Origin of the sequence: Campylobacter sp. CNRCH_2013_0671h (assembly GCF_025773055.1) — a bacterium.
Lineage (GTDB): Bacteria > Campylobacterota > Campylobacteria > Campylobacterales > Campylobacteraceae > Campylobacter_D > Campylobacter_D lari_D.
Genome location: NZ_JAKMTG010000001.1, coordinates 1 through 57,671, shown reverse-complemented (window position 1 = coordinate 57,671; position 57,671 = coordinate 1). Strand labels below are relative to the sequence as shown.

The 57,671-nt window shown below is 29.4% G+C and carries 59 protein-coding genes and 1 tRNA gene (1 of these 60 running past the window's edge); 34 read left to right on the top strand and 26 right to left on the bottom strand.

The window, feature by feature from the left end; all coding sequences use genetic code 11:
• The 7 genes in view from L8X97_RS00300 to L8X97_RS00270 are tightly spaced (at most 2 nt apart) and all read left to right on the top strand, a layout consistent with a single transcriptional unit that may run on beyond the window.
• A protein-coding gene (locus tag L8X97_RS00300; RefSeq protein ID WP_263659360.1) for a c-type cytochrome crosses the window boundary here: on the top strand, positions 1-166 show its final stretch. 188 nt of this gene lie to the left of the window's left edge; only the last 166 of its 354 coding nucleotides appear in the window; its start codon lies off the left edge, out of view; its stop codon occupies positions 164-166.
• Positions 153-1,430 (top strand): glutamate-1-semialdehyde 2,1-aminomutase, encoded by a 1,278-nt coding sequence (gene hemL / locus L8X97_RS00295; protein ID WP_263662369.1) that lies wholly within the window; start codon positions 153-155, stop codon positions 1,428-1,430. The genes L8X97_RS00300 and hemL overlap by 14 nt, the downstream gene beginning before the upstream one ends.
• Positions 1,427-1,705 carry an AtpZ/AtpI family protein gene (locus L8X97_RS00290; protein WP_039641170.1) on the top strand — a complete coding sequence of 93 codons (279 nt, stop codon included), beginning with the start codon at positions 1,427-1,429 and terminating at the stop codon, positions 1,703-1,705. Before hemL ends, L8X97_RS00290 begins: the two co-directional genes overlap by 4 nt.
• Positions 1,689-2,174, top strand: coding sequence for a hypothetical protein (locus L8X97_RS00285; RefSeq protein ID WP_263662368.1), 486 nt, complete (start codon positions 1,689-1,691; stop codon positions 2,172-2,174). Before L8X97_RS00290 ends, L8X97_RS00285 begins: the two co-directional genes overlap by 17 nt.
• Positions 2,168-3,364 carry an MFS transporter gene (locus L8X97_RS00280; protein ID WP_263659357.1) on the top strand — a complete coding sequence of 399 codons (1,197 nt, stop codon included), beginning with the start codon at positions 2,168-2,170 and terminating at the stop codon, positions 3,362-3,364. Before L8X97_RS00285 ends, L8X97_RS00280 begins: the two co-directional genes overlap by 7 nt.
• Positions 3,354-5,363, top strand: coding sequence for a flagellar hook-length control protein FliK (locus L8X97_RS00275; protein ID WP_263662367.1), 2,010 nt, complete (start codon positions 3,354-3,356; stop codon positions 5,361-5,363). Before L8X97_RS00280 ends, L8X97_RS00275 begins: the two co-directional genes overlap by 11 nt.
• 2 nt (positions 5,364-5,365) lie before the next feature.
• Positions 5,366-5,656 (top strand): FlhB-like flagellar biosynthesis protein, encoded by a 291-nt coding sequence (locus tag L8X97_RS00270; RefSeq protein ID WP_133319292.1) that lies wholly within the window; start codon positions 5,366-5,368, stop codon positions 5,654-5,656.
• Here L8X97_RS00270 and L8X97_RS00265 read toward each other — a convergent pair.
• Positions 5,631-6,440, bottom strand: coding sequence for a phosphatidylserine decarboxylase (locus L8X97_RS00265; RefSeq protein ID WP_263662366.1), 810 nt, complete (start codon positions 6,438-6,440; stop codon positions 5,631-5,633). The two genes, L8X97_RS00270 and L8X97_RS00265, sit on opposite strands and share 26 nt — an antisense overlap.
• Entirely contained in the window at positions 6,441-7,571 is a 1,131-nt protein-coding gene (locus L8X97_RS00260; RefSeq protein ID WP_263659355.1) for a metallophosphoesterase, read from the bottom strand. It abuts the gene before it with no gap.
• 70 nt (positions 7,572-7,641) lie between these two features.
• Here L8X97_RS00260 and abc-f point away from each other — a divergent pair, with 70 nt between their 5' ends.
• The 7 genes from abc-f to L8X97_RS00225 are packed head-to-tail and all read left to right on the top strand — an operon-like array spanning position 7,642 to position 14,381.
• Positions 7,642-9,579: a ribosomal protection-like ABC-F family protein gene (abc-f, locus tag L8X97_RS00255; RefSeq protein WP_263662365.1), complete on the top strand. Its 1,938-nt coding sequence runs from the start codon at positions 7,642-7,644 to the stop codon at positions 9,577-9,579.
• Positions 9,580-9,632: 53 nt separating this feature from the next.
• Positions 9,633-10,820, top strand: a complete 1,188-nt coding sequence (locus L8X97_RS00250; protein WP_263662364.1) for a M48 family metallopeptidase — start codon at positions 9,633-9,635, stop codon at positions 10,818-10,820.
• Positions 10,820-11,620: a HemK/PrmC family methyltransferase gene (locus L8X97_RS00245; RefSeq protein WP_165955269.1), complete on the top strand. Its 801-nt coding sequence runs from the start codon at positions 10,820-10,822 to the stop codon at positions 11,618-11,620. Before L8X97_RS00250 ends, L8X97_RS00245 begins: the two co-directional genes overlap by 1 nt.
• A 30-nt stretch (positions 11,621-11,650) precedes the next feature.
• Positions 11,651-12,118 carry a DUF4149 domain-containing protein gene (locus L8X97_RS00240; RefSeq protein WP_263661566.1) on the top strand — a complete coding sequence of 156 codons (468 nt, stop codon included), beginning with the start codon at positions 11,651-11,653 and terminating at the stop codon, positions 12,116-12,118.
• A 33-nt stretch (positions 12,119-12,151) separates the two neighbouring features.
• Entirely contained in the window at positions 12,152-12,901 is a 750-nt protein-coding gene (locus L8X97_RS00235; RefSeq protein WP_263660586.1) for a flagellin, read from the top strand.
• A gap of 38 nt (positions 12,902-12,939) precedes the next feature.
• Positions 12,940-13,815, top strand: a complete 876-nt coding sequence (cmoB, locus tag L8X97_RS00230; RefSeq protein ID WP_263662363.1) for a tRNA 5-methoxyuridine(34)/uridine 5-oxyacetic acid(34) synthase CmoB — start codon at positions 12,940-12,942, stop codon at positions 13,813-13,815.
• Positions 13,816-13,817: 2 nt separating this feature from the next.
• On the top strand, positions 13,818-14,381 hold the full coding sequence (locus tag L8X97_RS00225) for a hypothetical protein (protein ID WP_133319302.1): 564 nt from the start codon (positions 13,818-13,820) through the stop codon (positions 14,379-14,381).
• Here L8X97_RS00225 and L8X97_RS00220 read toward each other — a convergent pair.
• Both L8X97_RS00220 and L8X97_RS00215 read right to left on the bottom strand, forming a co-directional pair.
• A complete protein-coding gene (locus L8X97_RS00220; RefSeq protein ID WP_133319303.1) occupies positions 14,361-14,546 on the bottom strand; it encodes a hypothetical protein in 186 nt (61 codons plus the stop codon). The genes L8X97_RS00225 and L8X97_RS00220 overlap by 21 nt on opposite strands.
• Positions 14,547-14,554: 8 nt before the next feature.
• A complete protein-coding gene (locus tag L8X97_RS00215; protein ID WP_263662362.1) occupies positions 14,555-15,079 on the bottom strand; it encodes a thermonuclease family protein in 525 nt (174 codons plus the stop codon).
• A 53-nt stretch (positions 15,080-15,132) separates the two neighbouring features.
• Between L8X97_RS00215 and L8X97_RS00210 the strand changes: the two genes are divergently transcribed.
• The gene (locus L8X97_RS00210) at positions 15,133-16,401 is read left to right on the top strand and encodes a M20/M25/M40 family metallo-hydrolase (protein WP_263662361.1); all 1,269 of its coding nucleotides are present in this window, start codon (positions 15,133-15,135) and stop codon (positions 16,399-16,401) included.
• A gap of 133 nt (positions 16,402-16,534) precedes the next feature.
• Positions 16,535-17,929 (top strand): anaerobic C4-dicarboxylate transporter, encoded by a 1,395-nt coding sequence (locus L8X97_RS00205; RefSeq protein WP_263662360.1) that lies wholly within the window; start codon positions 16,535-16,537, stop codon positions 17,927-17,929.
• 33 nt (positions 17,930-17,962) lie between these two features.
• On the opposite strand, the gene L8X97_RS00200 is transcribed toward L8X97_RS00205, so the two are convergent.
• The 4 genes from L8X97_RS00200 to L8X97_RS00185 form a co-directional block, all read right to left on the bottom strand.
• Positions 17,963-19,819, bottom strand: a complete 1,857-nt coding sequence (locus tag L8X97_RS00200) for an aryl-sulfate sulfotransferase (protein ID WP_263662359.1) — start codon at positions 19,817-19,819, stop codon at positions 17,963-17,965.
• A gap of 21 nt (positions 19,820-19,840) precedes the next feature.
• The gene (gene dsbI / locus L8X97_RS00195; protein ID WP_263659343.1) at positions 19,841-20,578 is read right to left on the bottom strand and encodes a protein-disulfide oxidoreductase DsbI; all 738 of its coding nucleotides are present in this window, start codon (positions 20,576-20,578) and stop codon (positions 19,841-19,843) included.
• A 13-nt stretch (positions 20,579-20,591) separates the two neighbouring features.
• A complete protein-coding gene (locus L8X97_RS00190) occupies positions 20,592-21,254 on the bottom strand; it encodes a thiol:disulfide interchange protein DsbA/DsbL (RefSeq protein WP_039663243.1) in 663 nt (220 codons plus the stop codon).
• Positions 21,255-21,450: 196 nt separating this feature from the next.
• Complete coding sequence (locus tag L8X97_RS00185; protein WP_133319309.1) at positions 21,451-22,101, bottom strand: thiol:disulfide interchange protein DsbA/DsbL; 651 nt, start codon at positions 22,099-22,101, stop codon at positions 21,451-21,453.
• Between the two features lie 174 nt (positions 22,102-22,275).
• On the opposite strand from L8X97_RS00185, the gene L8X97_RS00180 reads away from it, so the two are divergent.
• Positions 22,276-22,656, top strand: coding sequence for a YbgC/FadM family acyl-CoA thioesterase (locus L8X97_RS00180; protein ID WP_263662358.1), 381 nt, complete (start codon positions 22,276-22,278; stop codon positions 22,654-22,656).
• Here L8X97_RS00180 and L8X97_RS00175 read toward each other — a convergent pair.
• From L8X97_RS00175 to L8X97_RS00165, 3 genes are read right to left on the bottom strand one after another with little or no spacing between them, the layout of a single operon-like run.
• Positions 22,634-23,851 (bottom strand): hypothetical protein, encoded by a 1,218-nt coding sequence (locus L8X97_RS00175; protein WP_133319310.1) that lies wholly within the window; start codon positions 23,849-23,851, stop codon positions 22,634-22,636. The two genes, L8X97_RS00180 and L8X97_RS00175, sit on opposite strands and share 23 nt — an antisense overlap.
• Entirely contained in the window at positions 23,848-24,459 is a 612-nt protein-coding gene (locus L8X97_RS00170; protein ID WP_263662357.1) for a uracil-DNA glycosylase family protein, read from the bottom strand. The genes L8X97_RS00175 and L8X97_RS00170 overlap by 4 nt, the downstream gene beginning before the upstream one ends.
• Positions 24,459-24,932 (bottom strand): GNAT family N-acetyltransferase, encoded by a 474-nt coding sequence (locus L8X97_RS00165; protein ID WP_263660624.1) that lies wholly within the window; start codon positions 24,930-24,932, stop codon positions 24,459-24,461. The genes L8X97_RS00170 and L8X97_RS00165 overlap by 1 nt, the downstream gene beginning before the upstream one ends.
• A gap of 141 nt (positions 24,933-25,073) precedes the next feature.
• On the opposite strand from L8X97_RS00165, the gene rpmH reads away from it, so the two are divergent.
• The 11 genes from rpmH to L8X97_RS00110 are packed head-to-tail and all read left to right on the top strand — an operon-like array spanning position 25,074 to position 36,135.
• The gene (rpmH, locus tag L8X97_RS00160) at positions 25,074-25,208 is read left to right on the top strand and encodes a 50S ribosomal protein L34 (RefSeq protein ID WP_012661270.1); all 135 of its coding nucleotides are present in this window, start codon (positions 25,074-25,076) and stop codon (positions 25,206-25,208) included.
• Positions 25,205-25,531 (top strand): ribonuclease P protein component, encoded by a 327-nt coding sequence (gene rnpA / locus L8X97_RS00155; protein WP_082018444.1) that lies wholly within the window; start codon positions 25,205-25,207, stop codon positions 25,529-25,531. Before rpmH ends, rnpA begins: the two co-directional genes overlap by 4 nt.
• Positions 25,519-25,902, top strand: coding sequence for a membrane protein insertion efficiency factor YidD (gene yidD, locus L8X97_RS00150; protein ID WP_263662356.1), 384 nt, complete (start codon positions 25,519-25,521; stop codon positions 25,900-25,902). Before rnpA ends, yidD begins: the two co-directional genes overlap by 13 nt.
• On the top strand, positions 25,866-27,449 hold the full coding sequence (gene yidC, locus L8X97_RS00145) for a membrane protein insertase YidC (RefSeq protein WP_263662157.1): 1,584 nt from the start codon (positions 25,866-25,868) through the stop codon (positions 27,447-27,449). The genes yidD and yidC overlap by 37 nt, the downstream gene beginning before the upstream one ends.
• Entirely contained in the window at positions 27,433-28,278 is an 846-nt protein-coding gene (locus L8X97_RS00140; RefSeq protein WP_133319314.1) for a Jag N-terminal domain-containing protein, read from the top strand. The genes yidC and L8X97_RS00140 overlap by 17 nt, the downstream gene beginning before the upstream one ends.
• Positions 28,275-29,603, top strand: coding sequence for a tRNA uridine-5-carboxymethylaminomethyl(34) synthesis GTPase MnmE (mnmE, locus tag L8X97_RS00135; protein WP_263662355.1), 1,329 nt, complete (start codon positions 28,275-28,277; stop codon positions 29,601-29,603). The genes L8X97_RS00140 and mnmE overlap by 4 nt, the downstream gene beginning before the upstream one ends.
• Positions 29,604-29,616: 13 nt before the next feature.
• The gene (gene purL, locus L8X97_RS00130; RefSeq protein ID WP_263659337.1) at positions 29,617-31,794 is read left to right on the top strand and encodes a phosphoribosylformylglycinamidine synthase subunit PurL; all 2,178 of its coding nucleotides are present in this window, start codon (positions 29,617-29,619) and stop codon (positions 31,792-31,794) included.
• 2 nt (positions 31,795-31,796) lie between these two features.
• The gene (locus L8X97_RS00125) at positions 31,797-32,564 is read left to right on the top strand and encodes a DnaJ domain-containing protein (RefSeq protein WP_133319317.1); all 768 of its coding nucleotides are present in this window, start codon (positions 31,797-31,799) and stop codon (positions 32,562-32,564) included.
• Positions 32,564-34,096: a bifunctional phosphoribosylaminoimidazolecarboxamide formyltransferase/IMP cyclohydrolase gene (purH, locus tag L8X97_RS00120; RefSeq protein ID WP_263659336.1), complete on the top strand. Its 1,533-nt coding sequence runs from the start codon at positions 32,564-32,566 to the stop codon at positions 34,094-34,096. The genes L8X97_RS00125 and purH overlap by 1 nt, the downstream gene beginning before the upstream one ends.
• Positions 34,097-34,111: 15 nt before the next feature.
• Positions 34,112-35,704, top strand: coding sequence for a methyl-accepting chemotaxis protein (locus tag L8X97_RS00115; protein ID WP_263662354.1), 1,593 nt, complete (start codon positions 34,112-34,114; stop codon positions 35,702-35,704).
• 17 nt (positions 35,705-35,721) lie between these two features.
• Complete coding sequence (locus L8X97_RS00110; RefSeq protein ID WP_133319320.1) at positions 35,722-36,135, top strand: META domain-containing protein; 414 nt, start codon at positions 35,722-35,724, stop codon at positions 36,133-36,135.
• 10 nt (positions 36,136-36,145) lie between these two features.
• Here L8X97_RS00110 and pyrF read toward each other — a convergent pair whose 3' ends face one another.
• The 6 genes from pyrF to L8X97_RS00080 are packed head-to-tail and all read right to left on the bottom strand — an operon-like array spanning position 36,146 to position 40,814.
• Positions 36,146-36,829, bottom strand: coding sequence for an orotidine-5'-phosphate decarboxylase (gene pyrF, locus L8X97_RS00105; RefSeq protein ID WP_263661577.1), 684 nt, complete (start codon positions 36,827-36,829; stop codon positions 36,146-36,148).
• The gene (nusB, locus tag L8X97_RS00100; RefSeq protein WP_133319322.1) at positions 36,826-37,224 is read right to left on the bottom strand and encodes a transcription antitermination factor NusB; all 399 of its coding nucleotides are present in this window, start codon (positions 37,222-37,224) and stop codon (positions 36,826-36,828) included. The genes pyrF and nusB overlap by 4 nt, the downstream gene beginning before the upstream one ends.
• A gap of 1 nt (position 37,225) precedes the next feature.
• Positions 37,226-37,696 carry a 6,7-dimethyl-8-ribityllumazine synthase gene (gene ribE / locus L8X97_RS00095; protein ID WP_012661257.1) on the bottom strand — a complete coding sequence of 157 codons (471 nt, stop codon included), beginning with the start codon at positions 37,694-37,696 and terminating at the stop codon, positions 37,226-37,228.
• A gap of 12 nt (positions 37,697-37,708) precedes the next feature.
• Positions 37,709-38,512 carry a 3-deoxy-8-phosphooctulonate synthase gene (gene kdsA, locus L8X97_RS00090; RefSeq protein WP_263662353.1) on the bottom strand — a complete coding sequence of 268 codons (804 nt, stop codon included), beginning with the start codon at positions 38,510-38,512 and terminating at the stop codon, positions 37,709-37,711.
• A gap of 18 nt (positions 38,513-38,530) precedes the next feature.
• Complete coding sequence (locus L8X97_RS00085; RefSeq protein ID WP_263659331.1) at positions 38,531-39,892, bottom strand: uracil-xanthine permease family protein; 1,362 nt, start codon at positions 39,890-39,892, stop codon at positions 38,531-38,533.
• Positions 39,882-40,814: a DMT family transporter gene (locus L8X97_RS00080; RefSeq protein WP_263661579.1), complete on the bottom strand. Its 933-nt coding sequence runs from the start codon at positions 40,812-40,814 to the stop codon at positions 39,882-39,884. The genes L8X97_RS00085 and L8X97_RS00080 overlap by 11 nt, the downstream gene beginning before the upstream one ends.
• A 99-nt stretch (positions 40,815-40,913) precedes the next feature.
• Here L8X97_RS00080 and der point away from each other — a divergent pair, with 99 nt between their 5' ends.
• From der to L8X97_RS00055, 5 genes are read left to right on the top strand one after another with little or no spacing between them, the layout of a single operon-like run.
• Positions 40,914-42,299 (top strand): ribosome biogenesis GTPase Der, encoded by a 1,386-nt coding sequence (gene der, locus L8X97_RS00075; protein WP_263662352.1) that lies wholly within the window; start codon positions 40,914-40,916, stop codon positions 42,297-42,299.
• Positions 42,283-42,780, top strand: a complete 498-nt coding sequence (locus L8X97_RS00070; protein ID WP_263662351.1) for a shikimate kinase — start codon at positions 42,283-42,285, stop codon at positions 42,778-42,780. The genes der and L8X97_RS00070 overlap by 17 nt, the downstream gene beginning before the upstream one ends.
• Positions 42,777-43,736 (top strand): tryptophan--tRNA ligase, encoded by a 960-nt coding sequence (gene trpS, locus L8X97_RS00065; protein WP_263662350.1) that lies wholly within the window; start codon positions 42,777-42,779, stop codon positions 43,734-43,736. Before L8X97_RS00070 ends, trpS begins: the two co-directional genes overlap by 4 nt.
• Positions 43,737-43,747: 11 nt before the next feature.
• The gene (serS, locus tag L8X97_RS00060) at positions 43,748-44,983 is read left to right on the top strand and encodes a serine--tRNA ligase (protein ID WP_263659326.1); all 1,236 of its coding nucleotides are present in this window, start codon (positions 43,748-43,750) and stop codon (positions 44,981-44,983) included.
• 8 nt (positions 44,984-44,991) lie between these two features.
• Complete coding sequence (locus L8X97_RS00055) at positions 44,992-47,394, top strand: tetratricopeptide repeat protein (RefSeq protein ID WP_263660567.1); 2,403 nt, start codon at positions 44,992-44,994, stop codon at positions 47,392-47,394.
• A 102-nt stretch (positions 47,395-47,496) separates the two neighbouring features.
• On the opposite strand, the gene L8X97_RS00050 is transcribed toward L8X97_RS00055, so the two are convergent.
• The 7 genes from L8X97_RS00050 to secA form a co-directional block, all read right to left on the bottom strand.
• Positions 47,497-47,571: transfer RNA gene (locus L8X97_RS00050), tRNA-Asn, on the bottom strand.
• Between the two features lie 67 nt (positions 47,572-47,638).
• On the bottom strand, positions 47,639-48,547 hold the full coding sequence (locus L8X97_RS00045) for a radical SAM protein (RefSeq protein ID WP_263662349.1): 909 nt from the start codon (positions 48,545-48,547) through the stop codon (positions 47,639-47,641).
• Positions 48,544-49,566: a uroporphyrinogen decarboxylase gene (gene hemE / locus L8X97_RS00040; protein ID WP_263660565.1), complete on the bottom strand. Its 1,023-nt coding sequence runs from the start codon at positions 49,564-49,566 to the stop codon at positions 48,544-48,546. The genes L8X97_RS00045 and hemE overlap by 4 nt, the downstream gene beginning before the upstream one ends.
• Positions 49,567-49,580: 14 nt before the next feature.
• The gene (locus L8X97_RS00035) at positions 49,581-50,087 is read right to left on the bottom strand and encodes a YqhA family protein (RefSeq protein WP_087699510.1); all 507 of its coding nucleotides are present in this window, start codon (positions 50,085-50,087) and stop codon (positions 49,581-49,583) included.
• A gap of 11 nt (positions 50,088-50,098) precedes the next feature.
• Entirely contained in the window at positions 50,099-51,118 is a 1,020-nt protein-coding gene (locus L8X97_RS00030) for an aspartate-semialdehyde dehydrogenase (protein WP_263662348.1), read from the bottom strand.
• 9 nt (positions 51,119-51,127) lie between these two features.
• The gene (locus L8X97_RS00025) at positions 51,128-52,417 is read right to left on the bottom strand and encodes a sigma-54-dependent transcriptional regulator (protein WP_263659321.1); all 1,290 of its coding nucleotides are present in this window, start codon (positions 52,415-52,417) and stop codon (positions 51,128-51,130) included.
• Between the two features lie 8 nt (positions 52,418-52,425).
• A complete protein-coding gene (gene secA / locus L8X97_RS00020; RefSeq protein ID WP_263659320.1) occupies positions 52,426-55,017 on the bottom strand; it encodes a preprotein translocase subunit SecA in 2,592 nt (863 codons plus the stop codon).
• Between the two features lie 119 nt (positions 55,018-55,136).
• Between secA and lolA the strand changes: the two genes are divergently transcribed.
• Complete coding sequence (gene lolA, locus L8X97_RS00015; RefSeq protein ID WP_263659319.1) at positions 55,137-55,643, top strand: LolA-like outer membrane lipoprotein chaperone; 507 nt, start codon at positions 55,137-55,139, stop codon at positions 55,641-55,643.
• Here the strand turns inward: lolA and L8X97_RS00010 are convergent, their stop codons facing one another.
• A complete protein-coding gene (locus L8X97_RS00010; protein ID WP_263659318.1) occupies positions 55,644-56,294 on the bottom strand; it encodes a flagellar basal body-associated FliL family protein in 651 nt (216 codons plus the stop codon). It lies immediately after the preceding gene.
• The gene (locus L8X97_RS00005; RefSeq protein ID WP_263659317.1) at positions 56,291-57,637 is read right to left on the bottom strand and encodes an ATP-dependent DNA helicase; all 1,347 of its coding nucleotides are present in this window, start codon (positions 57,635-57,637) and stop codon (positions 56,291-56,293) included. Before L8X97_RS00005 ends, L8X97_RS00010 begins: the two co-directional genes overlap by 4 nt.
• Between the last annotated feature and the right edge of the window lie 34 nt (positions 57,638-57,671).

Below are 57,671 nucleotides of genomic sequence, written 5' to 3'. Positions count from 1 at the left end.
TGTGCCAAGTATTAAAAACACTCCTTATACGCGTTTTAGAAAAATTCTAAATCAACCTCAAGAGGCAAAAAGCATTATGCCAACTTACTCGCTAACAGAAGATGAAATAAAATCACTTTATGATTATATTACTAGCAATAAAAGGAGTAAAAATGAAAAACAATAAAAAAGCCTTTGAGGAAGCTTGTGAGTATATAGCAGGTGGGGTAGATTCCCCAGTGCGTGCTTTTGCAAGTGTAGGTAGCAATCCTTTATTTATCAAACAAGGCAAAGGTGCTTATATTAGCGATATAGAAGAAAATACTTATATAGATTATGTGCAAAGTTGGGGACCTTTACTTTTTGGACATTGTGATGAGGATATTGAAAAAGCTTGTAAAAAAGCATTAGAGCATGGCTCGAGCTTTGGTGCGCCAACTTTAGCTGAAACTAAATTGGCCAAATTTATCTTAAAAGATTGGCCACATTTGGATAAAATCCGTTTTGTAAGTAGCGGCACTGAAGCTACTATGAGTGCTATTCGTCTTGCAAGAGGATTTAGTAAAAAAGATAAAATCATCAAATTTGAAGGATGTTATCATGGGCATTCTGATTCTTTATTAGTAAGTGCTGGAAGCGGTGCAGCTACTTTTAACACCCCAAGTTCACTAGGAGTTTTAACCGATGTAGCTAAAAATACTCTAGTAGCTGTTTATAATGATATTGATAGTGTTAAAAACTTAATCAATAATGATGATAATATAGCTTGTATCATCATAGAGCCAATTGCAGGAAATATGGGTTTAGTGCCTGCTAAAATAGAATTTTTACAAGAGTTAAGAAAACTATGTGATGAGCATCAAATTCTTTTAATTTTTGATGAAGTTATGAGTGGCTTTAGAGCTTCATATCTTGGCTCTTTTGGGATTAATAATATAAAAGCTGATATAGTAACTTTTGGTAAGGTTATAGGCGGAGGTATTCCTGCAGCTGCTTTTGCTGCAAGAGCTGAGATTATGGATTTATTAAGTCCTTTGGGCGGGGTATATCAAGCAGGAACACTAAGTGGCAATCCTCTTGCTATGGCTGCAGGTTATGCGAGCTTAAAAAAAGCAAGAAATTATGAAGGCTTATATGAAAAATTAGAAAAACTAGGCAAAAGACTTACTCAAGGCTTTAAAGAAGCTGCAAATGATTGCAAAATTCCTTTGCAAGTTAATTGCGTTGGTTCTATGTTTGGATTTTTCTTTTGTGAAAACCCTGTTAATAATTATCAAGACGCTTTAAAATCAGATACTAAATTATTTGCCAAATTTCATGCACAGATGCTAAGCAAAGGTGTATATTTAGCACCATCTCAATTTGAAACAGGTTTTATATGTGAATGTATGGATAAAAAAATCATTGATAAAACTATACAAGCAGCACAAGAAAGTTTTAAAGCATTATGAATAAAAGACAAAAAATCATTCGCAAAGGTATAGAAGCTGCAGATGGATTAAGCCTTGGTATATCCATGGTTGTGGCTGTTTTAATCGGAGTTGGTATAGGCTATTTTTTAAAAAACTTAACCGGCATTGTTTGGCTTTTTTGGGTAGGAGTGTTTATAGGAGTAGCTGCGGCGATTTTAAATGTTTACAAAGCCTACAAAGCACAAGTAAAAAGTTACGAAGAATTTAAAGAAGAAAATCGCTATAAAGATTTAAAAAATGATCCTAAAGCCTAAAATTTTATTAAAACTCTTGCTAGGATTAAATTTACTTTTCTTAGCAGGAGTTTTTTTTTACAAAGAATTAAGCTTTAAAACCTTTATAAGCTTTGAATTTGGCTTTTTAGCTCAAAATTTAATCATTCTAATATCTTTTTTAAATTATAAAAATTTTATTTTTAAAGCAGCTAAAAATTATGATTTTACGCAAAGACCTTTACAAATTTTTACTAAAAAACAATATTCTTTGCCAAAAATTATAAAATTTATCCATATAGATGACGATTTAAAACCAAAATTTAAAAGTATTTTTAAAAACGCGTTAGCTTTTTTTTCTTTATTTAAAATTTTTGCTTATGTGTTTTTAATAGCAGGATTTTTATTTTTAGAGTTTCAAGGTTTAATGAGTATTTTTGCCTTGTTTTGTGCAATGTTTGTCACACCCATAGCGGTATTAATATATAATTTTTTAATAAGAAAATGTTAAGCTCAAAAAGAACGATTAGATCACTAACAGCATTATTTCTTGGTATGATTTTTGTTTTCATAGGAAGTGCTTTAACAGTAAATTCCATAGCTATTATTTTAAAGCATAATAATGTTAGTAATTTTTATATAGGCGTAATAGGAAGTTGTTATTTTCTTGGTGCTATGGTAAGTACAATTAGTGCCCATAGAATAGTTTCTAAAGTAGGACATATAAGATCATTTGGAATTTTTGCTATTATTTTTGGTATAGCCACCATGCTTCATAGTTTAAATTCTAATCTTTATTTTTGGATGTTTTTAAGATTTTTGCTAGGTTTTTGCTATTATGCGCTTTTAATGGTAATAGAATCATGGCTTAATGAAAAAGCAAAAAACACTATTCGCTCAAGAGTGATAGCCTTTTATGAGGTTGTATTTTACTCATCATCAGGTTTTGGAATTTTACTTATGTCTTTTGACTTTCCAAGTAATACAGTATTTATTTTAAGCGCTAGTTTTATTATGTTTGCCTCCATTCCTTTATTTTTAATCCGCATTAAAGAGCCTATTTTGCCACAAAAAACAAAAATTTCCATTCCTAAGGTTTTTGATATAGTGCCTTTAGCCTTAGTAACAAGTTTTATAGCGGGCATGCTTTTAAATGGCTTTTTTTCCATGGCTTCTTTATTTGTACTTATACAAGGATTTGGCGCAAAAGAAGCTTCTATTTTTATTTTCTCTACTATGGTAGGTGGCTTTATTTCGCAACTTTATATCGGAACTCTTTCTGATAAAATTAGCAGAAAATTTGCCATTATATTGTGTGCTTTTATTGCTTTAAGCGCTATGCTTTGCATACTACTTTTAGAATATAATATTTATCTAAAATACTTTTTTGGATTTTTGCTAGGCATGGGCATGTGTTGTTTATACGCTCTTTCTTTAGCAAGAGCAAATGATATGCTTGATAATCCTAGCAAAAGAGTTGAACTTGGCAGAGCAGTTCTTTTTACCTATTCTTTTGGTGCTTTATTTGCACCTGCAATTTTGGGAACTTTGATGTATTATTTTCAAGCTTATGGCTTTATGTATTTTTATATAGTTTTATTAAGTATTTTGATACTATTTGCCATCGATAAACCAAAATTTAAAAAACTTACCAAATTTAAAAGAAAACCTGGTAATATGGTAATGCTAGATGATAACTAATATCTCTAATAATCAAAATCAGTTTGCAAAAAATGAAACAAATAAAGAAAATAAAAGTGAAAAATCAGACAAAAAAACCTCGCTCAATGAAGCGTTAAAAAATCCTTTATTTTCCAAAAGCGATTCTGAAGTTAAATTACCCAAAGATTATATTAGCAAAATTGATCAAAAACTACAAGAATTACTTAATAAACTTTTAGATCAAATCAAAACCAATAAAGATCCTGATTTGGCAGTATTAAAAAATCATAAAGATTTAAATTTTGCACCTAATTTTGCCAATGAAGTAAAAAAACTCCAAGTAGAGCTTTCAAAAAATCCTGAATTTGAAAAACTGCTTAAAATTTTAGAAGATTTAGTCAAGCCTGCTAAAGATATTAATAATAAAAATCTTTCATCTTTAGTGAAAAATTCAGGCATATTTTTAGAAGCAAAGCTCAATCATTCTTTAAAAGAACAAAATTTACCACAGAGTTTTTTTAATCTTTTAAGTACTATAAAAGGCGCTACAAGTGAAAATTTAAAACACGATATAAGTAATTTAGATCTTAAAAATCTTGATACTACAAGCACCTTAAAAGAGCTTATTCACATCTTACAAAATCACAAAAAAGATAATAAAATTTCTTTGGAAAATACAAACTACAAAACACTTTTTAAGCTATTTGATAAAATAGAAAATTTTAAAAATTATATCAATAAAAACCCAAGTTCTATTAGTCAAGAAAAACTCCAAAATATTGCGGATAATTTTATCAAAAATCTTAATAAAAATTTAACACTTATCAACAAAGAACTAGCTAAACCAGAAAACATAAAAATTCAAAACACTCATATACTAAAAGAGCTTAGCCAAAATATAAAAGATTTTATAATACTTTTAAAAGATATAAAAAATCACAAAAACAAAACCGAAACAACACAAGAAAATTTAAATAAAATTCCACACACTAAAGACATCAAAGAAGAGTTAAAAGAAGAAATAAAAACTCCACAAAAAAGCACAGAGGATAAAAAAGAAACTCAACAAAAGCAAGAAAGCATAGCAAAAGATAAAGAAATTCAAAACACAAAAGAAGAAAAAATACCACAAAGTAAAGATATCAAAGAAAACCCCAAAGAAGAGCCAAAAACACTACAAAAAAATACTGAAGATTTAAGTAAAAATGATAATAAAAGTCAAAATTTACAAACAAATAATACTAAGTTAGAGGATATATTTAAAAGCACTTCAGGCAAAATTTTACTAGAAGATATTTTCAAACAAAATGTAAGCAAAAATCTTAATTTTAGCCAAAATTTACAAGAAGAGCTTTTAAACAATCTAAACAAAGAACTAGGCTTAATAGGAAGAAAACTCAATGAAGTTTTAAAAGCTTTAGATCCTAAAAATTATGAGGCAAAAAATTCTTTAGATGATATAAAAAATATAGAAAAAAAATTAGAACTTTCTATAAAAGATCTTGGAAAAATCACCCAAAAAGATAGCACAGAAATTTCTTCAGAATTACAAAAAGATATTAAATCCACTCTTTTGCAAGTTTCTAATCTAGCCAAAAATTTAGACAATGAAAGCATACTAAATCAAGCAAATCGTCTTATAGCTCAGCTTGAATTTAACCAACTTTTATCTTTAGCCAATAATAGCATTCATACTTTTTTACCTTTCTTTTGGGATGATTTAGAAAAATCTAATGTAGTTTTTAAACGCGGTAAAAAAGATAAATTTTATGCACAAATTAATCTTGAATTTGAAAAATTAGGAAAAATCAATGTATTTTTATCTCTAAGTAATGATAAATACATCGATATAAATATGATGATAGAAAATGCTAATTTTAGAAAAAAACTTTATGAAAGAGCACATGAACTAAAAAAAGCCTTAGTTAAAGTAGGACTTCTAAGCTCTAATTTTTTCATCAGCGATATAATTAAAAGTAAATTTCACAATCAAGAAGAATATAATGACTTTAATATGGGTTTTGACACAAGGGCTTAAAAATGGCTAAAAAAACAAAAAAAGCCGTTGCACTAGGCTATAACAAAGAAGAACAAAATGCACCAAAAATCCTAGCTAATGCCAAAGGTGAAAACGCTGCTAAAATCATCTCTTTAGCCAAAGAAAATGGCATACCCATAAAAGAAGACAAAGACTTAGTAGAAGTGCTTAGCAAACTTGACTTAGGCGATGAAATCCCACCTAATATGTATAAAGCAGTGGCTGAAATTTTTGCCTTTTTATATAAAGTTGCTAATGAAGATGAGACTAAGCAAAGTCCGCAATCTTCTTAGAAAATTCAACTTGCTCATAAGCATTTTTGCTAAATTTTAAAAATCCTTTTTGGGTGATTAAAACTATAGTTGAACCTAGCTCAAAATTTCCAAGTCTTTGGCCTTTTTTTACAAAAAGATCTTCATAAGTATGAGTAAAATCAAAATTTGCAGCATTAGTTTGTATGCTAGTATCAAAGCTAAAGTGCATTTTACCGACATTTAGCGCACCCACAAATACCATCCAAAGTATAAATTTTCCTTCCACTAAGCACTTTAAAACTACTCTTTCGTTTTTAGTATAAAGGTTTATAATCTTAGCTAACTTTGCCTCACTCACACTAAATAAGGCCCCGCTCATATAAGTAGCACTTAAAATTTGCATATTACAAGGTGCATGATAATGATGATAATCTTTTGGAGACAAATAAATATTTGCATAATCTATGCCACTTTCTAATTCTTCTTTACTAGCTGAGTTTTTTAAAAGCTCTTCTATACTATAACTTGAACCTTTAACGCTAAAGGCTAAATTTTCTTTTAAATCATTTTGAAAGCTACTTCCAAGTTCTAAAATTTTACCATCACTTGGACTTATAAAGCCATCTTCTAATTCTCGCTCATTTAATAAAGTTCTTGTAAATAAAGCATTTAAACTCTCATATTCTTCTAAAGGTTTGAATTCACTCATATTGATATTAAAAGCATTTACATAAGCTTTATTAATATTTTTTTGTATAATTTTTGGAAATTTATATTTTGCTATGATTCCAAACATTTTTGAAGCACTATTGCTAAATCCCACTCATTCTCCTTTTAATCTAATCAAAGCTATCTCACTAGGGGCTAAAAATCTCACAGCAGGCCCCCAAAATCCAGCTCCACTACTTACATAAAGCAAGCTATCTTTGCTTAATTTATAAAGCCCATACACAAAACCTTGTTCTAAATATACTAGCAAAGAAAAAGGGAAAATTTGTCCTGCATGTGTATGTCCTGATAAAATCAAATCAAACCCACTTACATCATAAGTTTTTACATACTTTGGTTGATGAGTGATTAAAATATTAACCTTTTCTTGATTGATTTGAGTTTTGATTTTTTCTATATTGCTTTCTTTAAAACCCAAACGCTTGGCAGCCAAATCCAAAGTCCCACTTAAAGTAAAATCCCCAAAATCAATACTTTCATCTTCCAAAACTTTGAAATTTTTAAGAGTTTTAAGCTTTTTGCTTATTGCATTTATATCATTATAATACTCATGATTTCCATAAACAAAATAAGTACCATATTTTGATTTAAAATTTTCTAATAAATTAATATAAGGCATACTAGCAATATCTGCATCGATTAAATCCCCAGCTATAATAACCATATCAGCATTTAAAGCATTAACTTCACCGATTAAGGTTTTTAAAAAATCTTCTCCTAAATTTTTTCCCAAATGCACATCAGAAAGTAAAACTATATTTAAATCTTCTTTTAAATTTTTAACTTTAATATCTACCTCATTAACCTTAGGTGTGCTAATAGCATTTATAAAACCTTTAAATACCATACTAACGCTAAGTATAATAAGCCAAGAATCAAAAATTAATTTTAAAAACTTTCTTCTTTGGACATTGAAAATTTGCTCTTTTTTATTTTCATTAAAAAAAATCCAAGAGCCAATTTCAAAAATCACTCCAAAAAGCAAGAAAAAGCAAGTAATAGTAGGAAAAATAGCTAAAATATAATAAAGCTTTTCATGTAAAAAGTCCCCGCGCATATTTATAAAAAAGATTAATTCACATGCAAAAACTATTAAAATAAAAGCTAATACAAACTTCTTATAAGGTTTTAAAAAATCAACCCTACTTAAAAATCTTTTATAAATATACCAATTTGCCAAAGCAAAAAATAAAACTAATAAAGTAAAAAAAACAAATGCTCTCATGGCGTAATTTTATTTAAGCAAAATTAATACTTTTTAAAGTAAAATCGTAAAAAACATTTGGGAAAGAAATTTGGCTTTAATAGATTTAATCGATGCAAATAAGAAATTTAATACAAAAATAGTTTTAGAAAATGCAAATTTTAGTGCAAATTTAGGAGAAAAAATCGCCATTATAGGCAAAAATGGCGAAGGAAAATCAAGCTTTTTAAAAGCCCTTATGGGAACTTTAAAACTAGATAGCGGTAGAGTAATTAAACAAAATAACGCTAGCATAGGTATGCTAAGCCAACAAGTAAGCTTTGAAAGTACCTTAAGCGTGAGCGAAGCCATCAAAAAAGAACTTGAAGAAATTTATCAAGCCTTGAAAGAATTTGAAAGCTATAATGAAAAACTAGCTTTTGATCCTGAAAATAAAGAATATTTAAAAAAAGTAGATGAATTAAGTTTATTTATAGATTCAAAAGACGCATGGAATTTAGACCAAAAAATACAAAGAATATTAGAAGAATTTAAACTATTAGAATACAAAGACAGAACACTTTGCTCTTTAAGTGGGGGCGAAATAAGACGCGTAGGGCTTTGCACACTTTTGCTAAAAAATCCTGATATATTATTGCTTGATGAACCAACTAATCATCTAGATGTATATATGAGTAACTTTTTAGAAGAAAGGTTAAAAACCTCTAAAATGTGTGTTATTTTCATCTCTCATGATAGGTATTTTATCGATGCTATAGCGCAAAAATGCGTAGAAATAGAAGCGGGAAAATTAAGCATTTTTGAGGGTGGATATACGCAATATCTAGAAAAAAAAGCAGCTATTTTAGCTTCCTTAGCTAAAAGCCATGAAACCTTGCTTAAGCAACTAAAAAGTGAGGAAGAATGGCTAAGAAGAGGAGTCAAAGCTAGGCTTAAACGCAACGAAGGACGCAAAGAACGCATTTTTAAAATGCGTGAAGAAGCTAAGAAAAACCCAGGAGCTATCAAACGCTTACAACTTGAAATCAAAAGAGCAAGTAAAAATTTTAACCAAACTCAAAGCCAAAACCGCAAAAAAATGCTTTTTGAATTTAAAAATATCTCAAAGTCTATTGCCAACAAGACGCTTTTTAAAGACTTTAATGCACGAATTTTACAAGGTGAACGCATAGCCATAGTAGGTAAAAATGGCTGTGGGAAATCTACTTTCTTAAAGATTTTACTTGACCAAATTCCACTTGATAGCGGAGAGATTAAAAGAGGTGAAGTTAAAATAGGCTATTTTGATCAAAGCAGGAGTTTATTAAACACTGATAAAAAACTTTTAGAAATTTTTTGCCCAAATGGTGGCGATCACATTCAAGTGCGTGGTAAAAATATGCATGTTTATGGGTATTTAAAACAATTTTTATTTCCAAAAGAATTTTTAGAGCAAAGCGTGAGTGTGCTAAGTGGGGGTGAGAAAAACAGAGTTGCTCTAGCCTTGCTTTTTACCAAAGAATATGATGTATTAATCTTAGATGAACCAACAAATGATTTAGACATAGCTACGATTAATATCTTAGAAGAATACTTACTTTCTTTTGAAGGTGCGATTTTGCTTGTCTCACATGATAGATATTTTGTTGATAAAATAGCAACTAAACTTTATGCTTTTGAAGATAATGCAAATATTAATATAGAAGTTCTTTCTTATAGTGAATATTTAGAAAATGAAAAAGAATACAAAGACTTTGAAGAATTTTCTAAAAGCTTAGAAACAAATACCACCGCAAGCGTAAAAACAAAAGAAAAATCGAGTAAAAAACTAAGCTATAAAGAAAATGAAATTTTAAACTCATATCCTGATAAAATTCATAAATTAGAAGAAGAAATAAAAGAAATAAAAAATGCTCTAAGTAATCCTACAATCTATCAAGAGCTAGGTATAAATACCCTTTATGAAAAGCTAAATTCATTAGAAAGTGAACTTAGTATTTTAGAAGAAGCTTATTTTGAGGTTTTAGAAAAAAGTGAAAATACTGATTAACTTTATATATTTTAAATAAGATAAAATTACTCAAATTTATTTAAGGAAAAACTATGACTTTGATAACTATTTTATGTATTTACACAGCTTTTTTGGTTTTTATATCTTATGTGCAAATTTCTTTTTTAAAAAAAGAAAGAGAAAAACAAGCAATTATTTTAAATGAACAAGATTATAAAAATGCTGCAAATATCGCCATAGAAAATGAAAAATACAAAATCTTTTCTAATCTTTATAATCTGATGATTAACATTTCTTGGATTAGCTTTGGCTTTTTGTATTTAAAAGAAATTTTTATAAAAGAAAATTCTACCTTAGAAAATACTTTATTTTTGCTTGCATTTTTATTTATTATTAGTATTTTAAATTTACCACTTAGCTATTATGAAAGCTTTATAAAAGATAAAAAACACGGCTTTTCAAATATGACTTTAGCACTTTTTGTTAAAGACAGCATTAAATCTTTAGCTCTAATGCTTGTTTTTGGCTTTTTAATCATCTATGCCTTAGTATTTTGCTTTGAATTTTTTAACACATACTGGTGGGTAGTGGCTTTTGCTCTAAGCTTTATAATTATACTTATTATAAATCTCATCTACCCTACACTTATTGCACCTATGTTTAACAAAATGAAAAAACTTGAAGATGAAAATTTATTAGAAAAAATCACTAATTTAATGCAAAAATGTGGCTTTAGTGCAAATGGTGTTTATGTTATTGATGCAAGCAAAAGAGATAAAAGATTAAATGCTTATTTTGGTGGCTTATTTAAAAGCAAAAGAGTAGTACTTTTTGATACACTTTTAAATGCTTTAAAAGAAAAAGAACTCATTGCTGTTTTGGGTCATGAGCTAGGACATTTTGTGTATAAAGATTTGCTAAAAATGTTATTTGCTAGTGCTTTGATGCTTTTTGTTTTATTTTTCATCTTTGCACATTTACCAAGCTTTTTTTATATTGAAAGTCATTTAGATGAAGTGAATGCTGGAGTTTTTGCACTTTTATTGATTTTTGGAAATATTTTTACTTTTATTATTTCTCCACTGCTTAATAAAATGAGTCAAAAAAATGAATTTAATGCTGACTTACACGGAGCAAAACTAAGCTCTAAAGAAGATATGAAAAATGCTCTCATAGCTTTAGCAAAAGAAAACAAAGCCTTTGTTAAAACAAGTAAAATTTATACTTTCTTTCATCTAAGTCATCCTTGTATTTATGATAGAATCAAAGCTTTGCAATGATTTCAATCAAACAAGCTTTAAAGCAAGCTTACGCAAAAGATCCTACTCACAAAGAATATATACTTTTTATTCTTTGTGAACTTTTGCAAAAAGATAAAGCTTGGATTTTTTTAAATCCTGAATTTCAAATCAATGAGAAAGTTTTTTTAGAATATATAGATAGATTTTTAAATGGTGAGCCTTTTGAGTATTTATTTCAAAAAACACAATTTTATGGTTTTGATTTTTTTACTAAAAAAGGGGTTTTGATACCGCGTTTTGATAGTGAAATATTACTTGAAAGATGTTTAGAAATTTTAGATCATAACTCTTTTAAAAATATACTTGAAATTGGCTTTGGAAGTGGAATTTTAAGTATTTGCTTAGCAAAGTTAAAACAAATTTTTATACAAGCTTGCGATATTAATCCAAAAGCATTAGAGCTTGCTAAAAAAAATGCAGATTTTCATAATGTTTCAAATTTAATCAATTTTCAACTTTGTGATTTTAAAAATATACAAGGAAATTTTGACTTTATTTTTTCTAATCCTCCTTACATAAAAAATGACTATCCTTTAGATAAATGGGTTCAAAACGAACCACACAATGCTTTGTTTGGTGGAGATAAAGGTTGGGAAATTTTACATGAAATTATTCTTTTTGCCAAAAATCACAACACAAAAGTCTTAGCATGTGAGTTTGGCTATGATCAAAAAACAATTTTAAATAAAATTTTAAAAGAAAATGATTTTAAAGCTACTTTTTATCAAGATTATAATGGATTTGATAGAGCCTTTGTTGCATGGAATTTAAAAAATTAGACTATAATTATCTTTATTATAGGAGAAAATATGAAATCAATATATTTATTTTTACTAGCAAGCTTAATTGGGATTGAAATTAGCATAGGTGTATTTTTAGCTCCGACTATATTTTATCCTGCTAAATTCATAGGTGAAGGGGTTTTAACTCATTTTCAAAGTGGGCTTTTAATGACACACATTTTTGTACAATTTGGCTATGTTTTGTTAAGTGTGAGTGTTTTGTCTATTTTAATAGAAATTTTTTCATTTAAAGACAAAAATTTAACTTTTAAAATAAATTTTTCAAAATTTATGCTTTCTTTGATCATTTTGGCACTAAGTTTGCTTTTTATATTTTACTTCACTGCTTATGTTTTAGAAGCACAAAGTTTAGGAGAAGAAGCAACTAAAACTCAAGAATTTATAAAAATTCATGGTGCAAGTGAAGTTGTGATGAAAATTATCATGTTATCACAAGTAATTTTGTTTTTCTTAAATTTTAAAACAAAAAAATGATATAATAAAATAAGTCTTTAAAAGGAGTCAAAGATGAAAATAGGCGATATAGGAACAACTCAACAAAATCACTACTTAAATCAAGCTCAAAAAAGCCAAGAAAAAGCTTTAGAAAACATAGCTGCAATCCGTGCTATAGATGGGAGCGATGGAGCAAATTTAGCCATAGCTGATTCTTTAAGAAGTCAATATAGCACTATAGATCAAGGTATTTTAAATGCCTATGATTCCATAGGAGTTTTACAAATTGCTGATTCAACTTTAAATAACATTTCAGCTACTGCAGACAAACTCAATGAACTTTCAGTGCGCTCAAACAATGCTGCTTTAAATGACAGACAAAAAAGTATGCTAAATTCTGAAGCAAGCAAACTTGTAACTTCAATCAATGATGCTTTTTCTAATGCGACTTTTAATGGAAAAAATGTATTTCAGAGTATGGATTTTGTTGTTGGTACTGGGGTTGAAAGTATTAATTTAAATCAACCAAGCACAGCAAATTTAAGCCTTGAAAATCAAGACGGAATTCGTGATTTTCAAGATCAAGTAGGTTCTTTACGCGCAGATATTGGTGCTGGAATTAACGCTATCCATTCTAATATCAACTCATCTTTGCAAACTAGTATTAACACTAAAGAAGCTGAAAGCAAATTACAAAATAATGACTTAGCTCAAAATATCAATGATTTTAATGCAAATTACCTAAAAGAAAATGCATTTTTATTTGCAAATGCTCATTCAAATGTAATGTTACAAACTAAACTGGCAAGCCTACTTCAATAATAAAAACTCCCAAATAAGGGAGTTTTTCAAGGAAAAATATGCAAAATAATGCTTTATTTAAGCAAGTTTTAAAACATCCTTTATATGAAAAAATTCAAAAACTTAGTGAAAAAATTCAAAATTCAAATTACCTTATAAATGAAAGTTTTGATATTTTTTGTGATAAAAGTTTAGATGATGAGATTAAGAATATCACTTTAGAATTAAAACCTTGGCGTAAAGGACCTTTTAAAATTAATGATTTATTTATAGATACAGAATGGCAAAGTTTTATCAAATTTAATATTTTAAAGCCTTATATGCAAGAAATAAAAGGCAAAATAGTAGCAGATATTGGCTGCAACAATGGTTATTATATGTTTAAAATGCTTGAATTTAATCCTTCAAAGCTCATAGGTTTTGATCCTTCTATTAAGTATTATTTGCAATTTTTACTTTTAAACTCCATTGCAAAAACTCCTATACAATATAAGCTTTTAGGCGTAGCTGATGTACCAAATTATGGCATAAAATTTGATGTGATTTTTTGTCTTGGAGTGATTTATCATCGTAGTGATCCCATAGCCATGCTAAAACAACTCAAACAATCTTTAAATAAAGATGGCATAGTCTTTTTAGACACTATGTATATAGAAGATGAAAGAGAAATAGCACTTATTCCTCAAAAAACTTACTCAAAAATACCAAATATTTTTTTCATTCCGTCGATATTAGGTTTAAGAAATTGGTGTTATAGGGCTGGATTTAGTGAATTTGAAGTTATAACAACTAAACAAACCGATCTTTTAGAACAAAGAAAAACACAATGGATTGATTCTTATTCTTTAGATCAATTTTTAGATAAAAATGATTCAAATTTAACTTGCGAAGGCTATGAAGCACCAAAAAGAGTTTATGTTAAATTAAAGGTGTAAAAATGGCAAGAACAGTAAGTGCTGTTACTATAGAAGAATTAATAGACCCAGAAGAGTTAAATCGTATTAAATCAGAACTTATCACTTGTCCAGGGATAAACAATACTTTAGCAGGAAGTATTTCTCATATAGAAAAAAATTTCGCCAAAGGTATTTTAATCACAACCCATGATATGGCAGTAGATGAACTAGGATTAGTGCATAGTGGCTTTGTATTTAATGCAGCAAATTACATAGCACAAGCTGCAATTAATAAAGAATTTAGCGTCTTAATAGGCTCAAGAAGCTTTTTTTATGCTCCTTTAAAAGTGGGAGATATTTTAAATCTTGAAGCGAGTGCTTTATTTAGCGATGACTCAAGAAAAAGAGAGGTTAAAGTAGCTGGTTTTGTAAATGAGATTAAAATTTTTGACGCATCTTTTCAAGTTATTACTACAGATGATCATATATTTAAACTTAAACAAAATCAAGCCGCTACAAATAATAATCAAAATCAGCAAGAAACAACTAAACAAGAATCAATGCAAGAAGAACTTAATGCAGTCTTAAAAGGAATCGGGGGTTAAAGGTAAATCCACCCAATTCTTTGGACATTCTTTATGATAAGTCCCACTTGCATCATAATATTCTTTACAATCATCATAAAATCGATTTGAGATCCCTCTTTCATTGACAAAACAACCACTAAAAAATAATACTAAAAATCCAAACAATAATATTTTTTTAAACATCTTATATCCTATTTTAATCTTATTTGCTTACGCCATTTATAAGGCTCTATAGGATTTTCACTTTCCCATAATCCTTTTTTATTTATCTTGGCATAATTTTGCTCATTTATATATAAATCACTATAATGCTCATACGCCCAAGCAAAACCATTTTTAACCATAACTTGATTAATATCTTTATCATTTAAATACACAATGGCTAAAATTCTACCATATTTATCCTCATCTTTTACATTTAAAACTACTTCTTTATTTAATACAATAGTTTTTAGAAATTGCGTAGCCATCTTTCCATAAGCTTGATCACTCTCAGGCGCATCTATACCAAAAAGTCTGATTTTAAGCTTTTCATTTTCGAATTTAGCCTCAATAGTATCTCCATCTACTACACGACTTACTTTAGCATTGATATATGAACCACTATCATAGTTTAAAACATAAGCAAAAGCAACTAAAAAAAGTGCGATTAAAAATTTCTTCGGATCTTTTAATAAGTTTATAAATAATTTAATTTGTTTCCTAGAAAATTTCATTTAAACCTCATCTATATAAAAATATGCCATAATTACAATAAAAAGGAGAATTTATGCAAGAAATTATACAAAATTTTAAACAAATTGCTCAAATACCTCATTGTAGTTTCAAAACCGAAGAATTGAAAAATTTTCTCATTGATTTTGCTAAAAGTCAAAATTGCCAAGTAAGCGTTGATGAAGCAGGTAATATCCACGCACACAAAGGAAATCCTAAAATTTGTTTACAAAGTCATTATGATATGGTTTGCATGGGAGAAGCTCCAAATATACAAATATATGAAGAAAACGGATATTTAAAGGCTAAAAATTCAAGCTTAGGTGCAGATAATGGCATAGGAGTATCACTAATGATGCAAGCTTTAAAAGATTTTGAAAATATAGAATGTCTTTTTACTAATGATGAAGAAGTTGGACTTTGTGGAGCAAACAATCTCACCCATACTTTGATCTCAAGCAAGCTTTTAAATTTAGACCACGAAAGCGATGATGAAGTTGTTATAGGTTGTGCTGGCGGGGTAGATATTTTTGCTAGTTTAAACTTAGAAATAGATGAAAAAGAAGAAGATTGTTATGAGATAGAAGCAATTGATTTTAAAGGTGGGCACTCGGGAATCGATATTGTTAAAAATATTAAATCTTCTATTAAAGAAGTGAGCTATTTTATCACTCAAAATCAAGGAGAACTTTGCGAATTTAAAGCAGGTGAAAGAATAAATTCTATACCAAAACATGCTAAAGTTATAGCATTTTTTAAAAATCCTCCAAAAGAAAATGATCATTTTAAAGTAAATTATATAGGTAAAATCAAAAGAACATATTATAAAAATTCTCAAGTTATTTTAAATCTCATTAATGCTTTTGCACAAGGAGTTAGAACTTTTAATCATCAATTAAATTTAGTTCAAACAAGTATCAATCTTTCACTAGCTTATGAAAAAGATAGCAAATTTCATTTTGAGCTTTTTGCAAGATCTAATGATTTACAAGAACTTAAAAACATAGAATTTGAAACCTTAACTTATTTTAAGATGCAAAACTGCGAAGTTTCAAGTGCAAATTTTTATCCACCGTGGGCTAATAAAGATACTAAATTTGGAGAAGAAATTCTAAGTTATTTTAAAAAAGAAAACCCAAATGCGAAGCTTTACACTATACATGCTGGTTTAGAATGTGGTATTATAAGTGAAAAACAACCTTTAGAATGTTGCTCAATAGGACCAAATATCCATAGCCCTCACTCAACAGATGAAAAATGTGAAATAGCTTCTATTGAAAAAATCAGTAAAATTCTTTATGCAATCTTAAAATATTATCAATAAATATAAAATAACCAATATTTTGATAAATAAATTCAAAATATTGGTAAATATTTATTTAAATAATAAAAATTTTATTTACTATTAATAAAACTTGGATTATACTCTCACATATTTCAAAAAATAAGGAGAGAGTATGGAAATACTAACTAGCCTTAGCGAAGATGTTCAATTTAGTATTCAACTAATTGTTGTTCTTATTTGTCTTTTTTATGGGGCAAAAAAAGGCGGTATCGCTCTAGGCTTATTAGGCGGTATAGGTTTATTAGTTTTAAGTTTTGGTTTTGCTGTAGCACCTGGAAAACCTTCTATTGATGTTATGCTTACCATTTTAGCTGTTGTTGTTGCTAGTGCAACTTTGCAAGCTAGTGGTGGTTTGGATGTAATGTTGCAAATTGCAGAAAAAGTTCTAAGAAAAAATCCTAAATTCTTAACTATTTTAGCGCCATTTGTAACTTGCATTCTTACCATGCTTTGTGGAACTGGGCATGTTGTCTATACTATGATGCCTATTATTTATGATATTGCTATTAAAAATGGTATTCGCCCAGAAAGACCAATGGCTGCTTCTAGTATTTCTTCACAACTTGGTATTATCGCAAGTCCTGTTTCAGTTGCAGTTGTAAGCTTAACAGCCCTACTTTTAAATCCAGAAATTAATAAACATCCTTTAGCAGGATTTGATGGCTATGTAGATTTACTTGCTATTACTATACCTTCTACCTTAGTAGGTGTTTTGGCTATAGGAATTTTTTCTTGGTTTAGGGGAAAAGATCTTGATAAAGATGAGGATTTTCAAGCTAAGATTAAAAATCCAGAACAAAGAGAATATATCTATGGTGATAGTAAAACTCTTCTTGGACAAAAACTTCCAACTATCCAATGGGTAGCTATGTGGATTTTCCTAGGTGCTATTGCTATGGTAGCTATACTTGGAGCTTTTCCAGAGCTTAGACCGCAATTTACCTCAAAAGGCGTTACCAAACCTATGAATATGGTAGCAACTATTCAAATGTTTATGCTTTTAGCAGGTGCAGCGCTAATCATTTTTACCAAACTTGATGCAAGCAAAATTGCAAAAAATGAAATTTTTAAATCCGGTATGATAGCCTTAGTAGCTGTTTTTGGAATTTCTTGGATGGCAGATACAATGTTTGCAGTGCATACTCCTATGATGAAAGAATCTTTAGGTAATATCGTTATAGAACATCCTTGGACTTATGCTATTATGCTTTTACTTATTTCTAAATTTGTTAATTCTCAAGCAGCAGCAATTGCAGCTTTTGTGCCACTTGCACTAGGAATTGGTGTTGAACCAGGTATTATCATTGCTTTTGCAGCAGCTTGCTATGGATACTACATTTTACCAACTTATCCAAGCGATCTTGCAACTATACAATTTGATAGATCAGGTACTACAAAAATAGGTAAATTTGTTATCAATCATAGCTTTATCTTACCAGGATTAATTGGTGTGATTGTTTCTTGTATAGTAGGTTATTTTTTAGCTTTAGGTGCAGGATATTTATAAAAATTAAAAGGGCTTTAAAAAAGCCCTTTTTTCTTATTTAAATGCTTTTTCTAAATCAATAGGCATAGCTTGATAACCAGTACTTGCTCCGCTAAAGCGAATTTGTACTGAAGGTTCTTTAGCTCCCCATTTAAATTCATCTATTTCAGGTTTTGGCTCACCTACAGCAGCACCCTTACTTAAGTCAAATGACATTCCAGCAGTAGCACTATAAACCATGATGGAATTTTTATCTTTATGGTATTCTGCTAAAGAAGTGACAGGTGAAAACCATTCATTGCCTCTTTGCTTTCCATACTCCCAAATTTGTTCTACGGTTTTATTTTTTTGATCTATTTTATACACAACTGCTCTTGAGTATTTCATTGAAGCAAAAGCAGGTTGCTCTATACCTCTTGCATCGCCATTATCAAAAGCTGTGATATAAATATATCTTTTGTCAGATTTTTCATCTATTCTAAAAGCAGTATGCTGTGTCCATGTAAAATCAAAACCACCTTCTTCGTTTTCATATCCTGGACATTTACTATACTCATCTTCACAAACTATCTTTTTGCCATTTTTATCAACAGGTTGTAAAAGTGTTTTTTTGTATTTTTCTCCCCAGCCTTTGTGTGCTCCTAGTATCCATTTTACTTTTTTATCGCGTCCTATTTTTATAATAGCACTTTGATGACGACTTGAAATAATAATACTATCATCACTTGGATCATAATCTACGCTATTTACATGAGCCCAGTTACGCCCTACTCCAGTACCTGCTATATCACCAAAAGAATCACTTGCATCCATTTTAGCTAAATCCTCATCACTTAAAGTAACCCCTGCTTTACTCGCATCAATATTTAAACAAACAGCACCTTGATCTAATGCTTTGATTACATTTGCTCTATATGGATCTAAAATTTCAAACAATCTCCACTCATCTACTACATTACCATTTTTATCAACTTCTACTATCACATCGCGCACTGAACGCACATTTTTACCATCAGGACGCTTAACATTGGCAGAAGCCACCCTTAAAAGATAATTTCCATTTTGCATATTATCCATAGAATGAGAAAAATCTATATAAGAAGAAGGTAAAAGACGATTGAAAATTTCTCTACCCATTAAATCATATTTAACATATCTTTGTCCAAAACCCCAAGTTAAAGCCCCATCAGTATTTTGCCTAAATCCCATCATAATACCACGGTTGTAAATATTATTCCAATCCATTAATTTATCATTGTCAAAATACCAACGAATTTCACCTTTTGTATCAATGATAAATGCATTTGAATTCTCATCCCATTCCATTGCACCACCTGCTGGGTTATTCCAAACAGATTGAGAGCCTTTTCCACTTTGTTTCCCTGGAGCATTATTAACCAAATACAACCTATCTTCAAAACCTTTATCTACTTTAATCACTTCTACTTTTTCAAAAGGCACACCTCTTTGCATAATACTTCCACTTGGCTCTATATTAACTCCACCAGTTGCTATTTTATATACCTCATCTACTACTTTTTCACTCTTTCCAAAAGCAGTTTTGGTATAACTTACTTTTACTGTATTAAAATATGATGGATAAAGTCCAAAAACAGGAATTCCTCCATAAGTTTTAATTTTACTAGGGCTAACCTTATAAGATATAGTTTGCCCATTTGGTTTTGGAACTATAGTTACGCTTACATCACTTAGTTTATATCCACCATCCATAATTACAGCACTAAGCGGAGATAGACCATAAGGATTCATCTTTACTGCGCCAATTTTGCCTTGAATTTCCCAATCAATTTTAGCACCACTAGGTCCACCCATAGCCAAAGAAACACTAGGCACTACCATAACAACACTACCAGCAAGCAAAATACTACTTACAATTTTACTAATCTTCATTTTTTCTCCTTTTTTATATTATTAAGCTATTTGCACACTTGGCTCACCTAAAATTTTTAGCAAAACTACTAATATTAAAACAATCAAAGCATAAAATTTAGCCTTAGAATGTGAAAATGTATAAGAAACAAACATACTTCCTAAAATCACCAAACAAACAACAAAAGCCAACAAACAACAAATCGCCATATTCATAAATTCCATACTAGGAATCAAATACCAACCATTACTATACAAACCATCTTCAAAATTTGGAGGATTTCCAACAAAAAATTTCTGAAAAGCATTTAAACTACCATAAACATCTTCAGGCACTATAGGTGTATCCATACCACACTCACCTGTTGGTAAAAACCATCCTGGTGCCCATTCATGCAATGGTAAATTAAAAGGATATATAGGAATTTCTCTACACCCATCAACACCAGCAAAAGGATTTTCTGAATGTACTACCTCATGGATATGATTAAGAGTAATACAATACTCTATACCAAGCCATATACCCCAAAATACAAAAGTATAAGCAAAAATTTTTAGATAATCATTTTTAGGATCTATCAAGGCTAAAATACCACCAAAAGCCATAGTTAACATAGCAAATCTTATATAAACACACTGCTCACAAGGCTCCATATAAAGGTATTCTTGAAACAAAAAGTGTGCTATAAAAGTTAAGCCTACCATAGCTATAACCATTATCAACCAAGGAACTCTTGTATTTTGCCAAGTGGTGATTTTACTAATAGGACAAGAACTCATAAAATACCTCAAATCACATCTTGCTTAATTCTTCTGTTATTTCTATTAAAGCTTGTGGAGATGTGATAGCTTGTGGTATGATTTGGTATTTACCATTTACCACAAATGCAGGTGTACCATAGTTTTTAGAGATATCATTAGCATTTTCATAAGATTTTAAAATTTCACTAGCCTCAGGAGTTTTTAAAAAGTTATCTAAATCTTCTTTGCTTGCTGAAATTGCTTTTAATCCTACTTCATAAAACGCTTCAGGATTGGCTCCATTTCCCCATCTTTGTTTTTTCTTAAAATAAGCATTAAAATATGCTTCAGAAGCTTTATGAGTTAAACTATTTTTATCGCTTTGACTTACTTTATTTTGCTCATCTTTAAAAGCAGCAAAAGCAAAAATTTCATTAGCTTGCTTACCATAATCACCCATAGAGCTAACAGGATAAAATTTATAAGTTAATTGTGGTAATTTTTCTTTGACTTTTGACATGGTATTAAACTTATGATGATCATAACAATGTGTGCAACGATAAGAAAATACTTCTATTAAAGAATTTTGAGCATTTGGGATAGGTGTTTTTAAAACCACATACTCTTTACCCTCACTAAGTGCATTTGCACTCACACCAAGAACAAAAGCAGCTGCCGCCATTGCTTTTGACAAATTATTTAAGTTGAATTTCATTTTATTTCTCCTATTTGTATTTTATATATAATAAATATTTGCAATTTATTATAAACATGCTTAAGTTATATTAATATAACTTAAATATTAATTAAACAATAAGAAAAAATTTCAAAATGAAAATATAATTATTAAAAAAATAAAAAATAATAATACTTTATCACAAAAATTACAAAAAGTAATGCTTAAAAAAGCATTACTTGGTAGAAAGTTCTTTAACTATACGGATTAGTTCTTCTAAAGAAGTGATATACTCAGGATTGATTTGATATTTGCCATTTACTACAAAAGCAGGCGTGCCATAATTTCTTGAAATTTCATTAGCTACATCATAAGCAACTAAAAGCTCTTTGGCTTCTTTAGTTTGTAAAAATTTTTGCAATTCTTCTTTACTAGCACCAATGGCATTTAAACCTATTTTATAAAACAAATCAAGATTATTTAAATTTAATTTTTTTTCAAAATGACTTACAAAATACACATCAGCAAGCTTATAAGTAAGACTTTTTTCACTAGTAACATCTAAACCTAAAGCTTTTTCTTTAAAAGAAGCTAAAGCAAACATCTCATTTAAAGCACCACCGTACTCGAGCATAGAACTTACCGAGAAAAGATCATATTTTAAATTTGGTAAAGCTTGTTTAACTTTTGCTAGAGTGTGAAATTGATGATGATTATAGCAATGAATACAACGATAAGAAAATACCTCTATTAGAGAATTTTGTGCATTTGGAATAGGTGTTTTTAAAGTAATATACTCTTTACCCTCACTAAGTGCATTTGCACTCACACTAAAAACAAAAGCCATAATAGCTAGCAATTTAAACATTTTTTGCAAAACTTGCATGATTTTCCTTTTTTCAATGATATAAAATACAATTTTAACATAAGATATAAAATCAAGAATATTTTATGCTTTTCTTATGACATTTTAAGTAGAATTTCAACAAATTTATCAATAAAAAAAGTTGATTGTAAGCGATATTTTCCGATCAATATATAATAAAATAAAAGGTCTAAAATGCAAATACGAATTTATTATGAAAATACCGATGCAGGTGGAGTGGTATACCATAGCAACTACTTAAAATTTTGCGAAAGAGCAAGAAGTGAGATATTTTTTCAAAAAAATGCAAAAATTTTTGATAAAAATACAGGACATTTTCTACTTACAAAAGCAAATTGTAACTTTTTAAAACCCGCTAAACTTGGAGATCTTATAGAAGTAAAAACATTTATCACAAAGCTTAAAAAAGCCTCAGTTTGTATAAAACAAGAGATTTATAAAGAAAATACCAAGCTTTTTGAAGCTGAATTTACCCTAGCTTTTTTAAAAAATGAAAAAGTAGCCCCTATAGATGAGACTATAACTAAGGTTTTTACTGATCTTGCAAAGGAGTAAAACCTAAGCCTTGCGAGCGAATGATTTTAACCTTATAGTCAAATTGATTATCATTTAAACCCTCATCAAAAATTCTTTGAGAATCTTTATCTAAAAACTGCGTATAAAAATAATCAAGGCCCACGCTAGTTGCATAAGCTATCCAGTTGTAATTAATATTTTGCGAAAAAAGCTCATTAAGATAGCTTAGAGTTTGATCCTCATTAGAAATGGAATTTGCTAGCAAAAGTTTTTTTCTATCATTAATTTGCGTTAAACTTAGCAAAATAGGATTATAATTAATCTGGGTTGATAATAATACAAAAGGCTCTATATCATAAGTTCTTATTTGTGAGCTTATGAGTGCTGTTTTAATCAAAGAAGTATTTAAAATAATACTAGAATCTTGAAAACTTCTATTTTGATTTAAAATACTTCTAAAATCAAATTTAGAACTATTAATAGTATAAATTTTCTCACTACCATTACCTGCGTTTAAAACATTCTCATCTAAGCGATTTGCCAAAGGTGTTCCATCTGAAAAAATAATATTTTTACCATTGGAGTATTCCAAAAGTTTTTGGATTTGTTTTTGATAATCTATACTTCCAAAATACACATTTTCATTTTGCGTATCAAAATTTCTTTTGTGTGCAGTAGGAATAAAAACTTTTACATTAGAATCAAGGCTTTCTTTTAATAAATTTTTCACACCTTTATCTGTAAAACCTGCGATAATATAATTAAATTTCTCATCTTGAGCTTGTTTAAAAGCTTTAGTTATCTTGCTCTCATCTTCTGTACCTATTAAAAACACCTTTACTTTTATTTGCGCTCTTTGTCTTAATAAATACGCTATGCTTGAATTTATAATAGTATTAGAATAACTTTTAATCGTTTGCTCAGGTATAATAATAGCTAGTTTTATGCTAGCATTTTTTTGAATTCTTTTTTCAAAATCTATAATAGAATTTAAAAGTTTGGTATAGATATTGACTAAAAGCTCATTTGCATTATCATTATTAAATCTTGATAAAAAATTAAAATAAAGTCCTGTTTCCAACAAAGTAAATAAACAATCATTATCACAATTTTGAAATTCTAAATTAGGATAAAAAGACTCACTAGGTTCTATGGGCGATGGTTTTTGCTCTTTCGCAAAGACATTTAAAGTTAAAACAAAACTCATCATCAAACAAACTAAACTTTTTCTCATAAATAACCTTTTATTTTTTTAATATCTTCTATAAATTCAGCATAAAAGCTAGGATTTTTACTCAAAAAATTCAAATCATAGCTTGGCAAAAATAAGGCATTATTATAATACATACATTGTCCTTTATATTTTTGAAAATTCTCAAAACCCAAACTTGCAAAAGCTTCTTGGCCAAGACATAAAATAATCTTTGCTTTTATAAAATCAAGCTCATTATAAAAATACGGCAAGCATAATTTTAATGCTTGATCGTCTATTTTAAAATTACTAAAACATTTAAACATATAAGAAAAATATATCTCATCATCTTTTAAATTTAAAAGCTCCTTGCATAATTTCAAAAGTTCTTGTTTATTTTTAGAAGCAAAAAACTTTCCACTTTCATTCTCTTCCTTGTCAATAAAGGCCTGATAAATCAAAATTTTAGCATTTTTGGCTTCTTTTTCCATTAAACTATGCTTTCTTAGTCTAGAAAAATGACAAAGATTGCAGGTTTTTACCCTTTCGTTTAATTCTTTAAAACTTAAATTAAAATGCCTAATTTGTTTTTGCTCGTTAAAATATTCATAACCAAAAGCTTTTAAATAATACAAATTACGCTTATTCATTACATCAATGCTTCTAAATTTTCACCCTCTAAACGATAAGTTCTCCACTCATTCATATGCTTTGCATTTAATTTAGTATAAAACTCAATCCCTAAATCATTATCGTTCAAACATACCCATTCTAATCTTTTAAGATTTTTTTCTTTACAAATTTGTGCTAAATATTTAAAAACAGCTTTTGCATAGCCTTTTTTTCTATGTTTTGCTTGTATATAAATATCTTCTAGATATAACCCACCTAAACCCCAAAAAGACGAAAAAGTAAAATAATACATTGCATAACCTATGATTTTACCATCAACTTTTAGACTTAAAGCCTTAGCATATTTATTTTCAAAAAAAGATTCTTCAAGTTCTTTAGTTGTGCATTTTACATCTTCAAGCATATTTTCATGGATAGCAAGCTCTTTAATTAATTCTAAAATTTTTTCTAAATCTTCTTTTTTACTCTCACAAATTTCAAAACTCATGATTTTTCCTTAAAATACATAAAAATAAAACAAAAATTTAGCAAAAACTTTTAAAATAACTCTTAATTAAAAGCAGATTTAAGTAAGATTTTGATAAAATACACGCTTATTATTTTGTTTTTTATTTTAAGTTAAGGAAAGAATATGAAAAGAACATATCAACCACACAAAACTCCTAAAAAAAGAACTCATGGCTTCCGCGTGCGTATGAAAAGCAAAAATGGTCGTAAGGTGATCAATGCTAGACGCGCTAAAGGTAGAAAAAGATTAGCGGTATAAAAGATTTTCTAAGTATTAACGACTTAGGAGAGTTTGCAACAATTTATAAAGAAGGTAAAAAGTGGCACTGTGAAGGTGTAATCATCTTTTATACTTTAAGTAAAGAAAAAAAATTTGCTGTTGTTGCTAGTAAAAAAGTTGGAAAAGCTGTCGTTAGAAATAGAGCCAAAAGGCTCTTAAGATCAGCTTTTTTTCAGGTTAAAAATCAAGTCGAAAACGGGAAATACATACTTGTAGCTAAGACAAGTATTACTGAAATTCCTTTTTTAAAATTAGAAAAAAACTTGAAATGGGGTTTGAAAAAAATAGGATGTATAAAATAGCTTGTTTAAAACTTATTAGATTTTACCAGCTCTTTATCAGCCCTTTTAAGCCACAATGCTGCAGGTATTATCCAAGTTGTTCTGAATATGCCTTATGGCAATTTAAAAAAAATAATATTTTTAAAGCATTTGGTGCAATTTTTTTAAGAATTTTAAAATGCAATCCGTTTTTTAAAGGTGGTATTGATTATCCTAAAATACGCAAGAATACTCTAAACTCAGGTGTATGTTTTAAACCTAGTTTTAATGCTTTAAAACAACTCAATTATTTTTATATCCCTTGCAATGATAATCAATTTTTTTTAATTAAGATTATATTTCCAAAGGACAATCCGTGTCAGAAAATTTATCCCAGCAAAAACGCATATTAATTGCCGTTGTATTATCATTTTTATTTTTTGTAGTTTATGATTATTTTTTTATCCCAAAAGCACCACAAAATGAGCAAAATATCACTCATATAGAACAAAACAATTCAGCTCCACAAACTACAACCGCAAATACAAATACACAAGCTCCAAAGACAGAACTTAGTGTTAATCAAAAAGAAGAAATAGCAGTTGTCAAAAGTGAGCATTTTGAAGCACATATTGACTCTTTAGGTAGAATAGCTAAATTTTATCTAAGCGATGAAAAATATAAAGATGAAAATGGTAAAAGCATTAATCTAGTAGATACTTCTTTATCACCTTTGCCACTAGAAATAAGATTTAGTGATGCAAAGATAAATCAAGAGGCATTCAATACAGTATATACAGCTAGTCAAAAAACTATCAATGTAAATGATGAAAATACAACATTAATTCTTACTCAAAATTTAAATGATCTAATAATAACTAAAAAAATCACTTTTCACAAATATGGAAATTATGATTTAGAAGTAAATCTAAGCAAAGATACAGCTTATTTTATCACTCCAGGTTATCGTCCAAATATAGCAGTTGATAGTTATACAGTACATGGAGTTTTAATCTTAGATAAAGATGATAAAATAACAATGTTAGAAGATGGTGATGTAGAAAATGATGAAAGTTTTTCTAATGTAACCCTTATGGCAGCTTCAGATCGCTATTATAGTGCTTTCTTTTATAATTTTGAAAAACCTTTAAATGCAGTAGTTACTAAAGATAATCACGAAAATTCTATCGTTTTTGCAAGTGCAACTAACAATTTTAAAGCAACCGGATATATAGGTTCAAAAGAGCATGAAATTTTAAGAAGCATTCATGCAGATTTAGATGATGTGGTAGAATATGGTTGGTTTACTTTTATAGCTAAACCTATGTTTGAATTTTTAAATTTCTTACATGGTTATTTGGGTAATTGGGGTTGGGCTATCGTAGTGATGACTTTAATTGTGCGTATTATTCTTTTCCCACTTACTTACAAATCAATGATTTCTATGAATAAACTCAAAGATTTAGCACCAAAAATGAAAGAAATTAGAGAACGCTACAAAGGTGATCCACAAAAAATGAATTTACATATGATGGAACTTTATAAAAAACATGGTGCAAACCCAATGAGCGGATGTTTACCTATACTCATTCAAATTCCAATTTTCTTTGCAATTTATAGAGTTTTACTAAATGCCATAGAACTTAAAGCTGCACCTTGGGCTTTTTGGATTACAGATTTATCTGTGATGGATCCATGGTTTATTTTACCTATATTTATGGGTCTAACTATGTTTATCCAGCAACTTATTACACCAATGGCTATACAAGATCCTATGCAAGAAAAGATTATGAAATTCTTACCATTAATTTTCACTTTCTTTTTCTTAACATTCCCAGCAGGTTTAACTTTGTATTGGTGTGTAAATAATATATGCTCACTTATTCAACAAGTAATTGTTAATAAGCTTTTCAAAAACCACAAAAAAGAGGAAATAGCTAAACATGAACATAGAAGCTAAAGACTTACAAACTGCACTCATAGAAGCCTCAAAACAACTTGAGTGCTCTGTGATTGACTTAGAATACGAAGTTATTCAACATGCTAAAGCAGGATTTTTTGGCCTTTTTAAAAAAAATGCGATAATCTGTATTAAAGGACATAAAAAAACTCAAAAAGTCCATAATGAAAAACCTAAAAAAAATCAAAATGAGAAATTTAACAAATATTCTCAAAAAAATTTTGAAAAAAATGAATATAAAAAAGAATATAAAGAAAATTTTCAAAAACCAATTGAAAATATTGCTCAACCTAAAGAACATTATAAAGTAAAAAATGATGCTATTTTTGATTCTTTCCATAAGGAGTCTTCAGAAGAAAAAAACATTGTTTCTTATATAGATGAGATAAAAATTTCACTAGAAAATTTACTAGCAACTTTTGATTTTGATATTAAAGTTGTGCAAGTTAGTGTTTGGGATGAAACCTGTGTTTTAATTAAACTTGATGGAGAAGATGCAGCCTTACTTATAGGCAAAGAAGCTCACAGATATAAAGCTTTTTCATATTTACTTTATAATTGGCTTAATGCTAAATATAAAATTCAACCAAGACTAGAAATAGCGCAATTTTTGGAAAACCAAACCCAAGCTATTGATAGTTATTTAAAAATTCTCATAGAAAAAGTAGAGAACACTGGAAGAGTTCAAACAAAACCACTAGATGGAATTTGGCTAAAACTTGCTTTAGAAAAATTAAGAGAACGCTTTCCTGATAAGTATGTAGCTATCAAACAAAATGACGATCAAAGATATATCGTTGTGAATGATTTTTTGAAGAAAAATGAATGAATGACACGATAACTGCTATTGCTACAGCTCACGGAGTGGGCTCTATAAGCATCATTAGAGTAAGTGGAAAAAAAGCTTTAGAACTTGCATTAAAAATTACCCACAAAAAAGAACTCACACCACGCTATGCGCACTTATGCAAACTTTATAAAAACAATAGTGACTTTTTAGACGAGGCCTTAGTAATTTATTTTAAAGCACCCTACTCTTTTACAGGAGAAGATATTGTGGAATTTCAACTTCATGGCGGTTTTTCTTTGAGTGAAATTTTACTCGATGAGCTTGTTTTAGCAGGCGCGCGCCTTGCCAATCCTGGAGAATTTAGCAAAAGAGCTTGCTTAAATGGCAAAATGGATCTTTTAAAAGCTTTAAGCATACAAGATGCTATCATGTCAAAATCAACAAGTGCTGCAAATATCATAGCAAAAAATATTAAAGGTGATTTAAGTAAATTTTTAAACACCATTCGAATAGACCTTGTTCAAACTCTTGCTTTTGTAGAAACTAGCATTGACTATGCAGATGATGATTTACCGCAAGATCTACTTGATCAAATCATTGCTATGTGTGAAAAAAATTCAAAACTTTTAAGCGATATAGTAGATATTTCCTTAAGTAAAAAAGGTCTTATAAATGGCTTTAAAGTTGCTATTATCGGCAAGCCAAATGCCGGAAAAAGTTCATTGTTAAATTCGCTTTTAGCATTTGATAGAGCTATTGTATCTAATATTGCAGGCACCACAAGAGATCGTATCGAGGAAAGTTTAAAAATAGGCTCACATTTAATTAAAATCATCGACACAGCAGGTATAAGAAACGCAGATGATGAGATAGAAAAAATCGGAGTCAACTTAAGTTATGAAAGCATTAAAGAAGCAGATATCATTATAGCTGTTTTTGACGGATCTAAAGAATTTGAAGAAGAAGATGAACGTATTTTACAAGCTTTAAAAGATTGTGATAAAAAAATTATTTATGTTTTAAATAAAAGCGATTTGGCTACCAAATTTAAACATGAAATTGGCACTTCTTGTATACGCATTTGCGCCCAAAAAAACACTCAAGCCATTAAGGAAAGTTTAAATGAATACTTAAATACTTTAGATGGCGATGGAATGCTAATTAGCAATACCTTAATACTCAATGCTTGTAAAAATGCTAGTGAAGCTATTTTGCGTGCAAGAGATTTATTAAAGGAAAGTTCTTTAGAACTTTTTGCTTTTGAATTAAATTTAGCCATAGGAGAAATAGCTCAATTTACCAAAAATTTTGAAAGAGATGAAATTTTAGATGCAATGTTTAGTAATTTTTGTTTAGGAAAATAAAAAGGAGATAATTATGGATAAAGAAGTTATAAAACAACACAAAATTAGCGATGAGGAATATCAAGAAATTTTAAATATACTAGGTAGAGAACCTAATTTATTAGAACTTGGAGTGATTTCTGCAATGTGGAGTGAACATTGCTCATATAAATCAAGTAAAAAATACCTTAATGGCTTTCCAACTAAAGCTCCTTGGGTAATCCAAGGTCCTGGTGAAAATGCTGGAGTAATAGATATAGGCAAAGGAATGGCTGCTGTATTTAAAGTAGAAAGTCATAATCACCCAAGTTTTATAGAGCCATTTGCAGGTGCAGCTACTGGTGTGGGTGGAATTTTACGCGATGTTTTTACCATGGGTGCTAGAGTTGTTGCAGGTATGAATTCTTTAAAATTTGGTAATATCCACGATGAAAAAATAGGCAAACATCAAAAATATTTAGTTAAGGGTGTAGTAAGTGGAATTTCACACTATGGTAATTGTATGGGTGTTCCTACTATAGGTGGAGAATGCGCTTTTGATGAGTGCTTTAATGGAAATATCTTAGTTAATGCTTTTGCACTTGGAACTTGCAAAATCGAAGATATTTTTTATGCAAAGGCTGAAGGTATAGGAAATCCTGTAATTTATGTAGGCTCAAAAACTGGTCGTGATGGACTTGGTGGAGCTGTAATGGCAAGCGATAGTTTTAATGAATCTAGCAAAAGCTTAAGACCAACTGTTCAAATTGGTGATCCATTTGCTGAAAAATTATTAATGGAAGCTTGTTTGGAACTTTTCAAAACTGATTATATAGTTGGAATTCAAGATATGGGTGCAGCAGGACTTACTTCAAGCTCTTTTGAAATGGCAGGACGCAGTGGTAGCGGGATGAAACTTTACCTTGATAAAACTCCTATGAGAGAAGAAGGTATGACTCCTTATGAGTTAATGCTAAGTGAATCTCAAGAAAGAATGCTAATTTGTGCTAAAAAAGGCTATGAAGAAAAAGTTATTGAGATTTTTAATAAGTGGGGGCTTGATGCAGCCATTATAGGCGAAGTTACAGATACTGGCAAAATGGAATTATTTTGGCATGATGAATTAGTTGGTCTAATCCCTATTGAACCACTAAGCGAAAAAGCACCTATACTTGATAGACCTGTGGCTAAGCCAAAATACTTAGATGAAATAAAAAACTATCAATTTAAACTTAGCATTCCCACTCAAGAAGCCTTTGAAAAACTTCTTGCAAATGAAAATATCAGTAATAAAGCTTATATTTATGAGCAGTTTGACTCAAGCGTACAAACTAACACTTTAAAAAGCGATGGGGCTTTAGGTGCAAATAGTATTAGAATTAAAGAAAATAATTGCTTGCTTTCTATGGCCATTGAGTGCAACTCAAGATTAAACTATGTAAATCCAAAAATCGGTGCAGCAGCAGCCGTTGTAAGTGCAGGAAGAAAAATAGCATGCTCGGGAGCTAGACCTTTGGCAATTAGTGATTGTTTAAACTATGGCAACCCACAAAACCCTGAAGTAATGTGGCAATTTGCTCAAGGCTGCGAAGGTATTAAACTAGCTTGTAAAGAACTCAATACCCCTGTGGTAAGCGGAAATGTTTCTTTATATAATGAAACCGATGGAGTAAGTATTTTTCCAAGTCCAACCATAGCTTGCGTTGGTATTCACGAAAAAGCAGAAAATGTTTTAAAATCATACTTTAGTAAAGAAACGCAAGCTATTTATTTAATAGGAAAAAGCAAAGGTAGTTTTGGTGGATCTTTGATTGCTAAAGTACTAGATCAAAAAGTCGCAGGAGAGCTTGAAGATATAGATTTTAAAGCAGAATTAAAACTATGGGATTTCTTACTAAAAGCAAACGAAGCAAAGTTACTTGATTGTGCTAATAGCATAGGCATAGGTGGTCTTGCTATGACTTTAGCCAAAATGAGCGCAAAGGCGAATTTGGGTGTAAATGTAAAAACAAATTTTAAAAACAGAAGTTTTATTTTTGAAGAAAGTCCAACTAGAGTTGTAATTGGTGTTAAAAATGAAGAAAATTTTATTGAATTTGCAAACAAAATGAAAATTAATTTTGCAAAACTTGGAATTTTAAATGAAAAAGATTTCGTTTTAGATGATATTAAGATATCTTTAGTAAAACTACAAAAAAATTATTTTGATAAATTTAAAGAATATTTAGGATAGAAATGCTTTTTGTTTTATTAGTATTAGCAATTCTTGCATTTTATTGGTATTATAAAACTTGGGGTAAAGATGATCTTTTAGGCTCTTTCAAAAAAGGAGCTAAAAGCTTCTCTCAAGGCTTTAAACAAGGCTATCATGAAGAAAGGATTGATGGCTTTAAAAGGAGATTAAACTATTATGTTATAGCGCTTTTAGCAAAAATAGCAAAAAGTGATGGTAGAGTTAGCGAGAATGAAGCAAACATGATCTCACAAATTCTTGATTATAATGCTAAAGATAAAAAAGAAAGAGATTTTTTAAAACAATGTTTTAATGAACATAAAAACACTTTAAATGATACTTTTGATATAGCCAAAGAGTTTATCAAAGAAGTGCCTTTACCACAACAAGAAAGAATTAATATTTTAAATGTCTTAGTAGCAATGGCTTTGATTGATGGAGAACTTAACAATACCAAAAAAGATGTCTTAAGAGCTATCATTAGAGCTTTTGAACTTGATGTAAATATACTTGAAAAACTTTTAAACTCTATGCAAACACAAAATACAGGTATGAATTTACAAAAGGCTTGTGAAATTTTAGGCTTAAATGAAAATGCAAACTTACAAGAGCTTAAAAAACGCTATAGAGAACTTGCCAAAAAATACCACCCTGATATTTTAAACGCAAACAATAGTGATGAAGAAAAAATCAAAGAAGGTGTTAAAAAATTTCAAGAAATTAATGAATCATATGAATTTTTAAAACAATATATAGAAAGGAAAAATTAATGAAAGCACTAATTAGTGTGAGTGATAAAGAAGGTGTTGTAGAATTTGCTAGCGAACTTACTAAATTAGGTTATGAGCTTTTATCCACCGGAGGTACTTATAAGCTTTTAAAAGAAAATAATTTACAAGTACAAGAAGTTAGTGAATTTACTCAAAGCCCTGAAATGTTTGAAGGGCGTGTTAAAACATTGCACCCAAAAATTCATGGTGGAATTTTATACAAAAGAGAAAATGAAGATCATCAAAAACAAGCCAAAGATTACAACATCGAAAGTATAGACTTGCTTTGTGTGAATTTATATCCTTTCAAAAAAACTACAATTTTAACCCAAGATTTTGATGAGATTGTAGAAAATATCGACATTGGTGGTCCTGCTATGATACGCAGTGGTGCAAAAAACTTTAAAAATGTCATTGTCGTTTGTGATATTTTAGACTATGATAAAATCATACAAGCTTTAAAAGATAATACCTTAGATCTTGATTTTAGAAGAGCATTGATGATCAAAGCTTATGAGCATACAGCAAATTATGATGCTTACATAGCAAATTATATGAATGAGCGTTTTAATGGTGGCTTTGGTGCAAGTAAATTTATCGTAGGTCAAAAAGTGTTTGACACAAGATATGGAGAAAACCCTCATCAAAAAGGTGCTTTATATGAATTTGATGACTTTTTCACACACAATTTTACAACCTTAAAAGGTGAAGCAAGTTTTAACAATCTAACCGATATTAACGCGGCTTTAAATTTAGCAAGTGCTTTTGATAAAGCTCCGGCAGTAGCCATAGTCAAACATGCAAATGCTTGCGGATTTGCCATAAAAGAAAACTTACTCCAAAGCTATATCCATGCTCTTAAATGCGATACCTTGAGTGCTTATGGAGGAGTTGTTGCTATCAATGGAACCTTAGACAAAGAATTAGCGCAAAAAATCAATGAAATTTATATAGAAGTAATCATTGCAGCAAATGTAGACGATGATGCTTTGGAAGTTTTTAAAGATAAAAAGCGTATTAAAATCTTTACACAAAAAGCGCCATTTTTAACTAGAGCTTATGATAAATATGATTTTAAACACATAGATGGTGGTTTTGCATATCAAGATAGTGATGAAGTTAAAGAAGATGAATTAAAAAATGCGATTTTAAAAAGCGAAAGAAAAGCTAATGAACAAGAATTAAAAGATCTTGAAATAGCTATGAAAATTGCTGCATTTACTAAATCAAACAATGTAGTTTATGTAAAAAATGGAGCTATGGTAGCCATTGGTATGGGTATGACAAGTCGTATCGATGCAGCTAAAGCAGCTATTAATAAAGCCAAGGAAATGGGGCTTGATCTAAATGGTTGTGTTTTAGCAAGTGAAGCTTTCTTTCCATTTAGAGATAGTATAGATGAAGCTAGCAAAATAGGAGTAAAAGCCATCATTGAGCCAGGTGGAAGCATAAGAGATGAGGATATTATTCAAGCTGCTAATGAGTATGGTATCGCATTATACTTTAGCGGCATAAGACACTTTTTACACTAATAAAAGGAGTTTTAAATGTTTAAAAGCATAGGTGCAAAAATATCTTTAGCAATGATTTCTACATTGCTAATTAGTTTTATTATCATGCAGATTATCTTACAAAAAGATTCTCAACAAACTACAGATAGAATCAGCCGTGCACATTTAGATACTTTAAGCACTTCTGTTTTTCAAACATTAAGAATGGCAATGAATTTAGGCGATCCTGCTATTATAGAACAAGCTATAAAAGATGCTGGTGAAATAGAAGGTATAAAAGATATTAAAATTTATCCTTCAAAAAGCACAGTTGAGCTCTTTGAAATACAACATTTTACAAAAAGTGATGAGAGTATTATCAACGAGCAATTTAACAAGCCAGAAATTAAAGCTGTTGAAATCAATAACGAACAAGGACATTATCTAAGACTTATACGCCCACTTATCGCCAATAAAGGTTGTCTTGCTTGTCATGCTAATGCTAAAGAAGGTGATGTTTTGGGTGTTATGGATATGTACAATGATTTAAAACATGTAGATGATGATTTGGCAAGTTCAGCTAGAACTTATATTATAATCTTTAGCGTTGCTTTGCTTTTTACCGTTTTTGCTGTACTTTATATTTTAAAAATAGTTGTAGGTAATCCTGTTTTAGATCTTTTAAAACACGCTAAAGAACTAGCTAGCGGCGATGGAGATTTACGCGCAAGAATTAATATAAAAAGCACCGATGAAATAGGTAAAGCTTGCACCTACATCAACCAATTTATTGAAAAAATTCAAAATACAGTGGTTTCTACCAATAAAAACTCTCAAATGGTAGATAAACAATCTAAACTTTTAAATGCTAATGCACTTGATCTAGCAAATAGAACTAAAGAAGGTCATACAAAAACTGATGAATCTTATCATTTAAGTGAGCAAATTCATACAGAATTACAAGATCTTGCTGAACTTTCAAATAACGCAAATAAAGCCAATACAAAATCTTTTGAAGTTTTAAACACCATGCTTGACTCATTAAATCAAGTAGTAGGTAAGGTAAAAGTTGTAGCTGAAAATGAAGATATATTATCTCAAAAAGTAGAAGTTATGGAAAAACAAGCAGAAGAGATTAAAAAAGCTTCTGATATGATGGGAGAAATTGCTGATAAAACCAATCTATTATCTTTAAATGCAGGTATTGAAGCTGCGCGTGCTGGAGAATTTGGTCGCGGCTTTTCAGTTATTGCTGAAGATGTAAGAAATCTTGCTCAAAATTCAGAAGAATTTTTAAAAAATATTGCCATCGTAACCAAACAATTGGTAGATAGTATCAATGAAGTTTCTAAAGAGTTAAAACACAATGCTAACGAAATTAACTCTTTAAATCAAGATGCAAAAGAACTTGTAGAAGGAACCAATGAAGTAAAAGTTTGCAATGAAAATGCAAGAGATTTAGCAAATGCTTGCATGCAAAAAATTTCAAGCACACAAGAAACTTTGCAATCTTTGCTTGATAAAATGCAAGAAACGGTAAAATTAAGTGATAAAAATGAAGAAATTTCAAAAATTTTATTAGATGTTGCTCATGAGTTAAATATAGTTTGTCAAAATTTAGAGGATGAATTAAAACATTTTCATGTATAAATCAAAGGAGTATAAAAATGAAAAAAATAATCACATTAAGTATAGCGAGCTTAGCTATTTTTAGTGGGTGTTCTGTGGCAAATTTAAGTGTTGATGATTTACAAAATAAAGAATTTACTATAAGTTCTTATGAAGCTAATGGAAAAAATCATGAACTTCCTCAAAATACTAAAGCAAGCATTAGTTTTGATAATAAAGATAAAAGAGTTTTTGGTGTATCAGGATGTAATAGATTTTTTGGAAACTATAAAGATCAAGGAAGTAGTATCAAAATAGAAGATAATCTTGCTTCGACAAAAATGCTTTGCGATCAAGAATCTATGAAATTTGAAAACGACTTCTTAAGATATTTTAATGGAGAATTTCAAATTATTAGTGATGATGATGGAATTATTTTAGAAAATAAGAAAATGAAAATTTATTTAAAATAAGCCTCTAGGCTTATTTTAAATGCTCTAATATATTCTCACAAACCATTCTAGGTTCTTTTGCCTTATAAATAGGTCTTCCAACCACGATAAAATCTGACAGATTATCCTTAGCACACTGTATATCAGCTACTCTTTTTTGATCATCTAAATTTTCTTTAAAAGGACGAATTCCAGGAGTTAGTGTAATAAAATTTGTATTTGTATTTTCTTTAATCAATAAGCTCTCATATACCGAACAAACCATACCATCAAGACCGCTTTCATAGCTAATTTTAGAAAATTCCTTAACGGCTTGTTTGATATTTTGTCTATATATACTAAAAAATTCTTGCTCATCAAAACTAGTTAAAGCAGATACAGCAAGCACCAAAGGTCTTTTGCTTAAAGCACTTAAACGCTCCATAATCATACACATAGCACTTTTACCTGCACTTGCGTGGATATTAAACATATCCACATCAAGTTTAGCAAGCTCTTCGCAAGCATCTGCCATGGTATTTGGTATATCATAAAGCTTTAAATCTAAAAAGATTTTAAAATCATCCACTTTTTTAATCGCCTCTAAAAGCTTTGCTCCATCTCTTAAATATGATCTAAGCCCTATTTTAACCCAAAGATCTAAACCTTTTAATTCTTTAGCCAAACTAATACACTCATCATAACTTGACACATCAAAAGCCACACAAAGTTTCATTGCTTTTCCTTGTTGATTTTATCCAACACCCCGTTGATAAATTTAGGAGCATTATCTCCTGCCATTTCTTTTGCAAGCTCTATAGCCTCATTAATGATAATCGCTTTTTGTGTAGAAGTAAATAAAATCTCATAAGTACCCAAACGCAAAATGGCCTTTTCTATACTAGCTACTCCATCTAATTTGTGCTCTTTTAAACACTCATTGATTTTCTCATCAAGCAAAGTAAGTTGCTCATTAATACCATTATATAAATCTAGAGTGAATTTTCTTTGGTCATTGCGAATTTTTTTCTCATCCAAAAATTCATTGATAAAATCTTTATTTTCTTGATTTAACTGTGCTGCATAAAGCAAAGAAACTATACTTTGTCTTACTTGGTGTCTAGTAGCCATTTTAAGCCTTAATTTTTTGGATTAAATTAAGCATTTCAACCACAGTAAGCATAGCTTCAAAACCCTTATTACCTGCTTTACTACCTGCTCTTTCTATGGCTTGCTCTAAGGTATCAGTTGTTAAAACTCCAAAACTCACAGGCACATTAGCTCCAAGCCCTACACTTGCTATACCTTTGGTAGTTTCAGCTGCTACATAATCAAAATGTGGTGTACTTCCACGAATTACTGCTCCAACACAACAAATTCCATCAAATTTTTTACTCTCACAAGCTTGTTTTAATGCAAAAGGAATTTCAAAAGCACCTGGCACTAAGATAAGACTTAAGTTTTCTTCCTTGCCCCCATGTCTTAAAAAAGCATCTTTAGCACCTTCAACTAAACGATCTGTGATGATATGATTAAATCTTGCATTGATAATCGCAATTTTCTCATCACCTTTTAAACTTAAATTTCCCTCTATTATCTTCATAATTTTCCTTTTTTAAATGATTTCTTGAATTTTTAAAAGCGTATTTACGCAGTTTTTAAGTCTTGAAAGATCAAGCATATTTGGTCCATCGCATAAAGCTTTGCAAGGATCAATGTGCGTTTCAAAGAAAAATCCATCTACGCCTACACTAGCAGCAGCTCTTGCTAATGGCTCTACAAATTCACTTTTGCCTCCACTACTGCCACCATTTGCTCCTGGCATTTGCACACTATGAGTAGCATCAAAAATAACCGGAGCATATTTTCTCATGATAACCAAACTTCTCATATCTACAACCAAATTTCCATAGCCAAAACTCGAACCCCTCTCAGCTACAAAAACTCCATTTTCTTTGGCTATTTCAAAACCTTCTTCATTAATGCCTCTAGTTTGTAAAATTTTAGCTACACTGTATTTAATATCTTCAGGGTTTAAAAATTGCCCTTTTTTTACATTTACTTTGGCTTTTGTTTTAGCAGCAGCTACTAATAAATCAGTTTGCCTGCATAAAAAGGCAGGAATTTGTAAAACATCTACAACCTCAGCCGCAACACTCGCTTGAGAACTCTCATGAATATCAGTAAGAATTTGCATGCCAAATTTATCTTTCACTTTTTGCAAAATTTCCAAGCCTTTTTCAAGACCTGGTCCTCTAAAACTATTAATACTAGTTCTATTTGCTTTATCAAAACTTGATTTAAAATAAAAATCAATTCTATCATCTTTTAAAAAGCATTCAAGCTCTTGTGCAACTTTAAAAACAAGTTCTTCATTTTCTATTACACAAGGACCTGCTATTAGTATCATTTTTTTCATTATTTTTCCTTATTTTTATTATTTTACTTTATTTTTTTCATTTTCTTCAAGCGGAAAAACGCAATTTAAAATAATAGCCGTAATCCCACCTGCTGCAATCCCTGAAGAAAATAAAGTTTTAAACCACATTGGCATAAATTCTAAAATATCAGGATTATTAGAAACTCCAAGCCCTATACCCAAACTCATAGCTATGATGATAATAGAACGACGATTTAGATTTTCCTTAGAAATAATCCTAACTCCCGTTGCAGCTATAGTACCAAACATTACTAAAGTTGCTCCACCTAAAATAGGCTCTGGAATTTGTAAAGTAATATCAGCCACAATAGGAAATAAACCCAAAATCATCAACATAAAAGCTACAATAAATCCAACATATCGACTTGCAACACCTGTTAAAGCTATAACGCCATTATTTTGCCCAAAACATGAATTTGGAAAAGTATTAAAAAAGGCTGAAACAAAGGAATTAAAACCATTAGCCAAAACCCCGCCTTTTAATCTTTTTGCATAAAGTTCGCCTTTAACTGGCTGATTTGAAACTTCACTAGTAGCACTAATATCGCCGATAGTTTCTAAAGAAGTTACCATAAAAACTAAAATCAAAGGTAAAATAAGATTATAATCAATACTCAAACCATAATGTAAAGGATCGGGTAAAAACACTAAAGGTAAATTTTCATTAAAATTAAAACTAAAATTTTCAAAAGTCATAGCTACTAAAAGCCCTATTATCATAGCTATAAATAAAGAAGAAATTCTTATATAAGCATTATTAAAACGATTTAAAACAATAATACTTAAAATCACAACTCCAGCTAATAATAAATTTTGCAAAGAACCAAATTCACCACTTACCTTAGCCGCAAATCCACCTCCTGCACTCACAAGGCCAACATTAATCAAACTAAGACCTATAATCATCACAACTATACCTGAAACCAAAGGCGAAATCACTCTTCTAATAAAAGGTAAAATTTGTGAAATAATCATTTCAGTAGTAGAACAAAGCATTAAAGTGCCAAAAATGGCTCCAAGCATTGCTTCTTGCGATAAACCATTATTTTTTAAAACAAGCCCACCTAAAATAATAGGTGCAACAAAGTTAAAACTAGTCCCCTGAATAGATAAAAGTCCACTCCCTATAGGACCCCAAGTTTTAATCTGCAAAAGCGAAGCAACACCTGAAGCAAAAAGCGACATACAAATAATTCTAGCCGTATTAGTATCATCTATCCCAAGACCTTTGCAAATTAACAAAGCAGGTGTAATCACAGCAACAAACATAGCCATTAAATGCACTAATGCAGCAAAAAATGCCTTAGCAAAAGGTGGTCTATCTTCTAAACCATAAATTAAATCTGTTTTATTTTCCATTTTTCTTTCCTTTTGTTTGCTTACTAACCAAAATAATTCCTCCTAAAATAATGCTAAAAATTCCTATAAAAACCATTAAGCTAGGAAATTTATCTCCTAATAATATGCCCAAAAATAAAGTAAAAACTACATCTATATAGCTAACTCCCGCAACAACTCCTGCCTTTTTTGCTACCCCATAAGCTTTAGTAACATGAATTTGATACATTGCTCCAAAAATTCCCATCAAAACAATAAAAATCCAAGCTTTAAGACTAGGCATAACAAAAGGAGCAATTAAAAAATCAAGCTCTTTTATTTCATAAAAAGAACCTACAATCATAGACATTAAAGGCATCAAAGTACCAATTAAAACAAAAGATAAAGCTATAAATGGCGCTGGGTATGATTTTCTAAGCTCTCTTACGCTAGTTAGCGCCAAGGCTGCACAAAAACCGCTTAAAATTCCTAAAATACTATTTTTTAAATCAAAACCTGAATGCGTAGTGCTATCTGCAAAAGGCTGACAGATTAATAATACTCCTATAAAAGCAATCAAAATCCCAAAACAAGCTTTTAATCCTAAACTTTCTTTAAAAAATAAAAAAGCAATCAAAGCTATAAAAATAGGTGCTGTTTTTTGAAAAGCAAAAGCCCCACCTAATGAAATATTAGAAACATTATAAAAGAAAAGATATAAAGCAATCGTTCCTATAATACCTCTAAAAATAAGCAGTCCAAGATGTCCGCCACTTTTATGAAAATTTAATTTTGAAAGCGCATAAAGCATAAAAGCTGTGCCTATAATATTTCTAAAAAACATAATTTCAATCGATGATAATTCTTCACTAAGAATTTTTGCACAAGCACCTACAAATGCAAATTCTATAGAAGCAATAATCATAAAATATATACCTAAATTCTTTTTAACTATTCTTAACATATAAATTCCATATAAAATTCCTGTTATTTTAGTCTTTTTTGCTTAATTTTAAGGCAATTTTTATATAATCACAAATAAAAATTTAAAAAATGAGTATTAATGCAAAGTATTATTTTAATAGGAAAACCAAATGTTGGCAAATCAAGTCTTTTTAATAGACTTGCAAGAAAGCACATTGCAATAACTAGTGACATAAGTGGAACTACAAGAGATATTAATAAAATAGAAGTAGAAATTGATGGCAAAAAAGCTTTATTGATAGATAGCGGCGGGCTTGATGAGAGTAATGAGCTTTTTAAAAATGTCAAAGCAAATTCGCTTAAAGCTGCTAAAAATAGTGATATTATCTTTTATATGGTGGATGGAAAATTTTTACCTGATGATGAAGATAAAGCTTTTTTTTATGAAATGAAAAAACTCAACAAACCCATAGCTTTAGTAATCAATAAAGTCGATAACAAAAAAGACGAGGAAAGATCTTGGGAATTTTCTAATTTTGGAGTAAAAGAAGTTTTTAATATCTCTGTAACACATAATATAGGCATTGATGAGCTTTGTATGTGGGCTAGTAAGTTTTTAGATGAAAGTTATTTAAATGCAGATGAAGAAGAAGACTTTGAAAGTTATTTAGAAAATTTTGATGAAAATAGCGGAGATTTTAAGCTAAAAACTATTAATGAAAATCATATTAAAGTGGGAATTATCGGCAGGGTTAATGTAGGAAAATCAAGTCTTTTAAATGCTTTAGTAAAAGAAGAACGTAGCGTGGTAAGCGATATAGCAGGCACTACAATTGATCCTGTTAATGAAAGCATTATGCATAAAGATAAAATCATCGAATTTGTAGATACTGCGGGTATTAGAAAACGCGGGAAAATACAGGGTTTAGAGCGTTATGCACTTAATAGAACTGAATATGCCCTAGCCAATGCTCAAATTGCACTTTTAGTACTTGACGCAGCTGAAGGTTTTAACGAACTTGATGAGCGTATCGCAGGGCTTGCTGCTAAACATTGCTTAGGTGTGATTATCGTACTTAATAAATGGGATAAAAGCGAACTTGATTTTGATAAAACTTTAAAAGAATTAAAACTAGATCGTTTTAAATTCCTAGCTTATGCACCTGTTGTAAGCGTATCAGCTTTAAGTGGAAAAAGAATACATGTGCTTTTGGATAAAATTTTAGAAGTTTTTGCAAATTTCACCCAAAAAATTCCAACAGCAAAATTAAATGCTTTGGTAGAAGAAGCCACAAGAGCCCACCCACTACCACATGATTATGGCAAATTAGTGAAAATTTATTATGCAGTTCAATACGACTTAGCACCTCCAAAAATAGCTCTAATTATGAATAGACCAAAAGCTTTACATTTTAGTTATAAACGATATTTACAAAATCAAATTAGAAAACAATTTAACTTTGAAGGTGTACCTTTAATTTTAGCTTCAAGAAAAAAAGGTAGCAAAGATGAGCAAGAAAACTAACCTCCTTTTTGTAGGATTTATGGGCTGTGGTAAAACAACTATAGCAAGGGCTTATGCAAAAAAATATGATAAATTCTTTTTAGATACAGATGTTTTAATCAAAGAAAAATTTAATCTTGAAATTAGTGAATTTTTTAAAACATATGGAGAAAAAAAATTTCGCAAAGAAGAAAAAAAACTTGTTTCGTTTTTAACTTATGTGCAAAATTGTTCTATTGCAAGCGGTGGTGGCTTCATAGAACAAAAAAAAATAAAAAATATTGGTACTATCGTTTACTTAAAAGCAAGTTTTGATTATCTCTTGAAAAGACTAAATAAAGAAGAATTGGCCACAAGACCCTTATTTTCAAACACAAACAATGCTAAAATACTATTTGATCAAAGAATTAAAAAATATGAAAAAAAAGCAAATATCATTATAAACATTGAAAACAAAAATATCCAAGAAATAATTAAAGAAATCAAAAAAGAGGTAAAATGAGAATTATTACAGGATTACAGCCAAGTGGGGATTTACATATAGGAAATTATTTTGGCTCTATAAAACAAATGCTAAATATGCAAGAAGAAAATCAAATGTATATGTTTATAGCAAACTATCATGCTATGACTTCAAATTTTAATGGAGAAAAACTTAAACAAAATTCACTCAAAGCTGCGGCAGCTTTTTTAAGTTTAGGAATTGATCCACAAAAAAGCGTATTTTGGTTACAAAGTGATGTAAAAGAAGTGATGGAGCTTTATTGGATTCTTTCTCAATTTACCCCAATGGGACTTTTAGAAAGAGCACATAGCTATAAAGATAAAATTGCCAAAGGTTTAAATGCCAACCATGGGCTTTTTTCTTACCCTGTTTTAATGGCTGCAGATATTTTACTTTTTAATGCTCAAATAGTTCCTGTAGGTAAAGATCAAATTCAGCATGTTGAAATAGCAAGAGATATAGCCTTAAAAGTAAATAATGAATGGGGTGAAATTTTTACCCTACCTCAAGCTAAAGTTAATGATGAAGTTGCAGTAGTACCTGGTACTGATGGAGCTAAAATGAGCAAGTCTTATCAAAACACAATCGATATTTTTAATACACCAAAAGCTATTAAAAAACAAATTTCTTCCATTATCACAGATAGTACAGCTTTAGAAGATCCAAAAGATTGGCAAAATTGTAATGTATTTAAAATCGCAAAATTGTTTTTAGACAAAACAAAACAAGAAACTTTAAAAAGTCGTTATGAAAAAGGTGGCGAAGGTTATGGGCATTTTAAAATGTATTTAAATGAAATCATTAGTGAGTATTTTGCCTCGGCTAAGGAAGAATATGAAAAATTACTAGCTAATCCTTCTAAAATCGATGAGATTTTAGAATTTGGAGCAAGCAAAGCAAAAAAACAAGCCCGAGAAACAATGGAAAAAATTTATGCTAAAATAGGACTATAAAAGGAGTTAGAATGTTAGATTTAAAACTTTTGCAAAATAATTTTGATGAAATTGCGCAAAAACTAAAAGCTAAAAAAGTAGATGAAAATTTACTCAAAGAACTTAGCGACTTATTTATAAATTTAAAAAAAGAAAAAGCACTTTTAGAAGAATTTCAAGCTTTTCAAAATAAATTTAGTAAAGAGCTTGCAACAGCACAAGATAAAGAAAGCTTAAAAGCACAACTAAGCCAAAATAAAGAAAAAATCAATACTCAGTCAAAAATCGTTAGCACGCTAGAAGAAAAACTAGAACAAATTGCCCTAGCAATACCAAATACCCCTGATGATTGCGTGCCTTTTGGAGAAGATGAAGATGAAAATGTAGAATTAAAAAAAGTTCTAACACCTCCTAGTTTTGATTTTGAAATCAAAGAACATCATGATTTAGGAGAAAAATTAAACTGGCTTGATTTTACAAGAGGGGTTAAAATCTCACAAAGTCGTTTCTGTGTACTTAAAAATGAAGGAGCTTTACTAAGTAGAGCCTTGGTAAATTATATGATTGATTTTAATAGAAGTAGAGGTTTTGAGCTAGTCAATGTACCATTTTTAGTAAATAGCGCGACCATGTATGGCACAGGACAGCTTCCTAAATTTAAAGATGATATGTATAAGGTAGAAAATGATGATTTATATCTCATCTCAACTTCTGAAATTCCTGTAACTAATCTTTATTCTAATGAAATTTTAACTCAAGAAGAACTACCCTTAAAAATGACCTGCTATAGTGCTTGTTTTAGACAAGAAGCAGGGAGCGCGGGTAGAGATACAAGAGGTATTATAAGGCAACATCAATTTGAAAAAGTAGAGCTTGTTAGTATATGTAAGCCTGATCAAAGTGAATTGATGTTTGAAGAAATGTTAAATTGCGCCAGTGATTTACTAAGCTCTTTGGGTCTAGCACATAGGCATTTAATGCTTTGCACGGGAGATTTGGGCTTTTCTGCTGCGAAAACAGTAGACTTAGAAGTATGGCTTCCATCGCAAAACAAATACCGTGAAATTAGCTCTGTGTCAAATTGTAAAGATTTTCAAGCAAGACGTGCAAAGATCCGTTTTAAAAACGATAAGGGCAAAAATGAATTAGTTCACACACTTAATGGTTCTTCGCTAGCTGTTGGTAGAACCTTAGTAGCTATTATGGAAAATTATCAAGAAAAAGATGGAAATATAAGAATTCCTGATGTATTAAGAAAATACTTTTAAGAGAAAACATGGCCGAAGAAGTAACACCTAAAGAACAAGATAATCAAGAAAAAGCTTTTTCAGAGATTGATGAAAATCCAGGAGTGGAAGAACAAACTATCCCTCCTGGCACAATACCTCCTGAATTAGAGGAAGAAGAAAGTACTTTTCAAAGAGTAGAGGAAGAACCTCAAGCATCACAACCTGAAGAAAAGAAAAAGCTTTTTGATAAAAAATTTCTTATTTTGATTTCAACACTTGGTGCTCTTGCTCTAATTTTATTTATTATTTTAGTTTTACTTCTTGTTTTTAAAGAAGATAAAAAAGTAATCACAAATAATCCAATTTTAGAAGATAATGTTAGTACAAGTATCACAAAGGTGAAACAATCTGCTTTAGATCTTGTAGTGCAAAAGGCAAATTTATTATATGAAAAAGGTGATATAGAAAGTGCTTTAGAGCTTTATAATAATATTAATATTTTCAATCAATCTTTATCTAGTTATAATCTTGGTGTAGCTCAAATGAAACAAAAAGATTATATTAGTGCTGTTGAGAATTTCAAACAATCTTTAGAATTAGAAGAACACAAAGTTGCAGCAGCTATTAATATAGCTGTGTGTTATTTTAATCTAGGCGATAAAGAGAAATTTAAATATTATCTTGATTTAGCAAGAGTACATTTACCACAAGATTCTAAATCTTCTTTGTATGATTATTATCTAGGATTAATTAATTACTATCAAGGATTTTATCCAGAGGCTTTACAAATGTTCATGCGTTCAAGTAATATCAACAGCTATCAAGGGGAGTCTTATTACCTTGGGGCAAAAATTTACGCATTATTAAAATCTGACCAAAACGCCATTAATCTTTTGCAAAAGCAACAAGATTATGAAGCAAGCTTACCCTTAGGTTTATTATATGCAAAACTAGGAGAGTATAAAAAAGCTAAAGAATATCTTGAAAAAGCATCAAAAATAGAAAATCAAGCCATAAGAAGCAAAATGGCTCTAGCTTTAGTAGAATTAAAAACAGGTCAATTTGACAATGGTGCACAAATTTTAAAAACTTTATATGTAAAAGATAGAGCTATTGGCTCAAAATACTATAACATAAAAACAAGACTAAAAAGAAATTTTTCAAATATTGATATAGCGCAGCAACATTTTGCCAAAAGTTTAATCACAGGAAAACAACAAATTTATGATTTACTTTTTTATTTTTCACCTTATCGCGTTTTTGATATAAAACAAAGCATGGAGCTCATCACAAAAGCTGATTTGGGAAATTTCATACAAGGGTATGAGTATGAAAATGAATTGCTTGTTAAAAGCAAAGCTTTATCAGGCGTTAATGTGGAATTATCTCATGCTATCAATCTAGCTTTTAATTTTCATCTAAGAGAAGCAAATCAAGAATTTAAAAATTTAAGTGAAATTTATCATGCTCACGATGTAATTCATTATAATCTTGCTTTAACTTATGCACAACTGCAAGATTATAATAATGCATATAAACATTTTTCAACTGCTTATCATTTAAATCCAAAAAATTATATTGCAGGTATTTTTGCCATATATTGCATGGATTTAGTAAAAAAAGATTATACCAAACTTGCTAATGAACTTTTGGAAAATTTACAAGCAGATAATAATATCGATCAAAATCATAATATCTATAAATATTTACTACATCTAGTTAAAAGTGACTTTACTGCTATGATTCCTTATTTAGATAACCTTTCAAATAGCAAAAATACTCCTTTAGAATTAATGTTTGCTATAGTAGCTGCTAATGGCAATAATCTTGAGATTTTAAGAAATCAAAAAATAAAAGAATTAAAAGATTTGCTCGGTGAGGATATTATTAGCAATATTTTATATTTTAATTCTAAAAACACAAATCTTGATATTAAAGAGTATGCCAAACAAGCACAAATGTATTTTTTAACAACCAAGCTTGATTATAATTCTTTATTTGGTGGAGCTGGTATAGTTAAAGACAGCTATGTGACACTTATGCAAATTACCGGCTTGTTAAATCATGTTAGAAATGACATAAAAAAAAGACTTGCTATGAGTAATAAAAATTCCATCGGACTGATTTTTGCTCTAGCTTATGTTGATATTTTTGCTAAAGAATACCAAGAAGCATATACACTTTACAATATCTTAATAGATGATTATAAAATCAAAGATGCACAAACTTTATTTTTAGCCGCAGTAGCAGCGATAGGTTCTAATAATCCAAATTCAGCCATAGCTTTACTAGAGCTTGCAAAATTAGAAAATGAAGAAACCTTAGAAGCAAGACTTGCACTAGGACTATTATATCATGAAGTCCAAAATTTAGAACCTGCTATGTTTCAATATGAAAAAGTAGGAAATAATTTTGAAAGTAAATTTTTTACTTTTGATATTAAAAATTAGTATTTTCATAAAATAAGAAAATACTAATTAACTATCAAAAAATATAATTATAAATTATAAATTAGATTATTATAAAATATACATGATGTTAACTTTATGAAGTGGCTCCGGATGTAGGATTCGAACCTACGACCAATCGGTTAACAGCCGACTACTCTACCGCTGAGCTAATCCGGAACATCAATAAATAAGAAATGATATTATATAAGAAAAAAACTTTTTTGTCAAGATTTTTTATAAAAAATTACGCTTTTTTGTAAAATTTTACTCCTGCTAAATTTTCTACAACAATTTTTCGTTCTTTAATTAATTTTTCTAATATATCTTTACTATGCTGACTAAATTTGTTTTCTATGTCAAATTCACTTTGTGCTCTAAGCTGCAGCATCTTCAAGAGCTCTTGGATATTAAAATCAATTTTTTCACCTTTGTAATAATGTTTAGCAAGCACAACAGGCACACTAGTAATATACATACTTAATTCTTCCAACTTTTCCAAAGATATACCTTTAACAGGATACGCAGGCGGTCTATCTATAGTGCTAAAATCCACTCTTGATGGTCTTATCTTGTCAAATGCTTCGTTTAAAGCCAACATCTCATCTTTGTTATCATTCAATCCCTTGACAATTAAAACTTCCATAACAAGCTCACCCAAAAATTTCTCTCTAAAGGCGATCATTTGTTCTATCATTGTTTCAAGTTTTATTTGCTTTAAAGCCCTATCAACTCTATAAAAAGTTTTTTCCATTGCACTATCAAGACTAAATTTAACCACATCAATATACATTAAAGCATCAAAAATATCCGAATTTAAAACTCCACTACCATTGCTTAGGATTAAGAGTTTTTTATCTTGTTTTATTTTATTTAACTCATAAACTAATTCTTTTAAATGAGGATATAAAGTAGGCTCACCATTTGCAGTTAATGTTAAAAAGTCAAATTGCACATTACTTTTAAATACACTTTGTACTTCATCGATAATATTTTTTATTTTAGGATAAATTAAAGATTTTTCCAAAGGTTTTGCAGCTTGTAATTCACAATAAACGCAGTCAAAATTACATTGTTTTTGATTTGGACTTAAATCAATTCCCAATGAAAGTCCAAATCTTCTTGAACTTATAGGCCCAAAAGTTATTTTACTCACTTTTTAGATTTCTCTTGAACTAGCTTGATAAAATATTTAGCATTATCAACAGGAATATCAGGTAAAATTCCATGTCCGAGATTAAAAATATGTGCACTATCTTGCATAATATTTAAAATTTTATCCACACCTTGTTCAATAGCTTTTTTATCATAGAGTCTACAAGGCTCCATATTACCCTGCAAAGTATATTTAGCGCCTAGTTTTTCCTTAGCCAGCTCTAAAGGGGTACTCCAATCTACTCCAAAGACATCAAAATTTCCATTTATATCATCTAAGAACCCACTTACCCCTTTAGGAAATAAAATCACAGGAATATGCGGATATTTTTCCTTTATAAAATCAGCAATTTCAAGCATATATTTAAAAGAAAACTCAAAAAACATTTCTTTTTCTAAAGCACTTGCCCAACTATCAAATATCTGTATAGCATTAGCACCTGCTCTAATTTGCTCTTGAATATAATACTTTAAAACAAAAGTAAGTTTAGATAAAATTTGATGTAAAAATTCAGGATTTTGATAGACTAATTTTTTACACTTTGCATAATTTTTACTACTACCACCCTCTATCATATAAGTAGCAATAGTCCAAGGACTTCCACAAAAACCAATCAAAGCTTTATCTTGTGTAAGTTTTTCTCTAGTAAATGCTAGTGCATCATAAACGTAAGAAAGATTTTTAATGCTTTTTTCAACATCTAATCTTTCCAATTCTTCTTTTGTTTTAATAGGATTTGAAAATATAGGGCCCTCGCCTTTTTCAAATTTTAAATCCATACCCATTTCTAAAGGTACTACCAAAATATCTGAAAAAATAATAGCTGCATCAACACCCAAAATATCTACTGGTTGTAAGGTAACTTCACTCGCTTTTTTATAATCTTTACAAAGTGATAAAAAATCTCCAGCACTTGCTCTAACCTGCATATATTCAGGTAAATATCTTCCTGCTTGGCGCATCATCCAAACTGGAGTATAAGGGGTTGACTTTTTAAAACATGCATCAATAAAAATCATTTTTATTCCTTATTTTAATGATCACTTTTGTGTAAAAAATAAAGTCCTATACAAAGAGCTAAAATAGAACCTGCAAGATAAGTCATATCCAAAACCGTATTTAGTTGCATTTGCAAAATTCTTTGGAAAAAATTTACGACTAAAACCATAATAATAACTTTTGCAAGCTTATCTTTTAGTTGATCTAAACTGTGCACTTCTAAAACTTTTGACTGTTTAGTTTGTTTAAATTCTTCTATTTCACTAATAAAAAGTTCATAAATTCCAAAAGAAAATATAAATAAAACTAAAGCCATTAAATATAAATCTACAGCCCCTATAATCAAACCAACAATATCCTCATGCAAATCTACCGTAGAATTAGGCAACATAAAATACTCAAATACATATTTTAAAACTTTAATCACATCATAACTTGCAATAAAAAATAAAACAAAAGCTCCTATAAGGCCAAAAATTACAGGCAAAATAGTGACTAAACGACTTTTAACTAATAAATTTTCAAAAAATCTTTCTAACATTTTTCTCCTTTTTAAACCAATTCTAACCATTTTTGCGCAATACGCACTGCATTTGTAGCAGCTCCTACACGAATTTGATCAGCCACGCACCATAAGTGTAAAATATTTTTATAATTAATATCACGTCTAATTCTTCCTACATAAGTTTCATTAGTATCGCTTGTAAAAAGTGGCATAGGATATTTTTTATTTTCTATATCATCAATCACAACAACACTTGGTGCTTTAGAAAGTATCTCTCTAACCTTAACAACATCAACATCTTTTTCAAAATGCATAGTAATAGCTTCACTATGACTTCTAAGCACAGGAACTCTTACGCAAGTTGCTGAAATTTCAAGTTTTTTATGCAATATTTTTTGCGTTTCATTTACCATTTTTAATTCTTCTTTAGTGTAGCCATTTTCACTAAAAACATCAATTTGAGGAATTAAATTTAAAGCTAAGGTATATGGAAAAGTTTTTGCCTCAAATTCATCTAATTTAAAAGCAAAAAAACTTTGCATTCCTTGAACTAATTCTTCCATACCTTCTTTACCTGCACCACTTGCTGCTTGATAAGTACTTACATCTACCCTTTTTAGATTAAATACATCATCAAGTGGTTTTAAAACATGTACCATTTGTATAGTAGAGCAATTTGGATTAGCAATAATTCCTGTTTTTTCCCAATCTTTAATATCTTCGCTATTGCATTCAGGAACTACCAAAGGAACATTTTCATCCATTCTAAAATGACTAGTATTATCAATCACTACAGCACCACACTCTACTGCGTATTTTGCATACTCAGCACTTATGTTTCCTCCGGCACTAAAAAAAGCAATATCTACAGGATTTTCTTTAAAAACATTTGGAGTTAATTCTTTTACTTTATAACTTTTTCCTCTAAATTCTACTTCACTACCTGCACTTTTTGCGCTTGCTAATGGTAAAATACTTTCAACCGGGAAATCAAGCTCATCTAAAACATTTAAAAGTTCTTCGCCAACCGCTCCTGTTGCACCTACAATGGCTATTTTTTTCATCATCCATCCTTTTTAAGTAATATTGTATTTTTTCATTTTTTCACTAAAAATTTTTTCACTCATCCCTATAAGCTTAGCTGCTTCTGCAATATCTTGCGAATTTTTTAAAGCTTCTAAAATCAATTCTTTTTCAAGATTTTTAATATCTTTACTTTTTCTACTTTCTAAAAATAAATCTTGAGCGCTAATCTCATCATTTTCACTTAAAATACAAGCTCTTTGTATAATAGAAATCAATTCTCTAATATTACCTGGAAAATCATAAGCTAGCAAAGCACCTTGTGCTTCTTGACTTAAAGTTTTTTCATTAAAATCGTATTCTTTACATGTATCAAGTAATACCTTTTGTGCAATTTGCAAAATTTCTTCTTGACGCTCTCTTAGTGGTGGTATATTAATAGGAATAGTATTAAGCCTATAATATAAATCTTGTCTGAATTCATTATCTGTAATCTTTTTTTCTATATGAGCATTAGTTGCACTAATAATTCTTACATCAATCTTTATACTTTTAGTACTTCCTAATCTTGTAATTTCTTTTTCTTGCAAGGCTCTTAATAATTTTGCTTGAATTTCATAAGGCATTTCACCTATTTCATCTAAAAACAAAGTGCCTTCATTAGCAAGCTCAAACAACCCTATTTTAGTAGTATTAGCATCGGTAAATGCACCTTTTTCAAAACCAAAAAGCTCACTTTCTATCAAATTTGATGGAATTGCTGCCATATTAATAGCCACAAAAGGTTTTTGTGCTCTTTTTGAATTTTTATGCACAAAATTTGCAAAAACTTCTTTACCTACCCCACTTTCTCCAAAAAAAAGCACACTTGCATCTGTCTTAGCAGCCTTAGTAGCCAATTTTAAACAATCTTCCAAAGCTTTAGAAGTGCCATAAAAATCTTGATTTTCTTCTTTTTTGATAATCTTTTTGTTTGTTTTTTTAGAAGTCTTTTCTTGAATTATTTTTGCGCGTTTTATCGCAGTTACTAAAGTATTAATATCAAATGGTTTTACTAGAAAATCTTTTACTCCAAGTCTTACTGCTTCTATGGCACGATTTAGCGTTGCATTACCTGTAATAATAATAAAATCATATTTATTCTCACAAGCTTGCACAAATTCAATACCATCCATACCCGGCATATTAATATCTGTAATAATCAAATCAACATCATCATTTAGTTTTTTTAAAGCTTCAGTTGCTGATTTATAAGATTTTATAGCAAATTCTTCATACTCACTCAAAGCAATTTCGAGTGATTTTCTCATATTTATATCATCTTCAACTATAACTAAATTCATTTCAAACCTTAAGCTAAAATACCCTTTTTAGGACCACTTTTACCATGACATTCTTTATATTTTTTACCACTACCGCAAGGACAAGGTGAATTTCTAGGTACTTTAGTAATTTGTGCTTCACCATTTTCATCAACACCACTTTCTGTGGTATTAGCTAAAAACTGCTCGTTTTGTTCGTGGCTTTTTTCTTCAAAATTTTGTGCTTCTTTTTGAGTGAAAACTACATTAAATAGTAATTTCAAACTATCAAATTTAACACGCTCAACAAGCTCCATGAAAAGATTATAACTTTCTTTTTTATATTCTACTAAAGGATCTTTTTGATTATAACTTCTTAAACCTATACCAGTTTTCAAAATATCCATTTGATATAAATGCTCTCTCCATAGATTATCCAAAATTTGAAGATATAGAATTCTTTCAATTCTTCTAGCTTCCTTATCTTCAATAATATTCATTTTATCTTTGTAAGCTTTTTCTAAAATTTCACTTAATTTATTTTCTGCTTCAATTACACCTAAATCTTTAAAATCAGCTTCGCTAAGCTCAAGATTACACTCATAATTTACTTTTTGCTTTAAGCTTTCAAAATGCTTAATATCATCTTCAAGTTCTGCATTTAGATAAATTTGGCTTACTAAGTGATTACTATACTCGGCAATATTTTTTAAAATTTTATCTTGCAAGTCAAATTCTTCATCTAACAATTCATTTCTATAATTATAAATAGTCTTTCTTTGTTCATTTGCCACATCATCATATTCAAGCAAATGTTTTCTGCTCTCAAAATGCAAGCTTTCAACTTTTTTTTGCGCATTCTCAACAGCTCTTGTAACAATACGACTTTCTATATGCTCGCCCTCTTCTATACCCAATCTTTCCATGATATTTTTTATGCGATCACCACCAAAAATTCTCAAAAGATTATCCTCTAAACTTAAGTAAAATCTACTTACACCAGGATCACCTTGACGCCCTGCACGACCACGAAGTTGATTATCTATTCTTCTGCTTTCATGACGCTCAGTTCCTATAATATAAAGCCCGCCTAAAGCTCTTATTTCATCATCTATTTTTATATCAACCCCACGACCTGCCATATTAGTAGCTATAGTCACTGCACCTTTTTTACCTGCATCTTGGATAATCAAAGCTTCTTGCTCGTGATTTTTAGCATTAAGCACATGATGAGGAATGCGTTCTTTTACAAGCATATTATGAAATACTTCACTTCTTTCAATACTTGCAGTTCCCACTAAAACTGGCTGACCCTTTGCATTTGCTTTTTTTATCTCTTCAATAACTGCTTTAAATTTTTCTTCTTGAGTTTTATAAATCAAATCATCTTTATCTATTCTTACAATTGGTATATTTGTAGGTATAGAAACTACATCTAAATTATAAATTTGAGAAAATTCCGTTGCCTCAGTTTGTGCAGTACCTGTCATGCCTGCTAACTTTTTATACATTCTAAAATAATTTTGGAAAGTAATATCTGCTAAAGTTTGACTTTCTTCCTGAATTTTTACCCCTTCTTTAGCTTCTAATGCTTGGTGTAAACCATCACTAAAGCGTCTTCCTTCACTTAATCTTCCCGTGAATTCATCAACAATTACAACTTCTTTATCTCTTAATACATAATGCACATCTTTTTCAAATAAATTATGCGCTTTTAAAGCCTGATCAAGCTGATGGGCCAATATTGCATTATCTAAGCTATATAAATTTTCTACTCCAAATAATTTTTCAGCCTTAGAAATTCCAGCCTCTGTAATCATAATAGTTCTATTTTTCTCATCAACAACAAAATCACCACTTGGCAATTCTTGAGGAGTAGTAGCTGCTTGGCCTTTTTGCATTTGTTTTGCTACTTCATTTGCTTTAACATAGCCGTCTAAAGTTCTATTTGTAGGCCCACTTATAATAAGCGGAGTTCTTGCTTCATCTATTAAAATACTATCCACTTCATCAACTATAACAAAATTATGCTCTCTTTGTACTTTTTCAAGCTTTGAAAATTTCATGTTATCGCGTAAATAATCAAAGCCAAATTCATTATTTGTACCATAAGTTATATCACACTCATAAGCTTTTTTATGTGCCTCATCACTATTTTGTTCTGAAAGTATCACACCTACACTAAAACCTAAAAAATTATAAATAGCACTCATTTGCTCTGCATCTCTTTTAGCCAAATAATCATTTACGGTAACCACATGCACACCCTTACCACTCATAGCATTTAATACAACAGGTAAAGTTGCAACCAAGGTTTTACCTTCCCCAGTTTTCATTTCAGCAATTTTTCCATCATGTAAAACCATACCACCAATTAATTGCACATCAAAATGACGCATATTAAGAGTTCTTTTTCCTACTTCTCTAACTATCGCAAAAACATCATTCAATATTTGGTCTAAAGTTTGTTCTTCTTTTTGAATTTGTGTTTTAAATTCTATAAATACTTGTTTTAATTCATCATCGCTTAAATTTTGGTATTTTGATTCTAAAGCATTAATTTGTGCAACCCTCTTTAAATATTTTTTTACTTCTCGATCATTTTTTGTGCCAAATATTGCTTTAAATACACTAGAAAACATTTTTTTACCTTTAATTACAAAAATATATGCTAGATTATACCTTGAATTTAATTAGAACTATATAAAAAGTTTTGTTTGGATAAATTTTATATAATTTACAAAATTTTTAAAGGATAATTATGAGATATTTTATATTTTTAATGTTATTTGCTTGTAGTATTTTTGCTTTTGATATAAATTTTAAAAATTTTAGTAGTGATTTTGAACAAAAGGTGCAAAGCAATAATTCTTCACTAAATTATAAAGGAAATTTTATCATTACTCAAAATAAAGCCTTTTGGAATTATACTAAACCAAATAAAAAACAAATTTATATCAATCACAAAGAAGTTATTATCATAGAGCCTGAGTTAGAACAAGCTATTTATACTCAATTGCAAAATTTACCAAATCTTCAAGAAATTTTTAAAAATGCAAAATTAATATCTCATGAAAATTATGAAGCAAAATACGAAAATATCACATATAATATCAAACTAAAAAATGATAATCTTAGTAATATTTCTTATAAAGATGAGTTAGGAAACTTAGTTAGTATTTATTTTTATAATCAGAAATTTGATCAAAATATCAACGAAAATATTTTTATACCAAAAATCCCAAGCCATTTTGATATTATTCAATAATCAAAATGGTATTTCATTAAACAAATCTTGTTGTTCTTTACTTGGAGCTAACATTTGCATTTGAGTTTTTTCCATGGTTTTTAAAATCATATCCATAGCCTCTTTACTTGTGTTAGTATCTTGATTAAAACTTTTATTATCATCTTTATCATTGTTGTTTATTTGATCGGTATTTATATCTTTTGATTGAGTATTATTTTGATCCGTATTTTTTGCAACTTTGGAATTATCTTGAATTTCCTTTTGTTTGATAGTTTTTATTGTATTGTCATCTTTTTTTTCCAAATCATTTATAAAACGCTTAAATTCTTCCAAGTCAAACTTAGCTACCGAATTAATTTTTAAAATATAAATATTTTTAATTTGAGTTTTATATTTTTTATTACTAAATTTAAGCAAGGTTTCTTTAAAATTATTTTTACCAACTTCTGTAAACAAATCTTCATAAAAATAACTAGATACAATGGTATTTAAAGCATCTATAATTTTCTTTTGATCTAAATTTTCTCCTTCAAAATCTAAATTCATTTCAATTTTTTTTAAAGTATTGTTTCCAACCTTTGAATATAAATCAGTTCTAAAATTTTCTATACTCAAGGAACTAGCATGGATATTAAAAAACATTAAAAGCAAAACTATAATCCACTTCATATTATCTCCTCATCTTCTTCTAAATCTATAAATTTTTCTTGTAAATAAAATTTTTTCACTTCTTTATCGGTTTTTAAAATTCTTAAAAAATAATCCTCAAAAGGCATTTTATAATTATATATGATTTTTAAATTACAAGGATTAATGGCCCTTGATAAACATACATATAATTGTCCTTTTTCAAAAATTCCATCAATATCACATATAAGCTTATCTATACTCATACCTTGAGATTTATGGATTGTTATAGCATAAGCTAGTTTTATAGGAAATTGAACAAATTTAGCTTTTATCTTAACTTCTAGTTTTTCATCTTTGTCTAACTCATACTCTTCTAAGGTATATTCATATGGTTTTAATTTCAATCTTTCACCATTATTTTTCTCTATCAGAATATATTCTTGCTCTTTATCTTTTATAAAATCTAAAATAATTCCTTGTTCTCCATTGTAATAATTTTCCTCTTTATTATTTACACAAAAAATAATCTTAGAACCTATTTTTAATTTTAACTCCTCTAAAGAATTTAATCCTTTAATCCACTGCTCATAAATTTTATCATCTAAAGTATAATCTAATTTTTCCATTCTTGATTTAAATATTTTTTCTTTACCTTGCAAAAGATTTAATTTTTTAGCATTTATACAATTAGCTTTTTTATTTGTAGCACACAATAGGGTATATTCGTCCATATACTCAAGCAAATCTTTTGGATAAATTAACATTTTTTTAAAAAAACTTAGTATTTCTTGATTTACTTTGCCAATTCTAAGAAAAAATAAATATTCATAAAATTGTTTATCTAAAGTTCTTTTAGTAATACTAAGCTTTAAATTGACAAATTTTAAATCATTCCAAGCTTGAGAAGAAAAAGCATATAGAGTATTTTGAAATAAAGTGTTTTGATTCTCTTTGTAGTTTATTACAGGTGGAAGTTGAAAAAAATCACCGACTAATAAAATTTTACCACTAAAGTCACTTCTTGTTAATCTATAATAAATCATTTCCATCAAAGATGCACTTATCATAGAAATTTCATCAATAATTAATAAATCACATTGTTTTAAAATTCTTTTTAATTTTTCTAACTTATTTCTTTGTTTTCGATCTTCATAATACAATTCATCATAATTTTGACATCTTTTAAAGGCAAAAAAACCATGTAAAGTAACTCCTCCTATATTAAATGCACTTAATCCAGTAGAACCTAATACAACAACAATTCTACCTTGTTTTCTATATAATTTAACAAGTTCTGTAGTTAAGAATGATTTACCAACTCCAGCAGAACCACTTAGAAATATATTATTATCTTTTAAGAAAAAATCTAACTTATTTAACATCATCCTAATATTATATTATAATCTACTAAAACTC

Excerpts from the sequence above, each read along its gene's own strand:
- L8X97_RS00185 (WP_133319309.1), bottom strand. The coding sequence starts at position 22,101 with ATGCAAGTTTTGCAAAAAATGTTTAAATTGCTAGCTATTATGGCTTTT.
- kdsA (WP_263662353.1), bottom strand. The coding sequence starts at position 38,512 with ATGAAAAAAATGATACTAATAGCAGGTCCTTGTGTAATAGAAAATGAA.
- pyrF (WP_263661577.1), bottom strand. The coding sequence starts at position 36,829 with ATGAAACTTTGTGTGGCTTTTGATGTGTCAAGTTATGATGAGTGTATT.
- L8X97_RS00235 (WP_263660586.1), top strand. The coding sequence starts at position 12,152 with ATGAAAATAGGCGATATAGGAACAACTCAACAAAATCACTACTTAAAT.
- L8X97_RS00260 (WP_263659355.1), bottom strand. The coding sequence starts at position 7,571 with ATGAGAGCATTTGTTTTTTTTACTTTATTAGTTTTATTTTTTGCTTTG.
- L8X97_RS00220 (WP_133319303.1), bottom strand. The coding sequence starts at position 14,546 with ATGTTTAAAAAAATATTATTGTTTGGATTTTTAGTATTATTTTTTAGT.
- purL (WP_263659337.1), top strand. The coding sequence starts at position 29,617 with ATGGATAAAGAAGTTATAAAACAACACAAAATTAGCGATGAGGAATAT.
- L8X97_RS00215 (WP_263662362.1), bottom strand. The coding sequence starts at position 15,079 with ATGAAATTTTCTAGGAAACAAATTAAATTATTTATAAACTTATTAAAA.
- secA (WP_263659320.1), bottom strand. The coding sequence starts at position 55,017 with ATGTTTTCTAGTGTATTTAAAGCAATATTTGGCACAAAAAATGATCGA.
- ribE (WP_012661257.1), bottom strand. The coding sequence starts at position 37,696 with ATGAAGATAATAGAGGGAAATTTAAGTTTAAAAGGTGATGAGAAAATT.
- serS (WP_263659326.1), top strand. The coding sequence starts at position 43,748 with ATGTTAGATTTAAAACTTTTGCAAAATAATTTTGATGAAATTGCGCAA.
- cmoB (WP_263662363.1), top strand. The coding sequence starts at position 12,940 with ATGCAAAATAATGCTTTATTTAAGCAAGTTTTAAAACATCCTTTATAT.
- L8X97_RS00175 (WP_133319310.1), bottom strand. The coding sequence starts at position 23,851 with ATGAGAAAAAGTTTAGTTTGTTTGATGATGAGTTTTGTTTTAACTTTA.
- L8X97_RS00170 (WP_263662357.1), bottom strand. The coding sequence starts at position 24,459 with ATGAATAAGCGTAATTTGTATTATTTAAAAGCTTTTGGTTATGAATAT.
- L8X97_RS00055 (WP_263660567.1), top strand. The coding sequence starts at position 44,992 with ATGGCCGAAGAAGTAACACCTAAAGAACAAGATAATCAAGAAAAAGCT.
- der (WP_263662352.1), top strand. The coding sequence starts at position 40,914 with ATGCAAAGTATTATTTTAATAGGAAAACCAAATGTTGGCAAATCAAGT.
- L8X97_RS00025 (WP_263659321.1), bottom strand. The coding sequence starts at position 52,417 with ATGAATTTAGTTATAGTTGAAGATGATATAAATATGAGAAAATCACTC.
- L8X97_RS00005 (WP_263659317.1), bottom strand. The coding sequence starts at position 57,637 with ATGTTAAATAAGTTAGATTTTTTCTTAAAAGATAATAATATATTTCTA.
- L8X97_RS00280 (WP_263659357.1), top strand. The coding sequence starts at position 2,168 with ATGTTAAGCTCAAAAAGAACGATTAGATCACTAACAGCATTATTTCTT.
- L8X97_RS00200 (WP_263662359.1), bottom strand. The coding sequence starts at position 19,819 with ATGAAGATTAGTAAAATTGTAAGTAGTATTTTGCTTGCTGGTAGTGTT.
- L8X97_RS00080 (WP_263661579.1), bottom strand. The coding sequence starts at position 40,814 with ATGTTAAGAATAGTTAAAAAGAATTTAGGTATATATTTTATGATTATT.
- L8X97_RS00070 (WP_263662351.1), top strand. The coding sequence starts at position 42,283 with ATGAGCAAGAAAACTAACCTCCTTTTTGTAGGATTTATGGGCTGTGGT.
- L8X97_RS00240 (WP_263661566.1), top strand. The coding sequence starts at position 11,651 with ATGAAATCAATATATTTATTTTTACTAGCAAGCTTAATTGGGATTGAA.
- L8X97_RS00285 (WP_263662368.1), top strand. The coding sequence starts at position 1,689 with ATGATCCTAAAGCCTAAAATTTTATTAAAACTCTTGCTAGGATTAAAT.
- purH (WP_263659336.1), top strand. The coding sequence starts at position 32,564 with ATGAAAGCACTAATTAGTGTGAGTGATAAAGAAGGTGTTGTAGAATTT.
- dsbI (WP_263659343.1), bottom strand. The coding sequence starts at position 20,578 with ATGAGTTCTTGTCCTATTAGTAAAATCACCACTTGGCAAAATACAAGA.
- L8X97_RS00210 (WP_263662361.1), top strand. The coding sequence starts at position 15,133 with ATGCAAGAAATTATACAAAATTTTAAACAAATTGCTCAAATACCTCAT.
- L8X97_RS00010 (WP_263659318.1), bottom strand. The coding sequence starts at position 56,294 with ATGAAGTGGATTATAGTTTTGCTTTTAATGTTTTTTAATATCCATGCT.
- L8X97_RS00190 (WP_039663243.1), bottom strand. The coding sequence starts at position 21,254 with ATGAAATTCAACTTAAATAATTTGTCAAAAGCAATGGCGGCAGCTGCT.
- trpS (WP_263662350.1), top strand. The coding sequence starts at position 42,777 with ATGAGAATTATTACAGGATTACAGCCAAGTGGGGATTTACATATAGGA.
- L8X97_RS00115 (WP_263662354.1), top strand. The coding sequence starts at position 34,112 with ATGTTTAAAAGCATAGGTGCAAAAATATCTTTAGCAATGATTTCTACA.
- L8X97_RS00205 (WP_263662360.1), top strand. The coding sequence starts at position 16,535 with ATGGAAATACTAACTAGCCTTAGCGAAGATGTTCAATTTAGTATTCAA.
- rpmH (WP_012661270.1), top strand. The coding sequence starts at position 25,074 with ATGAAAAGAACATATCAACCACACAAAACTCCTAAAAAAAGAACTCAT.
- L8X97_RS00035 (WP_087699510.1), bottom strand. The coding sequence starts at position 50,087 with ATGTTAGAAAGATTTTTTGAAAATTTATTAGTTAAAAGTCGTTTAGTC.
- L8X97_RS00250 (WP_263662364.1), top strand. The coding sequence starts at position 9,633 with ATGACTTTGATAACTATTTTATGTATTTACACAGCTTTTTTGGTTTTT.
- lolA (WP_263659319.1), top strand. The coding sequence starts at position 55,137 with ATGAGATATTTTATATTTTTAATGTTATTTGCTTGTAGTATTTTTGCT.
- L8X97_RS00140 (WP_133319314.1), top strand. The coding sequence starts at position 27,433 with ATGAACATAGAAGCTAAAGACTTACAAACTGCACTCATAGAAGCCTCA.
- L8X97_RS00030 (WP_263662348.1), bottom strand. The coding sequence starts at position 51,118 with ATGATGAAAAAAATAGCCATTGTAGGTGCAACAGGAGCGGTTGGCGAA.
- hemE (WP_263660565.1), bottom strand. The coding sequence starts at position 49,566 with ATGATTTTTATTGATGCATGTTTTAAAAAGTCAACCCCTTATACTCCA.
- L8X97_RS00180 (WP_263662358.1), top strand. The coding sequence starts at position 22,276 with ATGCAAATACGAATTTATTATGAAAATACCGATGCAGGTGGAGTGGTA.
- L8X97_RS00085 (WP_263659331.1), bottom strand. The coding sequence starts at position 39,892 with ATGGAAAATAAAACAGATTTAATTTATGGTTTAGAAGATAGACCACCT.
- L8X97_RS00125 (WP_133319317.1), top strand. The coding sequence starts at position 31,797 with ATGCTTTTTGTTTTATTAGTATTAGCAATTCTTGCATTTTATTGGTAT.
- mnmE (WP_263662355.1), top strand. The coding sequence starts at position 28,275 with ATGAATGACACGATAACTGCTATTGCTACAGCTCACGGAGTGGGCTCT.
- L8X97_RS00225 (WP_133319302.1), top strand. The coding sequence starts at position 13,818 with ATGGCAAGAACAGTAAGTGCTGTTACTATAGAAGAATTAATAGACCCA.
- L8X97_RS00110 (WP_133319320.1), top strand. The coding sequence starts at position 35,722 with ATGAAAAAAATAATCACATTAAGTATAGCGAGCTTAGCTATTTTTAGT.
- yidD (WP_263662356.1), top strand. The coding sequence starts at position 25,519 with ATGTATAAAATAGCTTGTTTAAAACTTATTAGATTTTACCAGCTCTTT.
- L8X97_RS00270 (WP_133319292.1), top strand. The coding sequence starts at position 5,366 with ATGGCTAAAAAAACAAAAAAAGCCGTTGCACTAGGCTATAACAAAGAA.
- hemL (WP_263662369.1), top strand. The coding sequence starts at position 153 with ATGAAAAACAATAAAAAAGCCTTTGAGGAAGCTTGTGAGTATATAGCA.
- nusB (WP_133319322.1), bottom strand. The coding sequence starts at position 37,224 with ATGGCTACTAGACACCAAGTAAGACAAAGTATAGTTTCTTTGCTTTAT.
- L8X97_RS00275 (WP_263662367.1), top strand. The coding sequence starts at position 3,354 with ATGATAACTAATATCTCTAATAATCAAAATCAGTTTGCAAAAAATGAA.
- L8X97_RS00290 (WP_039641170.1), top strand. The coding sequence starts at position 1,427 with ATGAATAAAAGACAAAAAATCATTCGCAAAGGTATAGAAGCTGCAGAT.